The sequence below is a fragment of the Dokdonia pacifica genome, assembly GCF_900188275.1.
In the GTDB taxonomy this organism is placed as follows: Bacteria; Bacteroidota; Bacteroidia; order Flavobacteriales; family Flavobacteriaceae; genus Dokdonia; species Dokdonia pacifica.
The window spans coordinates 1,499,460-1,557,130 of the sequence record NZ_FZNY01000001.1 but is presented as its reverse complement, the minus strand read 5'-3'; the positions used below and the strand labels follow the sequence as shown (position 1 = coordinate 1,557,130).

Sequence of the window (57,671 nt, the reverse complement as noted above, 5' to 3'; positions counted from 1 at the left end):
TTTCCTTTGAGTGAGCAAAGAAAATGAATAATCAATCTCTGTATATCATACTATGTCATGCTGAACTTGTTTCAGCATCACATAATACATAACGTATATTTTATGATGCGAACCTGAAATAAATTCAGGTTGACGTGCAATGTATGGTATTCCTAAAAAGAAGAGATTCCCTCCTTCGTGGGAATACATCACGACAGCACTGTAGGTTGTATTCCAGATACCACAATTCCATGACGTGTGAGGGTTTCTGTTTTCTTTTGATTTCCTGTAATCATGGTAATTGATTTTACTTCCAACTGTTTTAAAATTTTTGCCGCTGCTGAGAAATCACGATTATCTTTTTGAAAACCAACTGCTTCATAAGCTTCGGCTTGTGGCATTCCTTCTTTTTTAAGCGGTAAGGTATTGAGCAATGCATAATGTCCGTTGCCTTTTCCTTCTTGCTCTAGCCAAATCACAATTCCTTTTCCTTCTCGTTCTATCAATTGCTGTGAGATTTCCATCTGCTCTCTACAATCACATTCTACACTATTAAAATGATGCGCGAAAATGCAAGAAGAATGCACTCTACATAACACATCTTCTCCGTCTTTTACATCTCCCATTACCAATGCATGAGATTCCTTAATACCATCGTAAAACAGGATTTCTCTATACGTTCCGTACTTGGTTTTTATCGTTCCTTCGGCTAATTGTACAATCATTACTTCAAAAATATTTTTTATTGGGTATAAAATTACAGCTATTCGACCAGATCAGATCCATCGTCGACTAAAAAGCGGTTGTCGAAGATGAATTTATTTATCTACACATAAAAGGTTTCTATTTCTCCTAACGGCTCATTGGTCTATTTTTTAAAATACGCCTACTGCTTTATAACATCTTTGTTTTATCAATTTAAATAACGAACAGCAATGAAAAAATTTAAACTCAATAAGATAGGGCGTCGTTTTTGGAGAACAGTATGCGTTTTATTTGGATTCATCGTACTTTGGAATGTCTATTATTTTTCTACGTTTACACGCTTTCGCGAAAGCGCACCCATCACTACGACCATTAGTCATCCTAACTATACATCTCAAATCGAAGAAGCTACAAAGTATCTCGATACGATAGGAAAACGTCAGGAATTACCTTCTTTTTCTGTAGCCGTAGGACATAAAGGACAGGTCATTTGGTCGGCTGCAGTCGGTTATCAAGATATGGAGGCTGGTATTGCAGCCACTCCAAAAACACAATACCGTATTGGTAGTACTTCAAAAGCAGTGACCACCACAGGGGTTGCACGTGCAGTAGATGCTCATAAAATACAACTAGATGCTATTATTGGAGATACCATTACCAATTGGACAAAAAAGAAATGGGATTTTAGTATGCAACAGTTATTAAGTCATACTGCTGGGGTTGGAAACTATACCGATTTTGGTATAGCCTCTGGAAAATATACCCTGTGTAATTGTTATGAATTTAAAACCGCTTCAGAGGGATTACTTGTATTTGACCAATATGACTTAATTTTTGAACCAGGCACCTCTTTTGCGTATTCTACTTTTGACATTAATCTTTCGAGTGTAGTTCTAGAACAAGCGGTAGGCACTCCATTTTTAGCGTATATGGAAACGAATGTATTTCAGCCTTTAGGAATGAGCGATACTTATGGTGACCACGACCGTCCAAAAACCGAACATTTTGCCACTTTTTATGAAACTGAAGGCAAGTATTATCGTGAGTTTAGGAGTTTTGAGCAGGTATATGATATTAATTTAAGTTATAAGTGGGCCGGTGGTGGTTTTATCTCAACGCCTACCGATCTTGTCAAAATGGGGAATGCATACCTCACTGACGATGTCTTTTTAAGTCATGAAACAAAGCGCAAATTTTGGACACCAATGAAGTTAGATACAGGGGAGATCAATGAGCAATTATATGCATTAGGATGGCGCTCTTATTTAGCATATGAAAACCCTGATCTTTTAGATGGTGAAGCTCCTATCTGGATGGTACATCATGGTGGTGTGAGTAAAGGATCTCAAAATTTTTTGGTGTTATTTCCGAATTATGATCTAGTTATTGATGCATCTATCAATACCAATGTAGACAACTTCTGGACCTTCTCAAATGAAGTGTATAAAATTGCTAATGCTTTTTTGAAAACCATTCATAAAGAAGAAACGCTGCTTTATAAAGAAATTAAAGAAAATATCTAAAACTTCTTCTTACTATGAAAATCCGCTCTTGTTTATACGTATTATATGCTACTTGTATTCTGTTGACTATTGAAAAGCTTCACGGTCAGTCCTCTCAAACACAACAATTACAAACAACTATAGATGCTATAGTATCTAAAAAAATGGCGCAATATGATATTCCTGGGCTTGCTATTGGGATTATTTCTCAAGACACTATAATGTATACAAAGGGATATGGGGTAAGAAGTATCTATACGAGCGATCCTGTTACAGAAAACTCAGTATTTCATACCGCTTCAATTAGTAAATTATTTACTGCGATTGCTATTATAGATCTTGAACATAAAGGCTGCTTACGTCTTGATGATACTCTTGTAGAAATTGCTCCCGAATTAAGATCTCAGGATAAAAATGTGAGTCTTATTACAATACGGCAGTTATTAAATCATACATCTGGTTTAGGTGATATTTCTAATTACAATTGGAATACTCATAACCAATCTAAAAACAGCCTCAAAAATTCCTTATTAAAATTAAGCTTGAAATGCAAACAAAAGCCATCTACCACGTATTCATATAGCAACCTAGGATATAACATTCTTGGATATATCATTGAAAAAATAACAAATCAATCTTTTGAAGATTATGTCCAAAAAGAAATTCTGAATACAATTGGAATGCCTCATAGTGATTTTAGATATTATAATATTCCTGATCACCTCCGTACTTCTCCTCATTCTAGAAGTTGGTTTAACAAAACATATATCAGAAAAAACTACCCGTATACGCGAGAACATGCACCTAGTAGTACATTAAATGCTTCGGCAAGAGATTTAAGTCTATGGATGATTTCATTTTTAAGTGACTTAAAAGATCCTTCAAATAGAAGGTATCAAAATATGATCTTACCATCATTTGAATCGTATCCATACATAGGTCTTGGTTTTCAATTATATAATGTCCATTCAAATAAAGCAATAGGTCACTATGGAGGCGATACGGGGTTTAGGAGTTTTTTAATGATGATTCCAGAACAAAATATTGGAATTCTTCTTCTTGCAAATTGTGATTATAATGAAGATTTTAGACAAGAGATCGTATATGAAATTGCATCATTAATGATGTATTAAGTATCAATATATAATTGACAAAGAGAACTATAGTGTTTAAAACCCCGTAGAAGTACGTTACTTTTTTCACTAACAGAAGTATATTTTTAACTAACTTAAAAAATCTACTTTTATGAAAATCACAATTACAAACAAATCAGCAATTACAAATGCTGGCGATATCTTTCTTATGTTAACAGGAAATAGTTTTAAAGGTTCTGGAATTTCTGTAAACACACCTACAGCACTATCATCTTTAACAAACAATTCTTTTGATCTTACACATATTATTAGTGGACGTTTATATATTTCATATCATTCCAAACTACCTGTAAATCCAGTGCCTACCTCAAACAATTATTATGGATATATAGAACTTACTTTAGGAACAGATAATGTCCTTTGGACAGATCTCTCATCTGTAGATGTATTTGGTGTTCCTATCGCGATGACATTAGGTTCTCATAAGTTAGGATATTCAAAATCCCATAATGCTATTGTTAAAGATATTGCAACTGCACTAGGAGGAACCAACGGTACTGCTGTACAACGTAAAAATGGCAAAGGGAATACAAAAGTAGTAGGCGCTAATGTATTGTATATGAATCAGCCATCGTATGATACATATTTAAAGGCATTATCAGGAAAATCTTTAACTATAAAAAGCCTCCCAACAAGTCCTTTAAAATATAATTTTACAGGGAAATTTAATACTAATGGAAGTATCTCATTAGCTTCAACATCTCCTAAGCTTACTTTTGAAATCCCCGCTGCCGATTTAACGAATAAAACTATTTATTTAAGTAATGGATTTTGTGTTTATAATGGTGTAAGAAGAAACGCTATGAGTCCTAATGATACCTGTGCGGCTGTATATAGAGATGTTATGGTAGGTATTAATGAAGGATACTTTTCGGCAAGTGGGACTAATGATAGTTCGCAATTTCCAACGATGACTCCTTTTGCAAGTGGTCATGGAAACGCCTATGCAAAAGCTATTCATGAAGGATCTGATTCGTATGGATATCCATTTTCGGATTTGAATCTCAAAACGCTACTTCAAGTTCCTGTAACAAGTTCGTCTAACCTAGAACTTATCATTCTGGAGGATGATAAAACAAGTTAAAATATTACTCACAGCCTTCAGCGTCCAGAGGGATAAACTTTGTATTATTCAATACAGGATATTCTTTTGGATCTAAAGTGAGTTTATATTCTATTTCTTTTCCGTTATCAAAATTTAAGGTGAGGTAAGAATCATTATGTAAAGAGTAAATGGTATAACGACCACGACTGTCTTCATTACTATTAGCATAGCCAAACCCTTCGGCAACATCAAAAGAGGCATGTGCATTAAAGTAAAATGTAAACGTACCATTAGTACAAAGATTAATAATGCGTGTTACGCTTCCCCCATCTGGTCCATCTCCTGTATTTCGATACGTAAGTTTTTGCCCCACTAATCGTTGCTCCCATTCTTTAGTGATTTTAGATGCTTTCGGTTTAAAGAAGTTTACAGAAGTAGCCAATTGATTGGCAGCACTCACATGATCTTGAGAAAAAACATTGGTTTCTGTAAGAATCAAGATACTCATCCCTTTTCCTTGACCATCTATAAGACCAATCGCATAGGCTTTCACTTTTGTACTGTAATCATAAGTGCCTTTATAATACCCTTCGGCTCTTTTAGCATTTACTTTTTTAAAAGTACCATCAGCCGTAAGGTTAAATCCGTCTTCTTGAATTCCTTGTTGTGCAGTGGAGACAACAGTTTCAATAGTTCGCGTAGGATTATCTGACAAGATCATCATCCCCGGAATGGTAGTATGACCTAATACCACATAATCTCCTTGAAAATCTCCTGTCCAACCAGCGGGAAGAGTAAATGAAACACCAAAATCCTCTAATGAGACTTGCTCTTGTGCATTTGTATGTAATTGAAAAATTAAAATAACGATGAACAATGAACTACGTAAAAACATACCTCTTATATTTTGATGGTTAGCTATATAAATGTACTTAAAAAAGAACAAAACTTTCTAACATGCTTTATATCATAAAATTACCTAGGAATAAGGGAACTATTTTATATACTTATAAACTCCAAAAATTCACTTATTTAAAAGTGACAAAATTATATTTAAAAATTATTCCTCATATTTGCACCAGAAATTATAAAATATAAAGTAACCTATGAGTTTATTTCACGTACATATCACGGACGCCATTTTTGGGGTTAGGAAACCAATTTTTAGGTAGAAAACTTTAAGAGATATCACAAAAAAGCGTCCAGTTAACTGGACGCTTTTTTTGTTTTAGGCTATTTTTTAGAGAGGATCTCAAAAAAATAATAGCAAATCTCAAAAAAGTTGCTACTTCCGCTGTTTTTTATGCAAAAAGCTAAAACAAAGGAAATCAAAAAGTTGTAGTCCTGTATGTATTTTCGCGAAAGCGAACAGGAGATTCTTTGCTAAAAATTTAACACAAATACCTGATAATCAATAAAATAAATTAAAATTTTATTTGCACAATTCAAAAAAGCATTTCATCTTTGCATCGCAATTGTAACGAAAAAGAATTGTTTAATTATTTAATAATCGAAGTATATATGTTTAAAAACAAAAACACATATGATATCCTAAAAAACGTAGACGCTACAGGATATCCCCTTCGAGACTTCTACACCGTATAGCTTTATCACAAGCAATACTCTGAGGTCCGAAGTACAAAAAACGTTTCGGGCTTTTTTTATGCCTTTTTACTAGCAATGAAAAGCGCATTACAGAGTAATCATTTCCTGAAACCATTCATTAATTTTTTAAAACTATTTCTTATGAAACCTAAAAACCTAGTTCCATAAGATTCTGGAATCGCCAGGCATATTCCGGAATCGAAAATCAAAAAGTATCAACGAAATACACTGATTTATGAAACCGGCACATATCAAATGCCAGCGATTAAAAGAAGTACGTCGTATACAACACAGGCAATGGGAAATTTGGCAAGCACAACTCGCATTAGGATACACAAAATTAGACATTCCTATACGTGACGGCTGGTACAAAGAACTTGTTATTACGAAACGAATAGCACGCTATAAAAATCAAGACGCTATGCTAGAAATCATAGCAAAACTTGACAAGCATGTTTGGGGCAAAACAAAAGAAGAGGCAAATAAAGCATGGTCAAAAAGAGTAGAAGATCATCGTATTGTCAAAGAGATTCCCTCCATTAGTAAAAAACAATTCAGAAAACTAAGCGATCAAGCAAAGTGCCTTTGTGTTCCTTTTAGATATTATATCCGAAAGCATACACTAAGAACTCGCTTTTATGTGCGACTCCCAAAAGGAACATACCGTATCAAATATACGCGGGCGTACATCACACATAGACGTAACATAGACCCACTACTAGAGCAAGAAGATGCCTTCTTGGATGGACTCCTCATGCGCAATGGATACTATGAAGCTGTCGAAAAATTGAATCCTTGGAAATCAAGATGGCCTACCTACAATAGAAGAGGCAGGAACTATATCAACTCAAAACTAAAAGGGTTGACACAACGCGAAATCCAAGACATTATTAATGAAGAATTATCATGGGAAAAAAACTAAGCGGAAAAGATCTAATCAAATTAGGCTTTCCAAAAAATAATAGCATAAATATCACTTTAGGTCAGATTAACAGATATCACAAACGGCTTAAAAAAGAACAAGTATTGCAACAAGCAGCTTTGGTACTAGCAAATCCAGAGGAGTATATAGGTGATGGCGTATGGGGTAAAATAGCAGAGAGTCTTACAGATCCTGTAGTAGTAAAAAAACAAACACTACGATCTACACGAGTTCCTCATATGGTTTATGGAGAAAACGAGATAGATGATCAAGCAAAATACCAATTATATGATGCGCTTAAATTACCTGTAGCTGTCGCTGGCGCTTTAATGCCAGACGCCCATAGCGGATATGGTTTACCTATAGGTGGCGTACTTGCTACAGACAATGCGGTGATTCCTTACGGAGTTGGTGTAGATATAGGATGTCGTATGAGTTTAACACTCTATCCTATTAAAATATCATACCTCAAAGGAAAGAAACATCAACTGGTCAATATCCTTTCAGAACATACCAAATTTGGGATGTATGAAACACATAAAAACAAGCATGACCATGAGATATTTAGTCATCATGCATTTAAAAATATTCCTTTAGTAAAAAGGCTTAAAGACAAAGCTTACAAGCAATTAGGAACCTCTGGAGGCGGGAATCACTTTGTAGAATTTGGAAGTGTACAAATTACAGATCCAAATAATGAATGGGATTTAGCACCAGGCGAGTACTTGAGTTTATTATCACATAGTGGGTCACGAGGATTAGGAGCCAATATTGCAAAGCATTATACCTACCTCGCCACAAAGCAATGTCCGTTACCAAAACATGTACAACATCTAGCTTGGCTGGATTTAAATACACATGACGGACAAGAATATTGGATTGCAATGAATCTTGCTGGTGATTATGCACAAGCATGTCACGATAATATTCACGCTCGAATAAGCAAACTAATTGGTGCACGTCCTTTAGCCAATATTGCCAACCATCACAATTTTGCTTGGAAACAAGAAATAGATGGAAAGGAATGTATTGTGCATCGTAAAGGAGCCACGCCTGCTGCCAAAGGAGAACTGGGCATCATCCCAGGATCAATGACAGCACCCGGATATATTGTAAGAGGTCTCGGAAATCCAGACAGTTTACAATCGGCTTCACACGGAGCAGGTCGTTTGCACTCACGTCGTAAATGCAAGGAAAAATTTACCCAAAGTGCTATTAAGAAAGAACTAGCCGCACATGATGTAACCCTTATAGGCGGAGGTGTAGATGAAGCACCTATGGCGTATAAAGACATCAAAAAAGTGATGGCAAATCAACAAGAACTCGTAGAAGTGGTAGGCACTTTTACACCAAAAATTGTTCGTATGGACAAGTAGATTTTTAGGAAGATATATTAGGGAAAAAGTAGTACTCATTTTCGCTTCCCCGTCCCTAAAGGGTGCGAAAATTAGATCCATAAGATACTATGAAAAAGACCTCCCTTTAGGGAGGGGGAAACGTCTTTTTCGTAGTTGGTTTTAGTACTATGAATTTTAAACATATATCATTTAGGGCGTTACGGCGTCTTGCTTTCAAAGCAAAACGCCGTCGGGCTTTCTGTTTCAATTCCTCGTCACGCAAAGCGTGCCTGTGGGATTTACACGGCAATCCCTAACGCACTCCTAAGAATCGTTAGAAAAAATTAGAAACAATGGACACACTTATACAAATTACAGCAGGAAGAGGCCCCGCCGAATGTAATTGGGTCGTTGCAAAAGTATTAAAAGCCTTTATCGCAGCACTCAAAGAACATAATGGCAATCATGTTGTATTACAAAAACAACAAGCAGGCATCACCGCTGTACAATCAGTAATACTACGTATCTCAGGAAAGAATTTAGACACCTTTCTTTCCGAATGGATAGGCACCATACAATGGATTGGAAAATCACCGTATAGAACCTATCACAAACGTAAAAATTGGTTTATAAAATTACAGGAAGTACCACAACTAGCAACTACATCATTTCATGAGAAAGATGTCAAGTATCAAGCCATGCGTAGTACAGGACCTGGAGGACAAAACGTAAATAAAGTAAACTCGGCAGTACGCGCTACACATATTCCTACAGGAATACAATGTGTCGCAATGGATAGTAGATCACAACATCAAAACAAAAAACTAGCATTGCAACGTCTTAAAGATCAGTTCCAAGCTCACCATTTGGAACAACTAAAAGAGCAAGCCACCGCTACTTGGGAACAACACCTTAACATAGAACGAGGAAACCCCATACGTGTTTTTGAAGGAAGTGATTTTAAACACCAAAAAAAGAATAAAAGTTACGCCTCAAAAAGGCAGTCACTTAAAAACGATTTAAAAAAGAAATCATGGGATTAACAATAGCAGATCAATACTATTTAAAGGCATCAGGATCTATGGGTTTTTTTGGTAGTGACTGGGAGCAGTTATGTGAATCTTTGAACTATGCTTTGTCATATGAAGAAACACACGCCCCCTCCTTATGCTTATTAGGCCAAATACAAGCAGAACACTTAGGCAATTATGAAGAAGGGTTTTCATGCTTTGATAAAATCATTGCTTCAAATCCTGAGTATACAGAGGTTTATACCACCTATGCACGCTTATTAATTTGGGCAAATGAGTTAGAACGTGCTAAGAAAGTAATTGACTTTGGGCTCACTCAAAAAACAAAAGATGAGGCACAATTATTTTGGCTTACCTCATATATGTATGAATGCAAAGAGGACTTTAAAAAGAGTATTCAATTACTTAAAAAAGCAAAAAAAGAAACCTATAACGAGCATTATTTTGACTTTCTAGATAATGAAATAAAACGCATTAAAAAGAAAAGAAAACTAGATGCTCCAAAGAAAAAGAAGAAGAAAAAAACTTCCAAGAAGAAGAATTCCAAAAAGAAAAAGAAGAATTCTTCAAAAAAGAAGAAAAAGAAATAATCGCATAACATCCTAGACGAAGGCTTTATGCCAAAAAAAGAAAAGACATGAATCAAACATTAGACAAATACCTGTGTAAAGCGTTAGACACCTATGATTACAATCTGAGCGAAGCTGTAGAAGCTATTGATTATGCATTGGCGTATGATAAAGAAAATCCTATTGCCTTATGTCTTATGGGTCAGATGTATGCACATCACATAAAAAATTATGAACTAGCCAAAGAGTATTTCCAACGCGCTTTGGCACGAGATATGCAAGCGATCTATATCTATCCAAAATACATTGATGTATTGCTGTGGAATGAAGATCTTAATGAGGCACAAAAACTCATTGATTTTGCACTCACTGTAAAAGGAACAGATAAAGCCGAATTACATCTAAAAAACGCACTAGTGTTTGAACATAAAAAAGAATATGCGCAAGCATTAAAACACATTGAACTGGCAAAAGAATATACGTATAACAATGAGTATATGACAGACATTCAATGTGAAGAAAACCGAATAAAAAACAAAAAAGAACGAACGGATTCTAAAGAATAAGAATCCATAAAAACATACGATATGGGAGCACCACATAACAAAAAACGATATGGCGAATTATGGCCTGACTATAGAATAAGCTATGCACTAACAGAGCTTCACTTTTTAAGAGAGCTTGTGGTTTTGTCTGGAGGATGGGCGTGGCATTTTTTATCGCCAGAAGGACATCAAGAGTTTAAACATGCTCATGATCATAAGGATATAGATTTATTTATAGCACCACAAAATATTGCCGAAGTCATGTATATTTTACAAGAACGTGGCTTTAAAAAAGTATGGACGCGCTATGATCATTTACCCAGTGATGAACAGTTTAGACGCTATGAAAAAACAGAAGAACATGCAGGAAAACTCTTTCGAATTACGATTGACTTTTTTGTCAATAAAAATGTACCTCAACGTACCGTAAAAGGGTGGAACATTGTAGAGCCTTCTTTTTTATTAAGTCTATACAGTAACATACACTCAAGTGATAAATGCTGGGCTGTACAAGCTGCATTACAATTACTCAAATACGATATCGACCCGTTGGATCGTGAAGAGTTAATTACAATGCCTAGATAATAGTAAATAATGTATTGTCATTCCGAACGAAGTATGAGGAGGAATCGCACAAGTAGCTAAAACAAGAAGATATATGCTCACTGTTATGCGATTTCTCGTACCTCGTACCTCGCTCTCTCTAAATGACGAATACTTAAATGAACAAACAAAAAATGGAACAATATATCGTCGATTTGGATCTTCCTCCGGAAGAAAGGTGGAGTTCCTTAATAAAAATAAAGAAAGAAGTAAATGAGTTGATTCAATCCTATTTACAAGATTTTAAAGAAGCAGATATTATTTTTTCTGGAATAGAAATATACAAAGAGACTATTATTTCAGACATCTATTTAAAAGAAATAGAAGGAATTGCTGCTATCTGCGATTTTTCAGCTAGCGAAATTCTTACAGCAAATCTGTATTATGATCTTTTAAAGTTTTACTTTGGATGTACTGCTTTTACAGTATATAACGAAGGTGTAATGCGACATGCTAGAAATTTAGATTGGCATACCGATAATAATATCTTAAGTAGTTACACTAAGATTTTTAATTTTCAAAGAAGAGGAAAAACAGTTTTTAAAACTATAGGGTGGCCTGGATTTATAGGGGCATTATCTGGAGTACGACCGAGAGCATTTAGTTTAACATTAAATGCTGTTGCTAGTCAAGATGAACCTCAGATTGCAACTCCAATTTCTTTTTTATTGAGAGATGTTTTAGAAAATGCTACATCTTTTCAAAAAGCACAATCTATGTTGGAACAAAAACCTATTATTTCTGACTGTTTGATCCTATTATCAGGTACTCAAAAAGAAGAAAAAATAGTGTTAGAAAGAACACCTATACGATGTGCGACGAGAACTTCTAATGAAGATCATATCATTGTGACTAATGATTATAAAATTCTTGATAATGAAGTAACTATAGAGAGTAATATGCTTCGAGACACATCTTTCGGGAGGTATACAACTACTCAAGAATTACTACGTGAGCAAGTTCCTTATGATACAAACTCATGTATAGACATATTAAAAAATGAAAATGTGATGATGGGCATTACTGTACAACAAATGGTTTTTGAAACCAACACAGGCGCCATTACACTTATAAAAACATAACTAAAAATGAATACCATATATTTTACATCAGACCATCACTTTGGTCATACAAACATTATAAAATTCTCAGACCGACCCTTTGAAAGTGTCGAAGAAATGGATGAAGAACTCATCAAACGCTGGAATAGTAAAATAAGTAAGAACGATCACGTATACCATTTAGGTGATTTTGGCTTATGTAAGTCGCATAGAATGAAAGATATTCTTGATCGACTCAATGGTAAGATTTATCTAATTCGAGGAAATCACGAAGGTGCTGCACAAGCAAATCCACAACGATTTGAATGGATTAAAGATTACTTTGAACTCAGCGTTCCTGATGCAGATGCACCCAATGGACGTCAAAAAATTATCCTCTTACATTATGCAATGCGCGTCTGGCGATCGTCATTTAGAGGTACTTGGCATTTATACGGTCACTCGCATGGGAATTTACCTGACGATCCTACTTCTAGATCTTTTGATGTAGGTGTAGATTGTCATGATTTTTATCCGCTTTCTTACGAGGAAGTAAAACACATAATGCTCCAGAAAAACTGGACACCTCCCTTTAAAGATAGGGAGTAATACAAAACAAAATCTATAGGTGATTGAGTTAAAAATTGTCACACTGAGCTTGTCGAAGTGTTAACAACGAAATCACCTATAGATTAATTAAAAACATAAAACAATGAATACAACAGATAATATATTAGTAATAGACCTAGAGGCTACCTGCTGGAATGGTCCCATACCTAAAGGGCAAGTAAATGAGATCATAGAGATCGGTATTTGCGTCTTAAACGCACAAACGGGTGAAATCTCAGACCCTAGAGGCATTCTCATTAAGCCAGAACGCTCCACGGTGAGTCCGTTTTGTACCGAGCTTACCACCATCACACAAGACATGTTAGATCAGGATGGGATCTCTTTTGAAGATGCCTGTGATATCGTACGTGATGCCTACGAAGGACATTATAATACGTGGGTGAGTTATGGTGATTATGATCGCAACATGATGCAACGACAATGCAAAATTCGAAATATCGATTACCCATTGTCTCATGATCATATCAATGTAAAGCAACTTTTTTATGAGATTAAAGATCTCCGAAAGAAAGTAGGTATGAAAGGCGCTTTAAACATCCTAAATATTCCTTTGGAAGGCACCCATCACAGAGGTGTGGATGATGCCAAGAATATCGCCAAAATCATGGATTGGTGTTTGGGGTAAATCCTTTTCTATTTTCTTAAAGTCACTTAGCACGTCATTCTGAATTTATTTCAAAATCTCATCACACAGATATCAAAAAGTGTGAGAAACAGAAACTAGCTCAGTTTGATCAAACTAAGTTACTTTACATAAATTTATCTACTCTTCTTCTAAAGTTTGATCATACTTTTTAAGTAAGTCTTGAAAACGTTTTTCATTTTTATATTTCTCTTTAATATCATTATCTAACCAGTTTGCTTTAGCATTTAACTGAAAAGCTTTTTCTAAAAATTCATAGAATTTTTCATCATCTCCATGCGAAGCATATATCGCGGCTTTTGTTCCACATGCCATACTATCTTCAGGGTTTAATTCTTGAGCTATAGCTATGGTTTCTAAAGCTTCATTGATTTGATTTAATTTTCTAAGAGAATTAGCTTTATTTGTGTAAGCAGCAATATCATTTGGATCTAGAGTTATTATCTTGTCATAATCTTTTAAAGAGTTCTCATAATCTCCTAAAGAATCCTTAGTAAGGCCTCTATTATTTAAAGAATCTATATCTCTACTATTCTTATTTATTGCGTAGTTATAATCTTTTAAAGCTCCTTCATAATCTTTCAAATCAAATTTTATATTCCCTCTTTCTCTAAAGTATTTGCCATTTTTATTATCTAACTGTATGGCTGTATCACAATCATTTATGGCCGTACTTTTATGGCCTTTTAATTTAACTTTTACACCAGCCCTGTTAATATAGGTATCCGCTGACTTATCGTCTAATTCTATAGATTTATTATAATCCCTCAGGGCACCTTCATAATCTTTCAAATCAAATTTTGTATTACCTCTATTATTAAAATACATTGCATTTTCTCTATCAAATTCTATAGATTTATTATGATCTTTCAAAGAATCTTCTAGTTTTCCTAATGACCTATTTGAGCTAGCTCTAATACCATAGTAATCTGATTTTTTATCTTCTAAAATTATAGCTTTATCAAAATATTTTATAGCAGTTTTATATTTCTTTTTCTCATTGTATAATACTCCAACTTTAAATAAATTTTCATGATCTTTTGGATCTATATTTTCTATCTTTAAACGTAACTCCAAACGATCATCAGTACTGTTTTTTTTATTCTCAAAACAAGTAATTAAACTTTTAAGTGCCAAAATATCATTTTCTTTAATTACTAATAATTGTTGATAATGTGTAATTGCCTTGCCCCATTGCTCTTCTATCATAAATTGTCTACCTAGAGCACGATGATGTTCTATAGTATTTAATAAATAATTTTTTAAATTTTTAACCTCTACTATTGTTCCTTTTTCATTGATTGATTTATTAATGTCAGGATGATTCTCATAAAAATTTAAAAATTCACTCGCATAATTTAAATAAGGTTCAAAAGTGATATGCATGGTAAATATAGATAAAGAGTCTTGCAGTTTCCCTTCATCTATTTGATGATGCGATTTTTTTTCTACTATAATATTTTCCTCATTACAAACTAAATATTTAAAAGAGTCAGGCAAAGGTATATCGTATAAAAATTCAATAAAACCCTCGATATCTTCTATGTTTTCATTATCGTATAGTTTATCTACAGAGGGGTTTCCTTTAAAAAAAGGAAGAAAGTAATTAAATGGATTGTTTTTAAAATGCTTATTTTCAAATACATATTGCCCTAATGCATTTTCCCTTTGTAAACCTATCTGCATAAAATAAATGATAGTTCTTAATGACTCTTGTATTTCTAGGTTTAATTTTAAACGTTCTATTTTAGATTCTAATTTTTTCTTATATCGAATCCATCTATTACCTAAAAAATTTAATACTATAAATAGATATGTAATAGCTTTCTGCCATACTTTTGGTTCGCTTTCATTTACAAAGTCAATTAGTAAATCAATTTTTGCTATATCTATTTTATGATGATTTACAAGACTACATGCTAATGCACTTACAATAACACTACGATGATACCATTGATATATCTTTTCATTGACATTCTTTATTTTATTGATTTTCCCTTTAGTTAAATCACTTAGTATTTCTGAATTATAAATTGTTTCAAATATATGTTCAAGTTCATTTAGGTCATGATCAGGTATCTTAAAATCAAAGTTAAATTGCTTAGTACGCAACTCTATCATTCGATCTTTGATTACACGTAACTCTTTATCAAATTTCTTTTTTAAATGATCTTCTGCCTCATCAAATTCTTCTTTTTTTTCATCAAACATTTTCTCTAAAAGAATAGTGTCTTTTATTTTAGAAATGTCTATATCTTCTTTTTTACTTGGAGTTATTACAATATCATTTTTTGAGTTCTCTTTTTTAGCTTCTACTAATTCATCTAAGAAATCATCAAAAGCATCATTCCAATTATCAATTGGAATAGTTTGTAAATTATGTTTTCTTAAATCTTTAGAGTTAGATTTTGTTTGTAATATATAATGATTTCTATTGTATCCTGAATATATAGCATATAGATATTCAATCTGTTTAGTAATAAAAGGGTCATTCATACTAAAACCTAAAAAGAGAATTGTTTTAGTCTTTAAAAAAGTTTTTAAAGTTTCTTTATCAGAAGTATCTTCATCATATAGCTTTTTGTAATCAGATTCAAAAAATATACACTTATCAGGATTATTAATATCCCCATGTATCTTATATAAGAAAGGATTGTCGTTTAGACTTCTTGATTGCTGAAATTCATTAAAATTTGAAAACCATGGTATATCTTCTGGTTTTTTCTTTTCTAAAACTTTATCATAATTTGTTGTAATAATTTTATCACTAATCTGCCATAGCTTTTCTTGCTTATTAAAATCACAATCTTTTATATCTACAGATGTAATTTCTTCATACAACAATGTATTGACTTCACTTTTACAATTTTCATTTTCTAAAGATGATAATACTTTAAATACATCTACATTATTACCTTGATTTATAAAATAATCAAAAGGAACAGGTATTGTCGTTCCATATTTTTGATGCAGTTTTTCTAAAATATTTTGAATTAAATCTGCCCAATTTGGAAAACCAAAAGGTATAGACATTCCTGCTCCAACAAAAAGAATTAAGCTATCGTCTTTAATAGCGTCTTTTATTTTTTCTATCATAAAAAAAAATCATTATATATTGGTTTTAGGGAGTTCTTAAAAATAAAGATAAAAATGGACATAACTAACTATCAAGGGGATAACTGTTATAAATTATCGATTTGGAATTAACATATATTGTTCATTTTCTTTGCTTGTCCAAAGAAAACAGAACCAAAAGAAAAGACACTTTTTCTTAGGTATTTTTTCGCCTTTAGCGAAAAATCACAAAGAGTTCTCTAAATTTTTTCCAAGGTTTCAAAAATTTTTCACGAGAAATCTTTGTTATACTTGAGAAAAAGAAGAGATAATCTACTAGCTTCTGTTAGAACAAACCAACCTTTGACAAAACCTATACCTTACTTCAATTGTTTCATTGTACGCTTTACCGATGCGCTCTCCCTACGGTCGTGAATCTCACAAGTTCGATTTCGCGAAAGCGAACTAATCCTTATCCTCATATTGAGATAAAGCGATTCTAAGTTTATGAAAAATACGCTTCCGAAGATGGTTTGGTTTGAGGACTTCAATACTATCTCCAAATCCTAGAATAAGGCGTTCCAATTCAAAATTGTGTTGTACCTGAATTTCAAAAATAGTCCCGTCTTCAGTTTTTTTAATTTCTCTTTGAGAGGCATGAAAAGGTTTTGTAGAAACATACGGTGCATTTTTACGATCTACTCTAAAGGTTACTTTTTGCGCTTGTACATTTTCAGATACCGTCACCCCTACTACATCTTTATAATAGATATCTCCTTGTACTTCATTGTCTTCATAAGGAATGTCATCTTTGATGGTGATACCTAGCATACGGTCTAAGGCCAGTGTGGTATACTTGCTTTTTGAAAGCGCTAAGACAAACCAGCGATTATTGAATTCTTTCAATAATTGAGGATGCACAATCATCTTACTTTCACTGCGTGCTTTAAAGGATTTATACGAGACTTCAATCACTTTTTTATGCTGAATCGCCTCATAAATCACATCGATATACGCTAGGCCTTTGAGCTGTTCGTTTTTATCTAAATGAATAATAGATCTCCTATTTTCCTGAGAGGAGTAGACAGAATCTTCCAGTCGCTGTAACACGCCGTCCATTTCTTTAAAAAGGGAAAAGTCTTTAAACTCGCGTAAAATCTGAATGGCTTCATTCATTACTTTGACATCCTTATCGGTGACAGGAATGTTCATAATGCTATAATCTTCTTCGGTATAGCGATAGTATTTACGTTGGTAGACTTCGATAGGTGCATTATAACCCAACTTATCACTTCGCATGGTTTGGATATCCAATTGCACGGTACGTTTACTCACATATACGTCTTTACCTTCGTATTCGTACAAAGCATCAGAGCAGGCATCAATCAAATCGTCAAGGGTCCATTGTCGGTATTTATTACGTAAACATTGGTCTATGGTTTTATATCGAATAAGGGCATTTTTATTGGCAGCCATATGAGATTAATTAAAGTTTAAAAAATTAGCTTCAAATTCTTTGCATTTTTTACAATACAACTCTTTTATAGCATTGTCTCGTAAATTTTCAAAATCATAATATATCCAACTACACCATCGTCTTTCATTTTTTTGTGATGCTTCTTGATGCAGTTCTTGCAAGGGTAATTCTCCTCCATAGGGATATCCTATTTTTGTTTGGAGTAGTAAGAACAAAGTGTTTTCATCTAACGTCCCTTCTTTATAGGGCTTGCTTAGTAATTCTAAAGAGAGATCATACCTACTCCAACTATTAAAAAACAATGCAAGTCTCCAATCATCTTCTATAGACAGTGATTTTTCTCTAAAGTAATTGGTAATAAAATCAAAAGAGATGTCAATTTTAGATCTATCATTTATTTGACCATAATAACGTATGATGGCCATATGAAAATTTAAAAATAGTGGATTGACCACATCTTCAGATTTATAATTTTCAATTAAATTTTCTAATTTACCAGGATGCATTACTCTAGAAAGTTGTTCAGAACTTAAGTCCCATGAGCTCAACATTCTTCTACTTGTGATCGCATAGAGATTTAATAAATTTTTCTGAGCACCTTCTGAGAGATTTTCTGCTTTTTGAAGCCAGGTCCTCACATAGAACACTAGATCTTCTAGTTGATATTCATCTATATCTTTCAGTAATAATGCTGATACATTTTGCACTAATTCCTGTTTTGAAAAAAGGCGTTTTTTGAGGAAAGATAGTGGTAGAGGGTTTGCTGTTTTAGATTTATAAATTAGTGCTAATGCTTTATTTGTCCGAGGCTTGTCATCTTTTAATAATGCATCTATCAAATTATACGTTGCATGTAAAGAATCTGTTGAACTCCATGCTCCTTTCCAATACAACACTGTTTTTGAGATACGCTGTTGTGAAAGAAATCGCTCCCATACGGGATCATTACTTTTTGAATTTACATACGCTCGTGTAGCGCTTTTACCTTTAGACCATATGGACTCTTTGCCTAATAATTCCATTTGGTATTCACACAACTCCCAATTTTCTTCTGCTTTAATATCCCATTCAATGGCTATGTCTTTTAATTGTTCATAAACATGAGATTTCATAAATGCAGCTCTCGCATTATGTAATCCTATGTTTCTTTTTTCAGTTCCTTCTACAGAAGAATAACTCTGAATTTCTGCAGCATATAATTGATCAGATACTATTTTCAGCTCTGGCACTTTTTCAGGCACAGTTTCATCTGTATAAAAAGGATATATAAGTTCTTCTACCTCTTTTACTCCCTGTGTTTTTAATGAGATTTCAGGTTCATAGAGCACAGGAGGAATTTTCGCTAAAGGATACCGTCCACTTGGAATCGTTCTTGGAGACACATATCTACATTTGTATCCATTTTTTATAAATACTAAACTCGGTCGTATGGTTTTACCTTGTAAGTGTTCTGGAATAATCCCTAATACCACCACAAATCGATACTCACTTTTAGCAATATTATTTGCAAATAATGCATCTCTATACATTGGTTTCAATAATACGCCATCATAAATTGGAGAAGCATCTAATTGAGTGGGATCATCACAAGCAAATTGTTCTTTATTGATTAAATCTACAGCAATACCGTCTTTAGCATCTGTAAGAATTTGTTTTACTTTAGAGACACTGTGATAACTAAGAATGACTTTATTACCTTCTATTTGAACGGCATTCCCCATATTAGTAACAATATTTTGAAAGCCATTAAATAAAGAACTACAATCCCCATCGAAAGTTTGTATTCCAAAAGCATTTTCAGATAATTGTCCAGGAATTTTATATCCTTTACGTCCAAAAACATGGGTTGCATATACCCGTTTTGACTTTGGATCATAAGTAAAAGCAAGATCTCCATAATCATATTCGGAAGAAATCATGTTTTTATAATGCCCAGGAGAGTTTTTCCAAGCTCTAAAAATATCTACCGCTATTTTCTTTAGGGTTAATGTATTAATAGCCGTTCGGATAGGTTTTGTATATAATATATTCTCCCCTACTGCTATGTAAATATCACTATACTGCGTTACACGATCACGAGGAGTTGCATACGTGTCTTTTCCATATTCATTATGAGATAGACGTTGCGTCCTCACCATATAATCAGAATGTAATTGTGCTGCCTTCTTAAGATCTATATTTCTTCCTATAGGTTGCTTCCCTTTACTTTTTCTGAGTTTATTAACCTTTTCAGTAATAAGCTTTGCTAACTCTTCTTTTTGAGACGGATTTAATTGAGCTTTTGCTACAAGAGAAAAACAACTCACCAAAACAATTAAAAATAGTTTTCTTATCATACTAGATAACATGTCAAATAATGAGCCATTTATAAGTTTTCTTCCCTTTTTTTTGAAAAAATATGAAATAATTTTCACTACGCAAAAAGATTGCGTATTACATTGAAATATTTGCCCTGTAATTAACAACAAAATACAAGAAGCAATGAAATTTAATGTATTTACAAAGACAAAAAAACAAGTAAGAAATTACGAAGGAGCAAAAGCATATAGACTAACTCCTAAAATGGAACTGTACACAGCTGTTGTTAATTCTACCTTAGAAAAAACAACTTATGAAAAAGGACAGGATAGATTAGAACGAATCATTGATTTGGTTCAGAAAAACGACCCTTACTTTGTAGCACAACTAGCGGTTTATGCTCGTCAAAAAATGTACTTACGATCTATTCCTATTGTATTGGCAGTAGAGTTATCAAAAATACATAGCGGTGATAATCTAGTAAGTAGAACAGTAAATGGTGTTATCCAACGTGCTGATGAAATCACAGAATTACTTTCATACTACCAAGTAGCAAATCAAAGAACGGGCACTAAAAAGCTGAATAAGCTTTCTAAGCAAGTTCAAAAAGGTATCGTGATGGCTTTAAATAAGTTTGATGCTTACCAATTTGCAAAGTATAATAGACAAACAGAAGTGACTTTTAAAGATGCGATCTTCTTAACACACCCAAAAGCAAAAGACGATGCGCAACAAGCAATTTTTAATCAAGTGATTCAAGATACGCTAGAGACTCCTTATACATGGGAAGTAGAGCTATCGAGAGTAGGACAACAGTCCTTTAAAAATACGCAGGAAAAGCAAAAAGCGTTTACAGCAGTATGGGAAGCCTTGATTGATAGCAAAAAGCTAGGGTATATGGCTTTAATGCGTAACCTGAGAAATATTTTAGAAGCAGATGTAAGTGCTGTGCATATAAGCAAAATAGCAGATACGCTTACAGATCCATACAACGTAAAAAGATCAAAACAATTTCCTTTTCGTTTTATGGCAGCATATCAAGAATTAATGAGCATTAAGTCTTCATATACACCATATATGTTAGAAGCACTAGAAACAGCAATTAAAGTAAGTGTTGATAATATAAAAGGATTTGAACTAGACACTAAAGTTGTTATTGCTTGTGATGTATCTGGATCGATGATGCAATCTATTTCTAAAAATAGCAAGATTCAAGCCTATGATATTGGTCTTGTATTGGGAATGCTATTACAACACAAAAGTGAAAATATCATTACAGGTCTTTTTGGAGATCGATGGAAGCGATATATTTTACCAAAAGGGGATGTATTATCCAATGTGATGAAGCTCAAAAAGATTGAAGGTGAAGTTGGTTATGCTACAAATGGTTATAAAGTAATTCAAGATTTGAATACAAAAAAACGAATTGTAGATAAAGTGATGATTTTTACCGATTGCCAATTATGGAATAGCGGTCATTACAATTCAGATACGCATATCGCAACTGAATGGAAGCAATACAAACGTATCGCGCCTAATGCCAAACTATACATTTTTGATCTAATGGGATACAAAAATGCACCACTTAACATCACACATGATGATGTACATTTAATAGGAGGTTGGAGTGATAAAATTTTTGAAGTGCTAGACGCAATTGAAAATGGAGCTTCAGCAATCCAACATATACAGGAGCAATCCTTATAATAATGATAAGCTCACATCTAAAATGGGTGTGAGCTTTTACAAAAGTTCTTTGAAAATGAAGTAAGTTAAACTTTCACATTGAAGCGAAAATTGATGATTTTGCTTCCAGATGAAGTATTTTTTGAACAGCATAGCAGCGCTACGATGTAAGAAAAAAACGAAATATGGGAGTAAAAAGGCATTTTTTAGCCAATAGGGAAAGCTTAAATTACTTCAATACAAATATTGAAAAAACAAGTGCCGTAAAAAAAGGTTACTTCGTAACTATAACGGTCCTAAGGTAGCGTAACACAGGCGACTGTGCTAGCGAAGTCGGGTTAAAAACCGACATGGTGAAAAGTATGTTTCATGCATACGTAAGTCTCTCTGAGATGTCAAATCACCGGTTCACTGTCCTACGGGATAAGAACGGCGCTCTTTCAAGAGCATCTCCTTTTTTGCTTTTTGCCTTGTTTTCTTTACAATAAAAATAAATAAGTGCCGTAGATATGAGTTACTTCGAACTTGAAAAACGTGTGGGTTCGAGTCCCACCATAGTTTTCCGAATAATAGTACCGAAAACTATGTAGCTTAATTAATTGGTAGAGCATGCAATCTCTCATATTGCTTTTTCGCCTTGTTTATTTTAAAATCTATAAAGTAAGTGTCGTAGATAAGTATTACTTCGTTTCATCTAATATCAGGGTCGTAGGTTCGAATCCTACCTTCCTTACTAAAAAACATACTATTTTGGGGAAGTAGCTCAGCTGGATAGAGCATGATACCTAACACACTTCTCGCTAGTAACCTTACTTTATTAATACACATATTTAGTAATGACAAGTGCCGTAAATTAAAGATACTTCGCACTTCTAATGCCGTGGTTGTGGGTTCGAGTCCCATCACTCTCACTATAAAGAATAACACACAAATGAGAGTGTAGCTCAAGATGGATAGAGCACGTAAAACTACTTTGATTGCCTTTTGCCTTGTTTCTTACTATTAAAAATAAGAGTGCCGTAAAAAAATGTTACTTCGAACTACACACGAGAAAGTTGGTGCAACTCCAGCACTCAGCAATGAGGCCTATTTAGTGAGGGCTCGTAAGAAAACATTTTTTGAATGTTGCCTCTTTTAATTCTAAAATAATAAAAAAGTAAGCGCCGTAGATTAAAGTTACTTCGCACTCAGGATGCCGTGGTTGTGGGTTCGAGTCCCACCACTCCTTCTAAAACAAAATAACAAGAAAAGGAGTGTAGCTCAAAGAGGTAGAGCACGATTATAATTTCTTTTATCGTTTATTGCCTTACTTTCATTTAATATAGACTCAAAAAAAGAGTGTCGTCATAAAGTGTTACTTCGTCTTTTAACGGTTACAAAAATGCATTTTATATATATTACCTCTTTTCAAAAAGAATGTGTCGTTAGTATAATCATACTTCGTTCATAGGCTGATTTTGTTCGGGTTCGAATCCCGCATAAGGATTATATGATCGTTACCATTCTTAATATTATAAAAAAACAGTAATGCCGTCGTAATGACATACTTCGCACCCAAAAAAAAGGGGAGGTTTAGTTTACAAACTAACTGGGTTCGATTCCCAGCTGACGAAGCCCCGAATGTTTATTTAGTTATTACAATTTTGCTTACTGTTTTTTAATGTATACGCTTTCGCGAAATCGAGCTTGCGAGATTCACGACCGTAGGGAGAGCAAAGCGTTAAAGCGTATAAAACAAATATAAAGTGCCGTAAAATAGTCATACTTCGGCTAGAGCGCTCATTTTATTATGAGAGGCGTGGGTTCAACTCCTACCCCTATATATAGGGTAGCTCAGGATATATATTGACTATTTGTCTTTTTGCCTTTATTTTTTATACTTTTACGATGTGCATTACCGCACTCGTTCTTTGAAAAAAACCATACTCCATAGTTTTTGAATTATATCAGCTATAATCTGGTATTCAAGTTTAATTTAAATACTATAAAAATGAATTGGAAAATTCAAAAGCTATTGAATGGAGAGACCATTGTCTCTAAAGAACCCGGTAATTCTATGTTACCTATCTTAAAATCAAAACAACCCGTTGTTCTTCAACCCGTCACTTGGGAAGATTGCGAACCAGGAGATATTGTGTTTTGTAAAGTAAGAGGCAACTGTTTTACACACCTTGTCAAAGGGAAAAATGTAAAACGAGGATTACAGATCGGTAACAACCGAGGTCACATTAACGGATGGACCAAAAATGTATATGGCAAAGTAATAGAGATATTACCTGTGTCATAAGTGTAGCGCTCAATGGCGCTTTTTTTATGTCTTTATTTTTCCTACGCAAAACCATTGCGTAATCTAGTTTCACCTTTGAAAAATAACTGAGAAATTAAAGGTATGAAATCAGAACTCTCTCTTTCCATTGAACATCTTTATAACGTATTTGGAACGTATCATTTTGATGCTTCAGAATTTAAAAGTCATAGCTGTCCTTGCTGTTATGATAGAAAAGTAGGCGTTCTTGCTACAACACCTTTACACGCATTAACCAGTGATGACCTTGAATGTTATCAAATTTCTTCTATTTATACGATAGGAACCATTGCACATTACAAACATTTTTTACCGCGTATCCTAGAATTAATAGCACAACCTAATAATGATCTTATCTCTAATTTTTTAATTTCAGACAAACTAACCTATGCCGAATGGGAAACATGGCCTGAAGAAGAAATTAAAGCAATCGATCTTTTTTTTGAAGCCTTATCTGAAAGTTTTATACATCTTGAGACAGTATCAGATTATTATTTTAGTGATCTGTTACAACTTTTAAATCGATATAGCGTTTTTACCAAATTTATAAATAGTTGGTTTGCATCTATCTCTTCTAAAAACTATTCATATATCGTATCTGGTGTGTTATACGGATTTCCTTTTAAGGTAAATGATAACCAATATCAACTAATTACAAATCATTTATTTTCAAAAAATACATTAGATACATTACAAGATATATACTTCAAAACCACAGATATTGTCGAAGCAAATTTGATCTCTATCACCTACACCATTTTAGAAAATAAACACCCTATTACATTTCATTAAATACAAGTATTCAATTAAAACGGCCTTCGAAAAATTGTCGTAAAATTTAATAAACTCGTTATTATATTTCATTAATTACTAACATGACTACATGGATGATCTCTTTTTCTCAAGTATAATAAGAATCTCTCGTTAAAAATTTTTGAAGCCTTGGAGAAAATTTAGAGAAATTCTTATGATTTTTCGCGCTAAGCGAAAAAATACCTAAGAAAAAGTGTCTTTTCTTTTGGTTCCGTTTTCTTTGGACAAGCAAAGAAAATGAACAAAGCCCCTAATTCTCTTTTTTAACAAGAATATTTTAACTACGCAAAAACCCTGCGTACTACCATTTCATATTTGTACTATAAATACATACAAATCATGAAAACAAGACTTACACATATAGAAAAAGAACGCGATGTCAATATATTATTTGCATGCGAATCAGGTAGTAGAGCATGGGGATTTGCCTCTCCAGACAGCGACTATGACGTACGGTTTTTATACACAAAACCGCTTCCCTGGTATCTCTCTATCTCAGACAAACGAGATACAATAGACATCATGGATGGCGACTTTGATGCCGTAGGATGGGAACTTCGTAAAAGTTTACTACTGCTTAAAAAGTCCAACGTCCCAGCAGTAGAACATCTCTTTTCTCCTATGATCTATAAAGGAAATGAAGGGGTGTTGACAGAACTACGTGGTATCGCAACAGACTGCTTCTCTCCTATTGCTTCCATGTTTCATTACCTCAGCATGAGTAAGAAATATGAAGAAAAAATAGTAGCAGACACAGTGAAGTTAAAGAGCCTTTTTTATGCCTTGCGCACCGCCATGGCAGGAAAATGGATTTTGGAATATGGGACTATGCCTCCTGTACGCTTTCGCGAAATGCTACCCTTAATCACAAACGATATCGCAGATGAGATAACACATCTCATGGACATAAAATCTAAAAATGCCGAAAGTTATATGCATAAAAGACCAGAATCTGTGTGCAACTTCATATCAGAAGTCATCGCAATCAATGATCGATATGCAAAAACACTTGCTAGCGGAAAACCAGGTACAGAACGTATCAATAGTTTTCTATACAAGTGCATCACTGAAAGCTAAAAAATCAGGCTGAACTTACTAGAGAGTTAGAGTTATTTAATGAGTAACCTCATACGTCATTCTGAATTTATTTCAGAATCTCAATAAAGTTGCTCAATGTTGATGAGAAACTGAAACAAGTTCAGTTTGACGAAACTCATCCCTCCTTCGGTAAAATCAGTCTGATAAAATACGGAATACAAGAAAAATGAAAACACAAACAGGGTATAAATACCATATAGAACAAGCCCTTATAAAAAACGATTGGAAAATTATTGAAGCAACCATTTGTAATGCCAATATCTGGGAGTCAGAATACTGGATTGTAACAGCAATCCATAATCCAGAAATCAATTTATATGTTAGTTTTAATAAAACATGGCAATACCAATTTTCAGAAGTAACGATCTCAGATATGAATGCTTCTGAATACACACGTATTACCTCAATATATTTATCTAAAGGAAGATTCAATAAAGGTTTACAAAAATGTATAACCGATCTTACTACCTTTAGAAATACCATAACCTATCAAAAAGTAATCTCATGAAAACAATAGCAGACCTTAAAGCATCTGGTTGCATCATTTTTGAATGCATTAGTGGCAGTAAGGCCTATGGACTGGACACAGCTACCTCGGATACCGATATCCGAGGGGTTTTCATTTTGCCTAAGGAACTATTTTATAGTATGGATTATGTGGAGCAAATTAATGATGCGACCAATGATGTGGTATATTATGAATTGCGGAAGTTCATCACTTTACTCTCAAAAAACAATCCTAATATTTTGGAGTTACTCAACATACCTGAAGATTGTATTTTGATTAAAGATCCCTTGTTTGATCGTATTAAAATGGACTATTTCTTGTCAAAATTGTGTAAAAACTCTTTTGCAAACTATGCCTATACACAAATCAAAAAAGCACGTGGACTCCATAAAAAAATAGTCAATCCCATGACTAAAGAGCGTAAAACGGTATTGGACTTTTGCTATGTAAGAAATGCTAAAGCATCTATTCCTTTAAACGAATATTTGGAGGAAAATAAATTACTAGAGACGCATTGTGGATTGGTGAACATTCCTCATATGAAAGATTGTTACAACCTCTTTTATGGAGCAAACAAAGGCTATCAAGGTGTTGCGAGAGCAAATGCTAATGAAGTATGTCTGAGTTCTGTAGAAAAAGAAGAAACCCCTATCGCCTTACTTTATTGTAATATAGATGGGTATGCCGCCTATTGTAAGAAATATAAAGAATACTGGGATTGGGTCGCCAAAAGAAATGAAGCCCGTTATGAAAATAATGTTGCGCATGGAAAGAATTATGATACCAAAAACATGATGCATACCTTTCGGTTATTACATATGGCCAAAGAGATTGCACAAGATGGAATGATCAATGTGCGAAGATCCGATCGTGAATTTTTATTAGGGATTAAAAAAGGGGTCTTTGAATATGATGATTTGGTTGCTAAAGCAGAAGTTTTAAAAGAGGAATTAGATGTATTATATGAGACTTCTGAGCTGATAGAAAAACCTCATAAAGCTCAAGTAAATGAATTGTTAATAATGATTAGAGATGAATTTTATGAAAGATGAACAACTTAGAATTATGTTCTTACATAATGAATTTAGAGATTCTGTTAAATTAATAAGATTAGGTTTTGCTGAAATTCAAAACATTAGTCTTGATAATAATTTCTATCATTTACCTCTACAACTTTTATCAAGCGGTATCGAACGTTTTCTAAAATGTTATATATGTTTAGGTTTTCATGGGGAAAACAACACATTTCCTGAATTGAAAATGCTAAAAAATCATGGACATGATATTCAAAAATTAAAAAAAACAATTACTGAAAAATACTTCTCAATAAGGCACTCTAATGATGAATATTTAAAAAAAGATAGAGACTTCATTAGTAATGACAAGAATTTAAATCAATTACTCTATTTATTATCAGAGTTCGGAAAATTTGCTCGTTATCATAATTTTGATATTGTAACTGGTCACTCTAAACCAAGTATCAATGTAGAAAAAGAATGGGAAGAATTTGAAACAAAATTATTAAAGGACGATAATACTTTATTCAAACATCTTAAAAAACTTTATAAAAAACCTAATGATGATGAAATGTATATTTCTATTAATATTAAAATAATAACTATACTAGAAAAATTTATTCGAGGATTAAGTAAACAATTTACGTTTGTAGATTTAGGAGAATTAGCAAAGCAATTTTCTCCAGAATTATTTGATTTTATGAGTATCGATGATAAAGACTTAGGGAAAACTAATTATAATTTATTACAAAAATAAAACTACGCAAAACCACTGCGTAACACTGTATAATATTTGCTCCAGTAAACACAAAGAATAGAAAAAATGATTACAGGAAAAACATTAATCGACTTAGGATTTAGATCTGGAAAATGGTTTCCAGAAGCGATTACACATATCAATGAAAATGGATTAGAAGGAGAAGCCATACTTGCCTATCTAGAGCAATATAAACTCCCTCCTATACAAGAATTACATGAAGTTGCCATCGATTATAAGATCAATATCAAAGCAGAAAATGAACTGGAAGAAGATAATGTAACATCTGTAATCAATACGATGAATACGCTTATGAAAACGCCAACGGTAGTAGATGGTGCAGTGATGCCAGATGCATGTCCGTCGGGACCTACAGGAACCATTCCAGTAGGTGGTGTGGTGGTGACCAAAAATGCCATCCATCCAGGAATGCATAGTGCAGATATCTGTTGTTCAGTAATGCTAACCGATTTTGGAAAAGCAGCTCCGAAAGAAGTATTAGATGCTGCACATGCGAGTACGCATTTTGGACCTGGAGGAAGAGATCGTAATGATCAATATAGATTTCCTAAGGAGTTATTAGACGCCTTTGAAGGCAACTTTATATTGAATGATAAACATATCATCAAAGCGGCTCGTGCCCATTTAGGAACACAAGGCGATGGGAATCACTTCTTATTTGTAGGAATCTCTGAACAAACAGGAAACACCATGATGATTACCCATCACGGATCAAGAGCACCGGGTGCCAAATTGTATAAAAAAGGGATGCAAATCGCCGAGCGTTTTAGAAAGATCTTATCACCAGATACCTTACGTCAAAATGCATGGATTCCTTTTGATACTGAAGAAGGTCAACAGTATTGGGAAGCCTTACAAGTGATGCGTGCATGGACGAAGCAAAACCATGAATGTATTCATGATGCGACCCTAGAAAAGCTAGGACTGGAAGCAGAAAACCGATTTTGGAACGAACATAACTTTGTTTTTAAAGATGGAGATTTGTTTTACCATGCCAAAGGAGCTACACCGCTTGACGCGAAATTTATGCCTGATATTACAGGACCGCGTTTAATTCCGTTAAACATGGCAGAACCTGTATTGATTGTGTCTGGCGAGACTACCACAAATAATCTTGGTTTTGCACCACATGGAGCCGGAAGAAATGTGAGCAGAACGTATCATAAAAAAACAAAAGCAACTATGACTAATGAAGCTGTTTTTGAAGAAGAAACAGCAGGTCTAGATGTACGTTTCTTTTCTAAAGAGATTGATGTTTCAGAACTACCAAGCGCCTATAAAAGCGCCAAAGCTGTGAGAGCACAAATGGATGAATTTGGTCTAGGTACTGTCATTGACGAAGTGATGCCATACGGATGTATCATGGCTGGTGATCATGATAAAAATGCACCTTGGAAAGTAAAAAGAAGAATGAAACAAGAAGCAATGAATAATTCTAATATTGTTAAATAGCAATATATCAATGAATATAATTAAAACCATACAAACAAGCATTCCGTTCCTTTCTGAAACATGGAAGGAACAGTATGCTCCTTTTTTGGAGGAGGAAGCTTTATACACTTTCGCGAAAGCGTTACACATTTATACACAGCAGGGAATCCCAAAAGAGTATGGGTTGCCGTATTTTAAAGAAGAAGTGACGCCAGATCCTGAGTTTGTATTGAAACATTTTAAACCCTTGTTTCAAGCAACAGACACGACCCCAGAACAATGGGCAAAGGCTATCGAAGCCACACCATTTGAGCATTTATTGGTCATCATGGGACAACGATGGACCTCGGCAAGTATAAAAGATATACATGCCCTTCCCCCTTCTGAAAAAACCTTATTAGAAAGTTGTTTTGCACCGTATAATGATCAAATTACGATGGTGACACGAGCATGGGAAAAACATATGGGACGCTCTTCAGATGCATTTTGGGGAATTGCAAAAGGAAATCCAACTCAGAAAGAAGAAACCATAAAAAAACAAATTACAGAGATGATCCAAACCCAAACTTGGTGGAATATCTTTTATCATTACAAGCATGAGCTTGTGTATGAAATTAGAGTTCCCAGTGGTCACGGTATTCGATGGAATAAAGAAGGCACACAACTCATTGGGTTTTTAGAGCCTTTTTTGTGAGTTAAAATATGAAACGATTATGAACGATTTTACAAAATACTCATTTACAGAAACTGAATGGAATAATTGCCTCAAAGTACTTCTCTTACTTAAGGACGATCCTTTTGACAATCCTGATAATCGACAGTTTGGTGCCTTAATTGCAAAAATTCAGAAACAAGCCAAAAAAATTAGACGTAAAGAAAGTTATTCTCAAAAGAAACAACGTGACTTAGATATTATAAATGACTCTGTTATTTCACAAAATGCTTTGCAAAACACTACTACCTATAGTGTTCATAATGCCCCTATGATATGTATTGAAGGAGAAAAGGCTTCGAATACATTTACAACACTAGAAATTCCCAAAAATTGCTATTGTTGTAATTGGAATTATATCCAAGCGCATTTCTTTTACAATAGATTATGTCCCATATGTGCTGAGAATAATTATGAAAACAGGTTTAAAACTATTGATTTATCTGGACGACATGTGATTCTCACGGGAGGTCGTGTAAAAATAGGATATGCTACAGCCTTAAAATTGTTACGAAGCAACGCCATAGTGACGGTAACAACACGTTTTCCAGGATTGGCTTTGGCTCAATTTAAGAAGGAGAAAGATTATCACACATGGAAAGAAAATCTCACGTTATATGGTTTGGATTTACGAAATCTAAAGGCGGTAGAAACGTTTGTTGAGGATTATAAACAAAAACACGATTCGTTAGATATTCTCATTAATAATGCGGCGCAAACCATCAAATATACAGACTCATATTATAGCCCGTTAATCGCTGAGGAGAAGAAGCAATTAGCCCTTTTAGAAGACACAAAATGGGGAACGCCAAACTGCACTCCCATTACAGGCCATACGCTATTAGAAAATGATGCGCATCAAGAGTTTGTTTCTTTAAATCGATTTGGACAACCTATAGATAACCGCACAAAGACAAGTTGGAATGCTACACTGGAAGAAGTGGGAATGGTGGAGCTTTTGGAGGTAAATCTGATCAATCAGATTTCTCCGTATTTTTTGATTAAAGAACTAACGCCTCTTTTAAAAGCGTCTACATTTGACAAGAAGTTTATTATCAATGTGACCTCATCAGAGGGGATATTTAGTTATAGCAATAAAACGATCTATCATCCACATACCAATATGACCAAGGCTTCTTTAAATATGCTTACACGCACTTCGGGTAAGGAATATGAAACCTACGGTATTTATATGAATGCGGTAGATGTAGGATGGGTCTCTACGGGTGCTAAAGAAGCATTGCGTAAAAAACAATTTGAAAAAGGATATATTCCTCCATTAGATCCTGTAGATGGTGCTGCACGAATTATGGTACCCATCATAGAAGGAATACAAAATATACATAATCCTGTAGGAGCATTATTAAAGAATTATAAAATAGTAAATTGGTAATGTGATATAAAAAAGCAAAGAACGGTAGTTCAATGGAAGAATATCTGCCTGTCACGCAGGGGGTTGTGAGTTCGAATCTCACCCGTTCTTTGTGATTTTATATAATGAAAATTCTTTATATGCTTTCGCGAAAGCATATACATTATATATAAATGCAAAGGATATTAGCTCAACTGGAAGAGCGCTCGGTTGCGATCAGAGAGGTATGAGTTCGAGTCTCATATATCCTTTGTTGTTTTTAGCAATACATTATGATATAAGCAACATATTATAAAAAAGCTCCATTATATCAATGGAACTTTTTTGATTTCTAAAAGCTTCCATTTCTTCTTCAGGATCATAAATAATTTCTCGAGATGTTCTTTTTAAATGATAATAAAAACATTTTAAAACTGTACTTGAAAGCTGATCGCCACTACTTCCCGTATTGATCACTAAAGGAGAATTTTCATTCCACATTGAAAAACTATTTCTTAAATCCAATCCTAAAGTAAAATGGAGATTAAATTCTTCAAAACTTTTAGAATTTAGAATTTCATTTTTTAAAGATTGCGGAATTATTTTTTCTAATATTTCTATAGCCTCCTTTAAATTTTTTGGCTGGCACTTTTCCATTTGATAGAACTATATAAATCAAATGTAAGCATCAATAGCTTTTAAAAAATAGCTTCAAAAATATTTTTTTTGCAAATCTCAATGTAAAGCGTACTTTTGAACCATCTTTTAAAACAAAAGAAATGAAAACGATTTTTAACAACAGAAACATCATTGCATGTAACGGCGCTATCAGGACTGTGTACCTAGGTAGTGTAAGAATCGTATCCTAAACTGAAAATTCTATATTTATATATGAGGCTTTCTTTTAGGAAGCCTTTTTTTATACTACCTATTTTACCAGACAATTAAAAACAATAGGGGCTACATCACGTAGCCTAGTATAAAAACATATATCTCATGTGCATCTTAAAATTTATAGTAAAAAGTACATTCCGAAAACTTCGGGAGAGATAGCCTATTGTATAAAAACAACTGCTAAGCCTCTCCTATCGAGAGGCTTTTTTTATGCACAACAAATTAATTATTAAAAAGATGAAAAAATATAGAAAACTTAGAAATATAGGAATCATAGCTCATGTAGATGCTGGAAAAACAACCACGACAGAACGCATGTTATATTATACAGGAACGATACACAAACCTGGAAATATAGATGATGGTAATACCGTAACCGATAGTGATCCTCAAGAAGCGACAAGAGGTATTACAATATCGTCTTCGGCGATTTCTGCAAATTGGGCATATCAAGAACATGAATATCAAATAAATATTATTGATACACCTGGACATATTGATTTTGCTATTGAAGTAGAACGTTCATTACGTATTCTGGATGGAGCAGTTGCTTTATTTTGCGCTGCATCTGGTGTCGAGCCACAATCAGAAACAGTTTGGAGTCAGTCGGATCGTTATCAGATTCCTAAAATCTGTTTTATCAATAAAATGGATCGCATAGGTGCCGACTTTTATAAGGTAGTACAAGATATCGAGCGTGAGTTTAATGTCACCACCTTAGTCACTCAACTTCCTATTGGAGATGGAGATGATTTTGAAGGAGTCATAGACCTCATTAAAGAAAAAGCTTTGTATTGGAATGCAAACGACCTTGGGCATACTTGGGAAGAAAAAAATATTCCTGAGGGATATCTTTCTAGTGTGAAAGAATGGAGAACAACCTTGCTTGAAACCATAGCGAGTCATGATGAATCTATTCTAGAACAGTATTTGGATGGTGCAGCGATTTGCTCCTCTGAATTGTTAGAAAGCATACGTCGTATAACGATAGCACGTAAGGCTGTTCCTGTACTTTGTGGGTCGTCCTATAAATATATTGGAGTACAACCTTTATTAAATGCAGTTGCTCAATTTTTACCTGCGCCACAAGATTTGGAATATGTAGAAGGAATAAATCTCATCACAAATGAGAAGGAACAAAGAGCACGATTGGAAAGTGAACAATTTACTGCTTTTATATTCAAAGTTGTTACAGATAAGTATGTAGGAAACCTCGCAATGGCAAGAATCTATTCTGGAAGTATTCCAGCTGGACAAACTATTATCAACTCAAAAACGGGCATAAAAAACCGTGTGAGTCGGATTTTAAAAGTCCATGCTGATACGTATACAGAATTGCAAGAAGCCAATGCTGGAGATATTGTTGCCTTTATAGGATTAAAAAATGTCAAAACGGGAGATACATTAACAATGATAAATGACCGCTTTGTACTAGAAACTATTGAAGTTTCTGATCCTGTAATTAGTATCGCTATTGAACCTAAATCCAAAAATGATGAAAAGCATTTTGGAACGGCTATCGCCAAAATACTTGATGAAGATCCTTCTTTAAAGATGTCGTATGATCCACAAACAGGGCAAACAATTCTTTTAGGAATGGGAGAGCTTCATTTAGATGTTCGTTTGGAGAAATTGCGATCCGATTTTGGAATTGCTATTAACAAAGGAAATCCTAAAGTCTCTTTCAGAGAGCTTTTAACAACAACCGTACAACATACGGAAACGCTTAAAAAGCAAAATGGAGGTAATGGTCAATTTGCGCAAATTATGTTTACCATAGGACCGCGATTAGACTCAGAAAAAGGATTGGATTTTGTAAGCGAAATCAAAGGAGGCACCATTACCAAGGAGTATATCCAATGTGTAAAAAAAGGGTTTACAGAAGCCATGAAAACTGGAGTCATTGCTGGGTATCCTATAGAGTCTATGCGTGTTGTTCTTCAAGATGGAAAAATGCACGAAGAAGATTCAAATGGATTGGATTTTGAAACGGTTGCTAGAATTGGTTTTAAACAAGCTGCCGTTTTAGCTAAACCGCAATTATTAGAACCTATCATGCAAGCAGAAATTGAGTGTCCTGAAGAATATTTAGGTAATATCACTTCAGACATTAATAAAAAGCGAGGTATGATTACCGAAATCCAGGATAACGGTATGAAACGAAAAGTTCGTGCTGAAGTTCCACTTTTGGAAACATTTGGATATATCTCAAATGTAAGAACCTTAACGAGTGGTCGAGGATCTGTTGCTTTAACACTTTTAAAGTATCAAAAAGTAACAGCAACCGTTCTTGATCAAGTCGTATCATAACTATAAAACGCCATGTATGTCATGGCGTTTTTTTACTTTTAAAAAATGACTACTAGAAACCGAGGAAAAGAAGGACGTGATGATCTCTTATTTGGAGACCCAAAAATGCAATACAACATAAAAGAAGCGGTAACCGATATCTCGTATTTACTATCCCGAGGGTTTTCTGAAAAATCATCGGTGCAATTGGTAGGCCATCGATATAGACTCAATGCACGTCAACAAAAAGCGGTTCAAGGGATGAGTGCCGCAACTAAGCAAGTAATCCATCGTAAAACAACTAGAGTTTTCATAAACCAATTGAAAGATCAAACACTTGTTATAGATGCATTTAATATCTTAATTATTTTAGAGAGTTTCTTTTCAGGCGCCTATGTATTTAAAGGCCTCGATGATTGTTATCGCGATGTCTCTAGTGTACACGGGACCTATAAACGTGTGCAGCAAACACAAGAAGTCCTTATTGCCGTGGGAGATTTTTTAAAGGAGGCGCAAGTCAAGGAAGTGATCTGGGTGTTTGATCAGCCTGTGAGTAATAGTGGCCGGATGAAAATGTTACTGGGTGAGCTTTCGCGAAAGCGTAATTATGCATGGCAATGTATTCTTGAGTATAACCCAGATAAGATACTTGCAGAAAGCACACATATAGTTGCCAGCTCTGATGCTTGGATTCTTGATAGAGCACAACGCTGGTTCAATCTTTCTGGAGCAATTATAGAAACATCTCAAACAGAGAAAACAGGCACTATTCTCCTTTCCAATTAGCATTTCTAAAAATCTACTGAAACTACTGATTGTCAGTGCTTTTATTTTACTTTTTACTTGCAAAATAACCTAGATTTGATCTACAAACAGTATAAAACCTAAGTTATGAAAACACGTAAAATATCTTTGATACTAGGAGTTGTTGCACTTATTTTAAGTAGTTGTGCCAGCCTCTATGATCATTACACTTACACAGAAACAATTGCTACAAAAATACAAGCGGTAAGTTTAGTAGAACAAAGTAACGAGTCTTACTCACTTCATGCATCGGAAGTGACTGCACTTAAAAATCAGTTGCAAAAAATGCTTGCCTATGAAGAAGGTAAAGCCAAAAATGATATCACTGTACGCATGTGGAGGGTTCTTAATAATGATGAGAAACTTATAAAAAGCTACCTCACTTTATGGGAAGAAAAAGGAACATTAAGTCCTGTATTTATAGGTGAAGCGAAACCTCAAATAGAAGAGGCCTTTGATATTCTAATCGCTTATGAAGAAAAAAAGGACAAAAAAACAGAAGCCACCATCATTGATTTTATTGACACCATAAAAAAGTAAGACCATGGATTTTGATATCATATTTAAAGAATTAAAAGAAGAAATTGCACAACTTGCCAAAGACAAGTTTAATGAGCAAAGTACTGCTATTGCTCAAGATATGCAGGAATACTTAGCACATTCTAAAGAGAAATTACAAAAATGGGCAAAGCTATTTAAAGCACAAAGTATAGATAAGGATGAATTAATCTGGTTACTTAAAAGTCAGAAAGACTTACTTGTATTAAAGTCTTTACAAAATATAGGCGTGAGTAGTATTAGTATTGGTCATTTTAAAAATAAGATTGTAGATACGGTACTTTCAAAAATTGTAGCACAAGTACAATCGTAAGATATAGCTGTGTCATATAAAAGAAAAGCGAACTCCTTTGAGTTCGCTTTTCTTTTATCTCTTATTAGCAACCAGTATCTTGATATTCTGTTGCGCCGTTTTGTGGACAAGGATCATCACACGATTGCGTAATGAATACCATAAAAGGACTCCCTGCAGGGAAAAAAGTACACGCACAACAATCTCCACCCGGAAAACCTGGAAAACCAAATCCTCCTTTTACAGATTTTTGATCGTTTTTACTTAACTCTTGAGCCCCAGTAATTCTTGAAATCTTTTTTAACATAATTAAATTATTTTGGATTAAATTAGAGTATATAGGTATAAAGTATATTCCTTAACTACAACATATACATCCCTATTTTAAAGAATCTAGTGAGACGATTTTTAACGTTTATTTTAAACTTTAGACAAGTATTATTGTTACCTTAATTTAAAAATTAAAGCAAATGAAAAAACTAAAAGAAAAGAAGCCTCTAAATACATTTGTAAAAAACACAATAGTAAACTCTCGTGTAATAGAAGGAGGAGCATTTAATCCCAGTCTAAGTATAGATAATATATTACAAGGTAAAGCAAGTGGTTAATATGTTAATGAAAAAATGTAAGTTATTACATTCAAACTTTAAATCAATTACAGAAACGTTATGATAGAATCATAGCGTTTTTTGTTTCTATTGGTTACGCTTTCGCGAAATCGAGTTTACGAGATTCATGACCAAAGGGAAAGTGAAACGTTAAAAAACATACAGATTTCTTGTAAAATATTGATTCCACACACGACAAAAACATAACTTCCTGATTATAAAGCAATCCAATGTGTTTTTAGAAGTAAGTTCGTTGGTCTTATAAATTTCTCTAATCATCGGCGTAAAAACACATCTCCCTCCTATTTTCCTACAAAAATAGTTGAATCCCCCTTTTTTTAAAGGGCATTTACCCCTTATAAATCAAGCAATTACGCCTACATTTTTATAATGAGTATGAGGTAATTTTAAACTCCCAAAAGTGATAATCACTCTTGATCCAAAATTACACACTAGACCTCATGATTTTTGAAACACTCCAAGTTATCAAGGAAGAAGTAAACTCCTATTTTGGAGGGAGTATTGTTTCTTTAGAAAATATCGCTGCCATCGAAGCTGAGCCAGGAGGCGGTGGAGGAGGCGGTGGAGGAGGCGGTGACAGCAGTGATGTTGTACTATCACTCATCAACTTACAAGAAGAGTTTACCCTGAAGAATATACCTAATCATTATATCAATAATACAGAGGTAAACTATCGCAATCCAAAAGTCAATTTAAACCTATACATCCTCTTTAGTAGTACAAATACACTTTATGAAGAAGCCTTAAAAAACCTTACCAAGGTGGTAGAGTTTTTTCAAGGAAAAAAAGTATTCACTCAGGACAACACCAATTTTGAACGTGTAGATGATATGGTGAATGTAGGAGATTTCAGATTTATAACAGATCTCTACACACCCACATTTGAAGAACTCAATTTTATATGGGGTACGCTTGGAGGTAAACAGTATCCTTCTGTGATCTATAAAGTCACCTTACTAGAAATAGAAAGAGATGTTGTGTCTAATAGAGGTACTGTAGTTTCAGGACTAAACAGCGGCTTAAAAAATAAATAATCATGTTTTATAAAGCACTTTTTAATATCAATATTCATCACGGTTATTTTCTAGATAGCGGAGATCAAAAGTTTCTTCCTATTGATGAAGATGATGAGGAATTAAGTGATATCGAAAAAGAAAAAGCATTGATACCCTATTCCATAAACGAGTATCTAAAGATAATTCCAAGTAAAACAACGCAAGACCTATGTAAGAATCATCGTATGCTATTACGACCTCATAAGCAAGGATTTAGACTTTTAATTGAAACAGAAGAAGGTGAAGAAGAAGGAAGATATAGTCCTATCATTCCTTTAGATGATACCGCAGTCTTAACTTTTGAAATATGTGCCACCGACGCTTACTTTAATAACTATACGGATATCGTAGATATTTCTAAAAATAGAATGTATTTATTTTCCAATACAGTACCTGAAGATCAAATCAGTGCTTTTGAAAATATCTTTGATGAGAATGGAGGTGTTGTAGATAAGCGTTTCTTATTAAAAGCACAAGCTACAAGAGACTTATTAAGAGACATTGCTGCAGAAGATGATTTTACACAACCCACAGTAGCCGATCAATTTTCTATACCACATATAATAGATCTTATAGAAGCAGATGAGGAATTAACTGATGAACAAAAAACAAATCAAGTTAAAAAAGTACTTAATGCACTCATTCAAGAGAAAAAGAAACAAGGGATTATAGGATATCTACGCCTATCAGCAAAAGGAGATGATGACAATCACCTTCTAGAATATGATGAAACCGATCCTGATGACATACAACAGTACACCTTAGAAATACTTCCTGAGTTTACCCTAAGTTTTATAAATAAAAAAACCTTCTGGAGGTACATCAGCACCTCAGACAATGCAATTCTTACTACCAATAGCACAAAATGGTCAGCAAGAAACGGTTTTATAGAAATTAAAACAGATGATTTTGATGCCGATGGTCTTGAACCAGAAGACACAGATCCTGAGAACTATTCCTTTCCAAACCCTACAGTAGCTACTGTAAAGAAAGAAGACGACGATTACTATTCTGAAATATTTATTTAAAACAAAAATTAAACAATTAAAATTATGACAACGTACAAAACACCGGGAGTCTACATAGAGGAGATTGTAAAGTTTCCACCATCGGTAGCTCAAGTTGAAACGGCAATTCCTGCTTTTATAGGTTATACGGAAAAGGCAACCAATAAAGTAACAGGAGACTTAAAAGGTCTGCCTACTCGCATTACTTCTATGCTAGAGTATGAAACCTTTTTTGGAGGTGCCAGACCAGAAAAAACAATTAAGGTAAACGTAACAGATGTACTTGTAGATGATACAAGACAACGTTCTATTGTAGTAGATCAACCTACAGATCGTGAACCATTCTTAATGTATTACTCTATGCAACTATATTTTGCAAATGGAGGAGGCCCATGTTATATCGTTTCTGTAGGACGTTATGGTAGTGATTTGGATAGTGCAGATAGCCCAGTTACTTCTATCAATAACTCCGATGATTTTAATACAGGATTAGCAGCTATTAGAAAAGTAGATGAACCTACATTAATTCTTTTTCCAGATGCAACAGCTTTAAGTACAGATACAGAATTTTACACGCTGTATAATGAAGCCTTAAAACAATGTAAAGAGTTACAGGATAGATTTACAATTATTGATACAAGAGGCTATGATGCAGATAGTCCTACGGATGCTAATATTCAAAACTTAAGAGATGAAATTAGTGCGGAAAAAGATTTCTTAAAATATGGAGCTGCTTATTATCCATACTTAAAAACTACCTTAAACTTCATCTTTAATAATGAAGATATTGTCATTAATCATACTGATAAAGGTGATCCTCAAGCAAAAGTAGTTATCACAGCCAATATTAATAGTATTGACACAGATATCCCTTCAGCAATTGAGAGTGTTACCGATAAAGCTGTTGCAGATTTAGATGGTTCTTTAGCTGCTGTTGCAAATTATCTATATAGTATCAATTCTGGAAACGAAGGACTTAATTTAGATGAAAGAGGTGGCGAAGGTAAAGATTACTCAGGAGCTAGACCATTAACATTACATAGTAGACTTACTACTTTATTGACAGATTTAGGGGCTTTAATTGATGTTAAGAAAAACATCAATATTGAAGCAAATGCTGCTATTTCTTCACTTTCTGATGAACTAGGCGCTGCTGCCGATGTAGCCGATATTCAGGCACAACTAGACGCTTTTAATTTACTTTTTGAAGATACAGACACTATAGAACCTGTGTATACTGAACTCACTAAGCTAACTACCAATCTAAAGAAGTTTATAGACGAGGGTAATCTAACCAAGGTAACCAATGTTACAGAAAATAATACATCAAACATTGTAGCTGAAATCACCAAGTTAATCACCGTAGATATGGCAGCTGCTGCACCAGCAGAAATCACGCCTATTCAAAGTACAGATGCAACCATTTTTGATGGAATTTCAGCAGCATGGGCATTAGTAAGAGATGCTATTCTTGACGAAGCAGCAGTAGGCGATCAGAATATCAACTTAGATACCAATAATGGTGAATTACACGGTAGAAGTCTAGCTTCACTAGAAGTATCTGATAACGAAGCATACAATCAAATTTTAACTGAGATTGGAAACTTACCATTAGAATTACCTCCAAGTAGTGCAATGGCTGGAATTTATGCTAGAGTAGATGCAGATAGAGGCGTTTGGAAAGCACCAGCAAATGTAAGCTTAAGCTATGTTATAGAACCTACGGTTCAGGTATCACATGACGATCAAAGAGATCTTAATGTAGATGTAAATGCTGGTAAATCTATAAACGCCATAAGAGCATTTGTAGGAAAAGGGAACCTTGTATGGGGTGCTAGAACTCTTGCAGGTAATGATAATGAATGGCGCTATATCTCAGTAAGACGTTTCTTTAATATGGCTGAAGAGTCTATTAAAAAAGCAACCGAACAATTTGTTTTTGAACCTAATGATAAAAATACTTGGGTACGTGTAAAAGCAATGATAGATAACTTCTTAACACAACAGTGGAGAGCAGGAGCACTTGCTGGACCTACACCTGATAAGGCATTTTATGTAAGTGTTGGATTAGGAGAGACAATGACCGCGCAAGATATTCTAGAAGGGAATATGATTATTGAAATTGGAATGGCCGTAGTACGACCAGCAGAATTCATTATCCTGAAATTCTCTCACAAAATGCAAGAAGCTTAATTAATCACAAATAATTTAAAAACAAAATATCATGGCAACATATCCATTACCAAAGTTTCATTTTAAAGTAACTTTTGGAGACTCAGAGTTTAATTGTACAGAAGTATCTGGATTAGATTTTGAGCGCGAAATGATCGAGTATAGAGCAGGTGCAGACAATGTGTACTATAAAACAAGACAACCTGGCCTAGAGAAATATAGCAATATCACTATAAAAAGAGGAACATTTGCAGATAAGAGTAAAGAGTTCTATAGCCAGTGGGTGAAAACGGTATACTTCCAAGAAGGAGAAGAAGAATACCGTGGTGATCTTACCATTAGTATGCTAGACGAAAAACACGAACCTGTAATTACGTGGAAAGCAGAAAACGCTTATATCACAAAAATTCAGTCTACAGACTTAAAAGCCGATGGAAATGAAATCGCAATTGAGACTGCAGAGTTTGTTCATGAAAAATTAGCGCTGGTATAATATGGCAACCTATTATCCACCTATAGGATTTCATTTTAAAGTCGAGTTCTCTGGAATTTCGAACAAAGAAAATGATCACCAATTTCAATCGGTTTCTGGGCTTTCTGTAGATCTAGAAACCGAAGAGATTGCTGAAGGAGGAGAAAATAGATTCAAACATAAAATTCCAGTACGTACAAAGTATCCAAATTTAGTTCTTAAACGAGGATTACTTATAGACTCAGGTGTGATTGAATGGTGTAGAGATGCATTAGAAAAATATGTAATCAAACCTGTAGATATTACTGTGAGTTTACTGGATGAAAAGCACGAGCCTTTACAGTCATGGAAAATTGCACACGCATATCCTGTAAAATGGAATGTTGGCGATTTTAATGCTGAAGAGAATAAAATTGTCATCGAGACCTTAGAATTATCCTATAACTATTTCAACATCTTATAATATCATGCCCATAGAAATCAAAGAGCTCTATATCAAAATCAATGTAGATGATTCTAAAAACGCAAGTAGTGGATCAACTACAGAGGATTCGGCAGCAATTATTGCAGCATGTATAGAAGAAGTTATGGAAAAACTAAAGGATCAAAAAGAACGCTAAGAAATCATGAACGAAGGAAAGTTACAGAAGCTTGTTATACGTTGCTATAAAGACGAAAAATTTAATGAAGAGATCTCTAAGTATACTGCTTTATTAAATCCTGAAAAATATTCAGAATCCTTTAAAGCAGAATATAAAACAGATCAAGCGCAAGGTACTAGTAATAATGCACCTCAGTATACGAGGTCATTACCTTCAGAACTAGATTTAGAATTTCTTTTTGATAGAACAGGTGTTATTATTCATTATGGAGATGATCCAGAAGCTAGTTCGGATGATACGGTATACAAAGATCAAGGAAATGGCATTATTGAAGATATCGCAAATTTTAAAAAAACAGTATATGATTATAATGGTGAAAAACACAAACCGAATTACCTCACGGTAAGTTGGGGAGCTTTATTATACAAAGGAGTTCTTACAGAGTTATCTATAGAATACAAACTATTTAAACCAGATGGCACTCCTATTAGAGCGATAGCTAAAGCAAAGTTTATCTCTTTTGAAGATCACGAAAAAAGAACTTCAAAAGAAAATAATCAATCACCAGATTTAACACATTACCGTACTGTAAAAGCAGGCGATACCTTGTCTTTAATGACCCATCGAATTTATGGAGATCCAAAGTATTATCTAGAAATAGCCAAAGTAAACAACTTACATAATTTCAGAAAACTAACACCAGGTCAAGAATTGTTTTTTCCACCATTGACAAAAACATCATAAATGAACAATAGCGGCGTCATACAAACAGCACAAAGCCCAGATCTTGTCACATTCAAGATCTTAACAGAAGGACAGGAGCTTTCAAATATATACCAGGTAAAAAGCATCATGGTACAAAAGGAAGTAAATAGAATTCCTATGGCTAAAATTGTGCTGATAGACGGTGAGGCATCAGAAAGAGATTTTGCTTTAAGTAATGAAGATCTCTTGATTCCTGGAAAAAGCATTGAAATTACAGCTGGATATCACTCAGATGAAGAAACTATTTTCAAAGGAATTGTTATTAAGCATAATCTAAAAATTAGAGCCCAAAGAACACACCTTATTATTGAGTGTAAAGATGAGGCTGTAAAAATGACCATAGGCAAAAAAAGTACGTATTTCTATGAGAGTAAAGACAGTGAAATATTTGAAGAATTATTAGGGAATTACTCGCTTGATAAAGACGTAGAAGCGACAAATTATATGCATCCAGAGTTGGTGCAATACAACGCTTCCGATTGGGATTTTATGATTGCAAGAGCGCAAGCAAATGGAAAGCTTTGTTTCATAGATGATGGTAAAGTAACGATTGCTAAACCTGATATCGGACAATCTGAAATCGAAACCATTACTTATGGAGGATCTATGTTAGATTTTGATGCAGAGATAGATGCGAGACATCAAATCAAAAAAGTATCTTCTTATGGATGGAATCATGCAGATCAAGAACTCTTAGAAATAGATGGTACAGATCCTTCTGTCTCATTAAATGGCAATATTGCTGCCAGTGACTTGAATGCAATTATAGGATTAGAAACCATGGAGTTACGCCATGGAGGTGCTGTAACTGATACAGAACTACAAGATTGGGCAGATGGTAAATGGTTATTCCAACAGCTTGCTAAAATTCGTGGGCGCGTAAAATTTCAAGGAATTGCATCTGTAAAACCTAATACCATTCTAAAATTAGAAGGTGTCGGTGAACGATTTAATGGAAATGCATACATCACCGGTGTAAGTCATACGATATCGGATGGAAATTGGACTGTAAATGCACAATTTGGGTTACATCCAGAATGGTTTTCAGAAACGTTTGATATCAATGCACAACCTGCTTCAGGGTTATTACCTGCCATTGCTGGTTTACAAGTAGGTGTGGTTTCTCAACTAGAAGAAGATCCCGATGGAGAAGAGCGCATTTTAGTACAAATCCCAATCATTAATCATGAAGAGCAAGGGATATGGTGTCGCGTCGCGTCGCTAGATGCTGGAGAAAACAGAGGTGCTTTTTTTAGACCAGAACTCGGAGATGAGGTGATTATAGGATTTATAAATGAAGACCCCAACGATGCTGTTGTTTTAGGGATGCTACATAGTAGTGCAAAACCCGCTCCATTTACAGCAAGTGATGATAATCATGAGAAAGGATTTGTCACTAGAAGTGAAATGAAAGTTGTTTTTGACGATGATAAAAAGTCAATTAATATTTCAACACCTGCGGGAAAACTAATCGCACTAGATGAAGATGCGGGCACTATTGTTATAGAAGATGACAACTCTAATGTAATTACTATAGATAGTAATGGAATTTCTATGGAGAGTGCAGGAGATATTGCAATAAAAGCCTCTGGAGATGTTACGATAGAAGGTACAAATGTAGGCATCACTGCCAATGCAGAGTTTAAAGCAGAGGGATCTGCTGGAGCCGAAGTCTCTACCAGTGCTATTGCTGTATTAAAAGGATCATTAGTACAAATAAATTAAGAAAATAATACGCCATTGTACGCTTTCGCGAAAGCGTATAAAGCATAAAAACAAAACGGCTAGAAGCTACGCTGATAGCAAAACACTTAATCACTATGGGAGCACCCGCTGCAAGAATAACAGATATGCATGTTTGTCCAATGGTTACTGGAACGGTACCACATGTAGGAGGGCCTATTCTTCCTGCTGGTGAACCTACCGTACTTATTGGAAACTTACCTGCCGCAAGAGTAGGTGACATGGCAACTTGTGTTGGACCTCCTGATAGTATTGTAGCGGGATCTTCATCGGTGCTTATAGGGGGAATGCCCGCAGCCAGATTAGGAGATTCTACAGCACACGGAGGAAGTATTGTATTAGGTGACGTAACCGTATTAATAGGATAAACAATGGATATTAAAAATTCGTTTTTAGGAACTGGATGGGCATTTCCGCCAGAGTTTGTAAAAGAACAAAAGCAAACAAAGATGATTTCTAATGAGGAAGACATCAAAAGTAGCTTACATATTTTACTAACAACACGACTAGGAGAACGTGTGATGTTTCCAGAATACGGTTGTAATCTGGAAGAACTATTGTTTGAGTCGCTTAATAGAACATTAATCACCTATACTGTAGACCTCATCAAAACAGCTATTCTATATCATGAACCTAGAATAGATGTACTTAAAATAGACATCTCAGAAACAGATCCATTAGAAGGAAAGCTCGTCATCGCTATAGATTATATAGTGAGAGCTACCAATTCAAGAACCAATGTAGTATTCCCATTCTATAAAGAAGAGGGAACTGATATATCATAAAGACAATGGGCAAGTGTAACGACATAGATAACGTATTAAAAAGAAATGGCACAGGTCAAGGTGAGCGATTTGTATCACAACTTGAGCCTTCTCATTTTGAACTGAACGATTTTGATATCGAAGATTGGTTACTGTTTACGTATAATTTTGCCAAACATGTCAATTATTTTGACACAGAAAATAGTGCTGCTATAAAAGGAGATTGGCAAGATTTTTTTAATTGTTTCGATTTTGAAGAAACCACCATTCCTTTTCGCGCAAGCAGAGCATACACACGACAAAAAGAACAGATTACAACTGCATTATCAAACTTCAAAGCGGCTGGTACATTAACGCCTCACCTTACCCTTTTTGTTTGTTTCTTACAGCTCTTAGAGCAATCCAAAAATAGATTTAATGGGCTCACCAAAAGGCATTTAGATTTCTATTACAAAAATATTTTACAGGTAGATAAACGTGCGGCAACACCAGATAATGTACACGTTATTTTTGAACTTGCTAAAAAAAGCACCGAAGAACAAATTGTTGTCACTACAGAATTAAATGGCAAACCAGATGCTAATGGTAATCCACGTATTTATACTACCGATGAGGAGCTTATAGCAAATCAAGCAAAAGTTGCTTCTTTAAAAACAGTGTATACAGATGTATCACTTCAAGAAATCAAAGCAAGTCCTAATGCAAAAACCTTAGATGGTTTTGAAGAGCCACTTCCTGAAGATGAGCCTTACTGGTTGCCTTTTGGATATACCTCTGAAGAAAAAAAGTATACGGAACTACCAGATGCCACTATTGGTTTTGCAGTGGCTTCTCCTCTACTCTTGTTACAGGAAGGAACAAGAACGGTACAAATCACTTTAAGTTTTGCACCAGAAACTATTGAAACTGGACATCGCCTTACTGATTTTAATACGGATATTCTAAAAAATGTGATCTCTATAAATGGTAGTGGTTCTGAAAAATGGGTGGATGGTATTGATCTTACAGAAGGAGAAGTTGAACAAGAAGTCATACAAGGAGAGACTATAGATCATCTTATACTTTCTTTTCAGTTAAATAAGGATATGCCAGCTATTATGCCTTATGATGATGTTTTTCTATTAGAAAAATACGACACTACATTTCCTGTCATTCGTTTTTTAATAGATACCTCAAAACAAGATGGCGTTTCTTTTCATCGTGCAACCTTAAACAGATCTCTAATAGCGATCAAGATATTTGTAGATGTTCAGGAAGCCTCAACGATTCATATAGAAAATGATAATGGGGTATTAAAAGCAAATAAGCCGTTCTTCCCATTTACGCCACAACCTATAAAAAATGCTAATTTTTATATTAATTATGAGGAAGCTTTCGCGAAAGCGTGGAATGAAATAACCGTTAATTTTTCTTGGAAGAATACACCCGAAAATGGATTTAATGATTGGTATGATGCTTACAAAAAAAATGCAATCCCTGGAGAAAGTGCAGAGGGTGTTATTGTAGAAAACGATGCGCATTTTACCGCTTTAAAAGAAATATTACATAAAGAAAATTGGATTCCTGATACTTCTGATACGCAAGTATTATTCACAAAAGAAGAAGATACTTCTGTTTACAATTGTGCTGTGCAAATAGGAAACACACAAGGTTTTGAGGTAGATAAAACGGGTCCTATACGCTTGCGCTTAAACACTTCTTTTTTACATGATTTGTTTCCTAAGTTGTATGCCTCATCATTAATAGGAAATACAACGAGTACTGTTGTATCTACAGAAGATAATACAACCATCACAACATCAACGACAGAAGGTAATATTCCTAATGCGCCTTATACACCTATTGCCGAAAACATTACTGTAAATTATAGTGCGGAAGAAACTAGAAGTATTCAATCACAAATAGTACCTATCAATGAGGTAACAACCGTACATCCTCTAAATACAAATGATGCACATACACAAGAACGTATTCAGCTGTTTCACATACATCCTTTTGGTCAATGTGAGGAGCATACATATTTAAAATTAAAAAGGTATCAAAAAGGAATAAGAGATGTTTATGACAAGTCTACTATTCATTCTTATTTAGTACCAAAATATTGTGATGGCGGAGAGTTATTTATTGGTCTTAAAGATGCACAAGCTCAACAAAATATAGCATTACTTGTTCAGGTATTGGAAGGGAGTGAAAATCCTCAGGTGACTTCTTTTGCTGAAAGAGAGGAAATACAATGGGCAGTATTATGCGATAATCAATGGAAGAGTCTTACTAATGATATTCTTTCCAATAGTACGGGTAATTTTTTAAGTTCTGGTATTGTAAAATTTGGACTTCCAAGACAAGCCACTCAAGATAACACACGTTTACCTGAGGGTTATATTTGGATACGTGCAAAAATGCATAGAGCCTATAATGCTATTTGTAAAGCAATTGATATTCATACACAGGCAGTACTTGCCACTTTTGAAGATCGCAATAATGAATTAGCACATCTTGATAAAGGATTAGCGGCTGAAACAATTAAAAAGTTAATTACTCGTATTCCTCAGGTAAAAGGGGTAAGTCAGCCATATACTTCTTTTAATGGGATTCCAGAAGAATCTGACACTCGATTCTATCGAAGAATTAGTGAGCGTCTAAGACACAAAAACAGAGCCATTACCTTATGGGATTATGAGCATTTAATTCTCCAAGAATTCCCAGAGGTATTTAAAGTAAAGTGTTTAAATCATACCTATATACAGGATGAAAATGATACTACTAAAGATAACTATATCGCTGCTGGACATGTAACCTTAGTAGTGATTCCTGATAGTGTCAATAAGAATGTGTTTGATATCTATCAGCCTCGCGTAAGTAAGGGGTTGATTAATAAAATTAAAGCTTTTATAAACCAACATAATACATCTCAAGTAACTGCCGATGTTATTAATCCTAGATATGAGGAGGTGGCTGTTACTTTAGAAGTTGAGTTCTTAAAGGGTTATGATGAGCGTTTTTATAGTAAGCAACTTGAAGAAGATATTATAAAATTTCTTTCGCCATGGGCTTTTGATACACATCAAGAAGTTGTCTTTGGAATTGATTTACACAGAAGTGTTTTAATTGATTATATCGAAAAACTCCCTTATGTAGATTATTTACAAAATGTAACTATACAAAAGGACACTGTTGTCATGGGGAACGTGGTAACACCCTCTAATCCTAGATCTATCTTGGTTTCTGCCAAATCACACAACATAAGCACTGTCTTGACTCCTTGTGGAGACAATAATGTACAAGAAAAACTAATATGTCAGTAACAAATACACATACCGCCATCCCAAAAAGCGTTGCCACAAATGACGACTTAGATTTTCATTATTTAAGAAAATTAGGGATCCAATATATTGAAGAGCTTGGAGGAAGCCTATGGACTGATTTTAATTCTCATGATCCTGGTATTACCATGCTTGAGATGTTATGCTATGCTATCACAGATTTAGGGATGCGTATTGATCTTCCTATTGAAAACTTATTAGCTTCAGATAAAGCTAATGAGCAATTATCTAATCAATTCTATAGAGCATCCGATATTTTCCCAACAAAAGCAATCACCGCAGTAGATTATAGAAAATTATTTATAGATATAGAAGGTGTTAGAAATTGTTGGTTACGCATTGCTAAAAGAACTGTATACGCCGATTGCAAAAATGATTGCTTATCATATACCGACACCATTTTTGAAGGGTTACCTATTGAGTTTCAAAGAGAATATGATTTAAAAGGGTTGTATACGCTTTTGGTTGATTTTGAAGATCTAGACGATACCCTTAGTGATGAAGAGAAAGAGGATAAAATTCAAGAAATAAAAGATACGATACTAGAAAAATATCATACTAATAGAAGTCTGTGTGAAGATCTTATAGAAATAAAAGAAGTTCCTGAAAAACCAATTTCTGTATGTGCAAGTGTTGAAGTAGAAACAGAAGCTGATGAAGAATTAATTCACGCTAAAATTTTAACAGCGATTACCAATTACTTTTCGACGACACTTCGTTTTTATTCTATAAAACAAATGCTGGATAAAGGATATACTCCTGATCAAATCTTTGATGGTCCTTTTTTATTAGATCATGGATTTATAGATCCTGAAGAATTAAAAGAGGCCGATCTCCGAAGTGAGGTTCGCTTATCTGATATCATGAAATTAATCATGAATATAGAAGGTGTTAAGCATATTAATGATATCTCTATAGGAAATTGTGGGTCTGGTGAAGAACAATTAAATGAATGGTTGATTTGCATCCCTGCAGATACAAAACCTATTTTGTGTAGTGATAGTGTTTTTAGTTACAACAAAGGAGTACTGCCATTAAACATTAATGAAACACAAGTTGACATTTATTTAGAGCAATTAAAAGAAGATGCTCAAATAGAAAATGAAGTTCCAGAAGATGAAAGAGATCTTACATTTCCTGAAAGCACATATCTCGCACCAGAAAGTTATACCACTATACAAAATGACTTCCCTGAAACCTATGGAATAGGGCAAGCAGGACTTTCTGCAATAGCAACAAACGAGAGAAAAGCGCAAGTAAAACAATTAAAAGGGTACCTCCTTTTCTTTGATAAAGTACTTGCCAGTTATTTTAAACATCTAGGTAATGTAAGAGAATTATTATCTATTAATGGGGGGCTTGACAAGACGTATTTCACGCAAGTGGTAGAAGATATTAAAGATTTTGAAGATCTCGTAAATGAGTATCCAATCATAAGTTCTGATGCAACTAATGAAGAGCTTACAAAAGTACTTTTTGGGCAACAAGATGATACCGTAGATCGTAGAAACAAAATTGTAGATCATTTGTTAGCACGCTTTGCCGAAAAATTTGGTGATTACACCTTTTTAATGAAAGCCTTGTTTGGCACAGCCACCAATGAGATTGTACTCACTAATAAAAAAGAATTTTTAAATGATTATATCGCTATAAGCTCAGAAAGAGGTAGTGCTTTTAATTATTACAAGCAACCAAAAAAGAAACTATGGAACACTGATAACATTTCAGGTTTTCAGAAAAGAGTTTCTCGTTTAGTTGGGATAAAAAACTATAATAGAAGAGTCCTAAGCTCTTCATTTGTGGATATCTATTCATTAGAAAATGCAGATCTGAAAACAGTTTTCAGATGGCGTATTAAAGACGAAAACAAAAATATAATTCTATCTGCGACTGAGGAATACAAAACTACTGCCGCTGCAAATAAAGAATTATATTTTGCTGTTCTACAAATTATACAGACTTCTGAAAAAGAAGTTCAAGAGGCTTGTGAAAATGGGATTGAAGATGAAACAACTATAGGGAATATACACATACATATATCTGATAGTGGCAAATACTCTTTTGATGTTGTTAATCTTGACCAACCTGAGAGCAGTAAAGATCATATTGTAGCAAAACAGTTTAAATATTATGATACTGCAGCAGCAATTAAAAAAGCCATTCTGGATATTATATCCTTTATGAAATTCAAGTTTACGGAAGAAGGTATTTTTCTTGTTGAACATATCTTATTACGACCTGAATTTCCAAAAGAAGAAGATGTTATAGAAGAAGGTGAAGTCTCAGAAGAAAGTGAAGTTGAGATTCCAGAAGAAGTTGAAGAAGTGAGTGAAGATCCAAAACCTCCCTTCCTTCCTATTTGTACAGATAATTGTGAAGATGATTGCGGCATTGATCCTTATTCATATCGTGTGAGTATTGTTATTCCTGGATATACCTATCGTTTTTCTAATCCTGATTTTAGAAACTATATGGAAAATATTATCAAGGAAGAGTTACCAGCGCATGTACTACCTAAAATTTGCTGGATAGGGCATCGTGACAGTGATTTAGATAATATCAAAGAACAGTATCTACAACAACTAAAAAACGAAGAGGTTTCTACTATAAAACAACTTGATGATCAAATAGTAGCGTTGCAAAACAAAATGCCTCCACCAGAAGATTTAGAAGCACAGATAGCGGCTTTAGAAGCACAAAAAATACAAGTGCCTATTCTCATTGAAGAAAGAAGATTAGAATACCTAGACAGTATTAAAGATCAGACCAATGATCTTGTAGAATTTGAAAAAAAATATAAAGCATACCTATTTGCAAAAACATCATTACGAGATAAACAACCTCTAGATGAGTTAAAAGGATTACTAAAAGCATTAGGAGATTTAAATACCATTTATCCTGTAGGACGTCTGCTAGACTGCGATGATGAAAGCGATGAATTAGAGGGTAAAATCATATTAGGACAAACGAATATAGGAACACTATAAAAAATATTAGGATGAACACAAAGCTAACTACCATAACGACACAGTATAGTAAATTTAGTGATAATCAAGTCCTGACAAAAGGGCAACTAAATCAATTTTTAGAATATTTTGAAGACCAAGATCACTTATCTAGGATAAGTTTAAGTGGCGTTGGAATTGTATGTGGTTTTGACATTACATATAATGGCTCTAAAAAAGAAATCTATATTACCAAAGGGTACGGCGTTACTACTGATGGTGATCTATTAGCACTTGTAGAACCTAAAAAACCTATTGAAGGGCAAGTGATATCTCCTGGTTTCCAACTTGTGCAAAATGCTTTCAAAACATATACACATTTCAGATCTTTTGATGATAGTAATGCGTTATATGCCCCTTTCATTAAAGAAGAAACTCAAATAGAACTTTTAGAGATTTTTCCAGAGGAGGATATAGATACTACGAATACTACATATACAAACTTAAATACTTTATCTAATGCCGAATTAAACGATAAAGTTGTCCTGCTATATTTAGAAAATTATCCTAAAAAAGGTGACTTATGTACTGCCTTAGATTGTGACAATCAAGGGATAGAACAAATAGCTAGATTACGCGTATTATTAGTATCTACTGATGACGCAAAATCAATTGCAGGACAAGATCCTATTTATAATGAACACGACTGGTATGAATACTATCTCGCTTTACCAGAAATAGCAGTGCGACGAGATATTCTTACGGATGAAAACACAAAAGAGTTTATCCGTTTAAAACAAAACTATTATAAACTCATCAAGGACAATGATACATTAGCTGATCTAAGTATTGGATTAGATGCTATTCTACAAAAATTTGGAAATAATACCATCTCATCCGATATCTCAGCTCTTTTTGATATAAGCCCTTCTGCTGTTCCTATTGACTTTCAATACAGATATGATGTATTAAAAGACTTAGTAGACACATACACAGAAATTAAAAACTTACTATTACATCTTAATGTGCACTGTTGTCCTTCTATTGGATCATTCCCAAAACACTTGTTATTAGGAAGACTAGTAGAAACCCAAACACATTATAAATCATTAAGACACCGCTTTTATAAATCTCCTATTATAGGTCACGAAGATACTAACCTTAAAAAGGTAAAAAGTTTATTAAACAGAGTACAACTTATTATAAAGAATTATTTAGAAACAGAAAAAGGGGAAGAAATAAAAATAACTCCTTCACGACTTCGAGGGCTTTTAAGTCATAAAACTATTCCATTTTACTATAATGTAACCAATGCATTTTTAAATAATTGGAGTTATGAAAAATATCAAAATTTCACTCAAACTTCAAACTTAAGTTATCATACTGCAAATCTTTCTACATCTCCTGTTGTCCGGAAACCACTTCTCCATGCAATAGACAATTATAACTTTTTGAGAATTGAAGGAATACAGGGGAAATCGTACAGAGACGCTTTAGATCAAGTTCTAATCTTAAAAAAAGAATATGGTTTAAATTTTGACGTAAAAGTCTTATCTGTAAATCCAACCATAGAAGATATTGATTTAGGAGAATATCGTTGTGAGTTTGAAGATCTCAATGTACTGCTTAAAGCATGGACAACAGAACAAGAATGTATACTAGCATCTATGGCTAACTTCTTTTCTGGGTTTACTACTGATAAAGTAGGAGATAACATACGGAAAATTGATTATACTCAAATCAAACAAGTCCCAAATGCTAATATTGAAATTAACCCTGACATCACCGCAGATGTACTTCCTAAAGGTAAGGTTAGCGTAGATTTTAATATTGATAAGCAGCCTATTTTATCGCGAAAAGACCAACTCCTTTTTGGAAAACAAACACGCAAACCTTATCAAAAAAATGTCATTGACGAAAGTATTATTGCAGAAGAAAAAACCATAGGACGTTATATGAAAGAGGCCTTTGAAGAAAACAAAAAAGGCTCTGCAAATGACATTAAAAATGCAGCAAAGTCAAAAATAGATGCATTGCTATCTACAGATGAATGGAATGCAAAACCAAACGTCCGTGACTTTATATACAATGATGTTATTGACCTGTTATCTGTAACGTATATTCTTTCTGAAAGAATACCGCAATCTATTTCTGAGATTGACACAGGTAATATTGATACCTATGAATTAACATTGGATGAGGTATGTCAACTTGTAAAACGTTTTAAGGTTACTTATCAAACCTTAGATTTAGAAGATACACTAAAAGATATTTTAGGACTTCTAATAAATCAACTTTCATTCGTGTGTTGTTCAGGAGAAAAATTAGCGATCCTTCTTGATGAAATAGAACAAAGAAAAGAAGAAATTTTAACGCAACTACAACTCTCTGAGTTTGTAAAAAAACATCCAGGGCTTAGACATTATGGAGGTGTACCAGAAGGGGGAACTTTTGTAATGGCATATTTAACAGGAAATGCAGAAGATAATGTAGCCTATGAACCTGTACGGTTGGAATTAGAATTCTTAGAACAACCAAAAGTGGACGAGGTCATTATCAACAGTCCTTTTCCTGACATTATAATTGATAAAAATAGTGATGATCGTATTATAAATAAGCGCCTTAAAACTCCATTTGATACGAATGGAGGTATTATCAAACTTTGGGACGATAGAATAAGCACACGATTTATATTTCTTGAAGAAATAACAAAAGTAACTCCAGTGCCTAGAAATGAGATTGTCATGATTGGGGATAGCATTGAAGAAACGGTCTATAATCTTGCAGAATTCTTCAACAACATATGGCGAGTAGCTGGCTTATCTAAAAAATGTAAAGCGATTCCTAAAGAAAATAGACTCTATATAGAGCTACTAGATCAAAATATTAGAAAAGAAGAGAATTTTATTCAATTCTTAAATCCCGCAATTATCAATACGAATGAAAGAATCTTTTTTGATGAAAACGAGATCATCACAAGAAACTTAACAACAAGAAATACAGTTATTGCTGATTTTGCATTACCGTATATGTGCTGTTCTGATTGTGCACCAGTGAATTTCATTATACCTAAAGAACCCGTTTCTTTAAGTCTCCCAACATCTTTTATCTGTTTAGACGATAGCACAACTCCTATTCCATTTACAGTTTCACCTCCAGATGGTGAAGTAAAAGCTGTTGTAGAAGGTGACATATCTGGAGGCGTTATCCAAAACGATGATGGCACCTATGCATTTGACGCTAATCAAATTCACTCTAGTTTAATTGGAACAGCCATTAGATTTACTGTAAATGACGAAGAAACTACAGCTGTTATTACTGTATATGAAAACCCACAACCTGTGGTTATCGTTTTAGAAGATGACTTCGTGTATAATGACGATAGAACTCGAGTAGAGGCATTTTTTGAAGTATCCGGAACGGGAATCAATACAACAAGTGTATTTGCTTGGAATTTTGGAGATAACACTCCTATTTCTTCAGTGAGACCAGGTTCTGATGGTATCGTAAGTCATATATATACATTACCGATTGCACCAGACAATACAGTATCTCCAACCTTAACTGTTACCAATGAGCTTTGTGCAAATGATGCAGATATAAATGATATTACATTCTTAGATCCTATTACAAGTTTAATTTTAGACGATTCAAATCCTTGTGTAGATCCAGAAAGTGATCAAGAAGAAGAAATATCATTTAATGTACAACCTCAAAATGCAGTAGTAACTGTAAATGGAGAAATAGAAGGAATACGTATTGATGGAAATAGTATATTAATAAATCCTCAAGAATTTACTGCATATGATACTGCAATTACATTTTCAGTAAATGACGAAGCTCAAACCACTCCTGAACTAGTGGTTACAAACAAAAATAACTTTGCAGATTTCACTTGTACTCCAGAAAACCCAACGGTGGCAGAAGGAACACCAAGTGTTTCTATTTCGTTTGTAGTTACAGGTCTAACAGATGAGCAGAAAGAAGATTTAGGGTTCAATTGGGATTTTGGAGATGGAGGAGTTTCTAGTGAAATTGATTTTACACATGAATATAACACTGCAAATTTAGAACCTGGCACGCATCCTTTTACAGTAGTGCTTTCCATAGAAGGAGGACCATGTAGTTTTGTGCAAATAACAAAAGAAATACAGATTACGATTACAGATGTAGACCATACACTTCAACTAGATCGAAATGAAGTATGTCTCGATCCAGAAGTAGGATTTATAGATGTAGGCTTTCAAGTAATTCCTCTTGCGCCTATGACTGTTGAAGGTGACATCCCAGGAATTGAGGTATTAACAGATACTATAAACATACAACATAACCTATTTGATGCCTATGGGCAAGATATACGATTTGTTATAGATGGTGAAGTCATAGAATCTGAGGTGCTTGTTGTAAGAGAACGACCTACCAATGCTGCTATAAATTGGTCACCAAACACTATTTCTGTAGAAAGAGGTACTACAACTGTTGAAGTTAATTTTTCTATAGACGGATTAACACCACAACAAGAAACTGAAGTAACCGCTGCTTGGGATTTTGGAGATGAAAACACCTCAATAGACCTAAATCCTTTACATAATTTTACAATACCAGCTAATCCAACTGGCCCGGTTTCTTTTGATATATCATTAATGCTGAATACTTCTTCTTGTGATCCTGTAGAGGTTACTACCCGAACGGTAACTATAGAAATTACAGAGCCAGATATTGAGTTTAATTTAAATGATAATGCCGTTTGTTTTGAAGAAGGAGGAAATGAGGTTGTAACTCAATATAATCTTTCTCCTGACACAACTATAGATGTACAAGGTAATAGTACTGGAATTTCAATTAATAGATCAACACGTACAATACGACTTACTTCAGCTTTCAATAGGTTTAATGAAACGATACGTTTTATTATAAATGGAGAGGTAAATACTTCAGAAACATTAATTGTTAGGAGAGAACTTGTGAATTTTGGTATAGACTGGTCTCCTAAAAATATTCAGTTAGTAGACGGACAAACTGAAATTACAATCACATTTACCGCAGTAAACTATGATGCTACTTTATATCCTGGTACAAATGTAGGATGGGAATTTGAAGGAGGAGAAAAAGGTAATGGACAAGGTGCTGAAGTAACATTTCAATTACCAACAGATAATCCTCAAGAACTTATTGATTTTTCTACAAATGGGATATTAATAATCTCTGGAGGTCTCTGTGATAATTTTATATCAGATAATACAGAAATCACGGTAACTTTCAATAATGAAGAACCAAAAAATTGTAATGAAAGAGTAGCTAATTCAATTTCAGATGATTATGACACCATAAAAAATGATCCTTCTTCAGAGAATCCTAATCATATCGTTAATGTAACAAAGGCATTATATGAAAGGGTCATGAATGATATTAATCTATATATAAATGGAGATAGAAATGACAAATTGAATGAGGCATTTTCACAGCACATTACGTTTACTTCTAATGGGCTATTACAAGAAGAAGCTGGCTCAGAGATAT

At 34.2% G+C, this 57,671-nt stretch carries 47 protein-coding genes and 2 tRNA genes (1 of these 49 only partly in view); 42 read left to right on the top strand and 7 right to left on the bottom strand.

What is annotated here, in order from left to right; genetic code table 11:
• Positions 1-188: 188 nt before the first annotated feature.
• A complete protein-coding gene (locus CHB80_RS06985) occupies positions 189-704 on the bottom strand; it encodes a GTP cyclohydrolase II (protein WP_089370675.1) in 516 nt (171 codons plus the stop codon).
• Between the two features lie 210 nt (positions 705-914).
• On the opposite strand from CHB80_RS06985, the gene CHB80_RS06980 reads away from it, so the two are divergent.
• The 3 genes from CHB80_RS06980 to CHB80_RS06970 all read left to right on the top strand — a co-directional run bounded on the left by CHB80_RS06980 (position 915) and on the right by CHB80_RS06970 (position 4,424).
• A complete protein-coding gene (locus CHB80_RS06980; RefSeq protein WP_089370674.1) occupies positions 915-2,207 on the top strand; it encodes a serine hydrolase domain-containing protein in 1,293 nt (430 codons plus the stop codon).
• Positions 2,208-2,221: 14 nt separating this feature from the next.
• Entirely contained in the window at positions 2,222-3,319 is a 1,098-nt protein-coding gene (locus CHB80_RS06975) for a serine hydrolase domain-containing protein (protein WP_089370673.1), read from the top strand.
• Between the two features lie 112 nt (positions 3,320-3,431).
• On the top strand, positions 3,432-4,424 hold the full coding sequence (locus CHB80_RS06970) for a beta-1,3-glucanase family protein (protein WP_089370672.1): 993 nt from the start codon (positions 3,432-3,434) through the stop codon (positions 4,422-4,424).
• A 4-nt stretch (positions 4,425-4,428) separates the two neighbouring features.
• On the opposite strand, the gene CHB80_RS06965 is transcribed toward CHB80_RS06970, so the two are convergent.
• Positions 4,429-5,280 carry a hypothetical protein gene (locus tag CHB80_RS06965; RefSeq protein WP_089370671.1) on the bottom strand — a complete coding sequence of 284 codons (852 nt, stop codon included), beginning with the start codon at positions 5,278-5,280 and terminating at the stop codon, positions 4,429-4,431.
• A gap of 945 nt (positions 5,281-6,225) precedes the next feature.
• On the opposite strand from CHB80_RS06965, the gene CHB80_RS06960 reads away from it, so the two are divergent.
• From CHB80_RS06960 to CHB80_RS06925, 9 genes are all read left to right on the top strand, one after another.
• Positions 6,226-6,912, top strand: a complete 687-nt coding sequence (locus tag CHB80_RS06960) for a hypothetical protein (RefSeq protein WP_089370670.1) — start codon at positions 6,226-6,228, stop codon at positions 6,910-6,912.
• The gene (locus CHB80_RS06955; protein ID WP_089370669.1) at positions 6,897-8,288 is read left to right on the top strand and encodes an RtcB family protein; all 1,392 of its coding nucleotides are present in this window, start codon (positions 6,897-6,899) and stop codon (positions 8,286-8,288) included. Before CHB80_RS06960 ends, CHB80_RS06955 begins: the two co-directional genes overlap by 16 nt.
• A gap of 314 nt (positions 8,289-8,602) precedes the next feature.
• Positions 8,603-9,292: a peptide chain release factor H gene (gene prfH, locus CHB80_RS06950; protein WP_089370668.1), complete on the top strand. Its 690-nt coding sequence runs from the start codon at positions 8,603-8,605 to the stop codon at positions 9,290-9,292.
• Positions 9,283-9,870 (top strand): tetratricopeptide repeat protein, encoded by a 588-nt coding sequence (locus CHB80_RS24580; protein WP_179218101.1) that lies wholly within the window; start codon positions 9,283-9,285, stop codon positions 9,868-9,870. The genes prfH and CHB80_RS24580 overlap by 10 nt, the downstream gene beginning before the upstream one ends.
• Before the next feature lie 47 nt (positions 9,871-9,917).
• Entirely contained in the window at positions 9,918-10,415 is a 498-nt protein-coding gene (locus tag CHB80_RS06945; protein WP_089370667.1) for a tetratricopeptide repeat protein, read from the top strand.
• A 21-nt stretch (positions 10,416-10,436) separates the two neighbouring features.
• Positions 10,437-10,979 (top strand): hypothetical protein, encoded by a 543-nt coding sequence (locus tag CHB80_RS06940; RefSeq protein WP_089370666.1) that lies wholly within the window; start codon positions 10,437-10,439, stop codon positions 10,977-10,979.
• Between the two features lie 152 nt (positions 10,980-11,131).
• Positions 11,132-12,079 carry a C45 family autoproteolytic acyltransferase/hydolase gene (locus CHB80_RS06935; RefSeq protein ID WP_179218100.1) on the top strand — a complete coding sequence of 316 codons (948 nt, stop codon included), beginning with the start codon at positions 11,132-11,134 and terminating at the stop codon, positions 12,077-12,079.
• A 6-nt stretch (positions 12,080-12,085) separates the two neighbouring features.
• The gene (locus CHB80_RS06930) at positions 12,086-12,646 is read left to right on the top strand and encodes a metallophosphoesterase family protein (protein ID WP_089370664.1); all 561 of its coding nucleotides are present in this window, start codon (positions 12,086-12,088) and stop codon (positions 12,644-12,646) included.
• 103 nt (positions 12,647-12,749) lie between these two features.
• On the top strand, positions 12,750-13,292 hold the full coding sequence (locus tag CHB80_RS06925; protein ID WP_089370663.1) for a 3'-5' exonuclease: 543 nt from the start codon (positions 12,750-12,752) through the stop codon (positions 13,290-13,292).
• A 138-nt stretch (positions 13,293-13,430) separates the two neighbouring features.
• Here CHB80_RS06925 and CHB80_RS06920 read toward each other — a convergent pair whose 3' ends face one another.
• The 3 genes from CHB80_RS06920 to CHB80_RS06910 form a co-directional block, all read right to left on the bottom strand.
• Positions 13,431-16,406, bottom strand: a complete 2,976-nt coding sequence (locus tag CHB80_RS06920) for an SIR2 family protein (RefSeq protein ID WP_089370662.1) — start codon at positions 16,404-16,406, stop codon at positions 13,431-13,433.
• A 423-nt stretch (positions 16,407-16,829) separates the two neighbouring features.
• Complete coding sequence (locus tag CHB80_RS06915) at positions 16,830-17,840, bottom strand: helix-turn-helix transcriptional regulator (RefSeq protein WP_089370661.1); 1,011 nt, start codon at positions 17,838-17,840, stop codon at positions 16,830-16,832.
• A gap of 6 nt (positions 17,841-17,846) precedes the next feature.
• Entirely contained in the window at positions 17,847-20,177 is a 2,331-nt protein-coding gene (locus CHB80_RS06910; protein WP_179218099.1) for a CAP domain-containing protein, read from the bottom strand.
• 145 nt (positions 20,178-20,322) lie between these two features.
• Here CHB80_RS06910 and CHB80_RS06905 point away from each other — a divergent pair, with 145 nt between their 5' ends.
• The 12 genes from CHB80_RS06905 to CHB80_RS06850 all read left to right on the top strand — a co-directional run bounded on the left by CHB80_RS06905 (position 20,323) and on the right by CHB80_RS06850 (position 32,109).
• Positions 20,323-21,846 carry a TROVE domain-containing protein gene (locus CHB80_RS06905; protein ID WP_089370659.1) on the top strand — a complete coding sequence of 508 codons (1,524 nt, stop codon included), beginning with the start codon at positions 20,323-20,325 and terminating at the stop codon, positions 21,844-21,846.
• 1,969 nt (positions 21,847-23,815) lie between these two features.
• Positions 23,816-24,112, top strand: coding sequence for a S24/S26 family peptidase (locus CHB80_RS06900; protein ID WP_089370658.1), 297 nt, complete (start codon positions 23,816-23,818; stop codon positions 24,110-24,112).
• A 102-nt stretch (positions 24,113-24,214) separates the two neighbouring features.
• On the top strand, positions 24,215-24,922 hold the full coding sequence (locus CHB80_RS06895) for a hypothetical protein (RefSeq protein WP_089370657.1): 708 nt from the start codon (positions 24,215-24,217) through the stop codon (positions 24,920-24,922).
• A 360-nt stretch (positions 24,923-25,282) separates the two neighbouring features.
• Positions 25,283-26,020, top strand: coding sequence for a nucleotidyltransferase domain-containing protein (locus CHB80_RS06890; protein WP_089370656.1), 738 nt, complete (start codon positions 25,283-25,285; stop codon positions 26,018-26,020).
• A 187-nt stretch (positions 26,021-26,207) separates the two neighbouring features.
• Complete coding sequence (locus CHB80_RS06885; RefSeq protein ID WP_089370655.1) at positions 26,208-26,549, top strand: hypothetical protein; 342 nt, start codon at positions 26,208-26,210, stop codon at positions 26,547-26,549.
• On the top strand, positions 26,546-27,601 hold the full coding sequence (locus CHB80_RS06880; protein WP_089370654.1) for a nucleotidyltransferase domain-containing protein: 1,056 nt from the start codon (positions 26,546-26,548) through the stop codon (positions 27,599-27,601). Before CHB80_RS06885 ends, CHB80_RS06880 begins: the two co-directional genes overlap by 4 nt.
• Entirely contained in the window at positions 27,591-28,322 is a 732-nt protein-coding gene (locus tag CHB80_RS06875; protein ID WP_143337062.1) for a hypothetical protein, read from the top strand. The genes CHB80_RS06880 and CHB80_RS06875 overlap by 11 nt, the downstream gene beginning before the upstream one ends.
• A gap of 66 nt (positions 28,323-28,388) precedes the next feature.
• The gene (locus CHB80_RS06870; protein ID WP_089370652.1) at positions 28,389-29,795 is read left to right on the top strand and encodes an RtcB family protein; all 1,407 of its coding nucleotides are present in this window, start codon (positions 28,389-28,391) and stop codon (positions 29,793-29,795) included.
• 10 nt (positions 29,796-29,805) lie between these two features.
• Positions 29,806-30,468, top strand: coding sequence for a hypothetical protein (locus tag CHB80_RS06865; protein WP_089370651.1), 663 nt, complete (start codon positions 29,806-29,808; stop codon positions 30,466-30,468).
• A gap of 19 nt (positions 30,469-30,487) precedes the next feature.
• The gene (locus CHB80_RS06860) at positions 30,488-31,879 is read left to right on the top strand and encodes an SDR family NAD(P)-dependent oxidoreductase (protein ID WP_089370650.1); all 1,392 of its coding nucleotides are present in this window, start codon (positions 30,488-30,490) and stop codon (positions 31,877-31,879) included.
• A gap of 18 nt (positions 31,880-31,897) precedes the next feature.
• A tRNA-Asp gene (locus tag CHB80_RS06855) sits at positions 31,898-31,969 on the top strand.
• A 68-nt stretch (positions 31,970-32,037) separates the two neighbouring features.
• Positions 32,038-32,109 (top strand) — tRNA-Arg (locus CHB80_RS06850).
• Between the two features lie 19 nt (positions 32,110-32,128).
• On the opposite strand, the gene CHB80_RS06845 is transcribed toward CHB80_RS06850, so the two are convergent.
• Complete coding sequence (locus tag CHB80_RS06845) at positions 32,129-32,494, bottom strand: DUF6794 domain-containing protein (protein WP_089370649.1); 366 nt, start codon at positions 32,492-32,494, stop codon at positions 32,129-32,131.
• 474 nt (positions 32,495-32,968) lie between these two features.
• Between CHB80_RS06845 and fusA the strand changes: the two genes are divergently transcribed.
• The 4 genes from fusA to CHB80_RS06825 all read left to right on the top strand — a co-directional run bounded on the left by fusA (position 32,969) and on the right by CHB80_RS06825 (position 36,695).
• Positions 32,969-35,041, top strand: coding sequence for an elongation factor G (gene fusA, locus CHB80_RS06840; RefSeq protein ID WP_089370648.1), 2,073 nt, complete (start codon positions 32,969-32,971; stop codon positions 35,039-35,041).
• A 45-nt stretch (positions 35,042-35,086) separates the two neighbouring features.
• Positions 35,087-35,806: a DUF434 domain-containing protein gene (locus tag CHB80_RS06835; protein WP_089370647.1), complete on the top strand. Its 720-nt coding sequence runs from the start codon at positions 35,087-35,089 to the stop codon at positions 35,804-35,806.
• A gap of 105 nt (positions 35,807-35,911) precedes the next feature.
• On the top strand, positions 35,912-36,364 hold the full coding sequence (locus tag CHB80_RS06830; protein ID WP_089370646.1) for a hypothetical protein: 453 nt from the start codon (positions 35,912-35,914) through the stop codon (positions 36,362-36,364).
• 4 nt (positions 36,365-36,368) lie between these two features.
• Entirely contained in the window at positions 36,369-36,695 is a 327-nt protein-coding gene (locus CHB80_RS06825) for a hypothetical protein (RefSeq protein WP_089370645.1), read from the top strand.
• A gap of 64 nt (positions 36,696-36,759) precedes the next feature.
• Here CHB80_RS06825 and CHB80_RS06820 read toward each other — a convergent pair whose 3' ends face one another.
• Complete coding sequence (locus CHB80_RS06820) at positions 36,760-36,981, bottom strand: hypothetical protein (RefSeq protein ID WP_089370644.1); 222 nt, start codon at positions 36,979-36,981, stop codon at positions 36,760-36,762.
• A gap of 163 nt (positions 36,982-37,144) precedes the next feature.
• Here CHB80_RS06820 and CHB80_RS24575 point away from each other — a divergent pair, with 163 nt between their 5' ends.
• From CHB80_RS24575 to CHB80_RS06760, 14 genes are all read left to right on the top strand, one after another.
• Complete coding sequence (locus CHB80_RS24575) at positions 37,145-37,282, top strand: hypothetical protein (protein ID WP_179218098.1); 138 nt, start codon at positions 37,145-37,147, stop codon at positions 37,280-37,282.
• 461 nt (positions 37,283-37,743) lie between these two features.
• Positions 37,744-38,337 (top strand): DUF4255 domain-containing protein, encoded by a 594-nt coding sequence (locus tag CHB80_RS06815; protein WP_089370643.1) that lies wholly within the window; start codon positions 37,744-37,746, stop codon positions 38,335-38,337.
• Positions 38,338-38,339: 2 nt separating this feature from the next.
• Positions 38,340-39,386 (top strand): hypothetical protein, encoded by a 1,047-nt coding sequence (locus CHB80_RS06810; protein WP_089370642.1) that lies wholly within the window; start codon positions 38,340-38,342, stop codon positions 39,384-39,386.
• A 24-nt stretch (positions 39,387-39,410) separates the two neighbouring features.
• Positions 39,411-41,558 carry a phage tail sheath C-terminal domain-containing protein gene (locus tag CHB80_RS06805; protein ID WP_179218097.1) on the top strand — a complete coding sequence of 716 codons (2,148 nt, stop codon included), beginning with the start codon at positions 39,411-39,413 and terminating at the stop codon, positions 41,556-41,558.
• 31 nt (positions 41,559-41,589) lie between these two features.
• Positions 41,590-42,030, top strand: a complete 441-nt coding sequence (locus CHB80_RS06800) for a phage tail protein (protein WP_089370640.1) — start codon at positions 41,590-41,592, stop codon at positions 42,028-42,030.
• 1 nt (position 42,031) lies between these two features.
• On the top strand, positions 42,032-42,472 hold the full coding sequence (locus tag CHB80_RS06795) for a phage tail protein (RefSeq protein ID WP_089370639.1): 441 nt from the start codon (positions 42,032-42,034) through the stop codon (positions 42,470-42,472).
• A gap of 4 nt (positions 42,473-42,476) precedes the next feature.
• Positions 42,477-42,629 carry a DUF5908 family protein gene (locus tag CHB80_RS24570; RefSeq protein WP_179218096.1) on the top strand — a complete coding sequence of 51 codons (153 nt, stop codon included), beginning with the start codon at positions 42,477-42,479 and terminating at the stop codon, positions 42,627-42,629.
• A 6-nt stretch (positions 42,630-42,635) separates the two neighbouring features.
• Positions 42,636-43,355, top strand: coding sequence for a CIS tube protein (locus CHB80_RS06790; RefSeq protein ID WP_089370638.1), 720 nt, complete (start codon positions 42,636-42,638; stop codon positions 43,353-43,355).
• Positions 43,356-45,101, top strand: a complete 1,746-nt coding sequence (gene vgrG, locus CHB80_RS06785) for a type VI secretion system tip protein VgrG (RefSeq protein ID WP_089370637.1) — start codon at positions 43,356-43,358, stop codon at positions 45,099-45,101.
• Positions 45,102-45,196: 95 nt separating this feature from the next.
• A complete protein-coding gene (locus tag CHB80_RS06780; RefSeq protein ID WP_089370636.1) occupies positions 45,197-45,487 on the top strand; it encodes a PAAR domain-containing protein in 291 nt (96 codons plus the stop codon).
• A gap of 3 nt (positions 45,488-45,490) precedes the next feature.
• Positions 45,491-45,904, top strand: a complete 414-nt coding sequence (locus CHB80_RS06775; protein ID WP_089370635.1) for a GPW/gp25 family protein — start codon at positions 45,491-45,493, stop codon at positions 45,902-45,904.
• 5 nt (positions 45,905-45,909) lie between these two features.
• Positions 45,910-49,188, top strand: coding sequence for a baseplate J/gp47 family protein (locus CHB80_RS06770; protein WP_089370634.1), 3,279 nt, complete (start codon positions 45,910-45,912; stop codon positions 49,186-49,188).
• Positions 49,179-52,193: a DUF1508 domain-containing protein gene (locus CHB80_RS06765; protein ID WP_089370633.1), complete on the top strand. Its 3,015-nt coding sequence runs from the start codon at positions 49,179-49,181 to the stop codon at positions 52,191-52,193. Before CHB80_RS06770 ends, CHB80_RS06765 begins: the two co-directional genes overlap by 10 nt.
• An 11-nt stretch (positions 52,194-52,204) precedes the next feature.
• A protein-coding gene (locus CHB80_RS06760; protein WP_089370632.1) for a PKD domain-containing protein crosses the window boundary here: on the top strand, positions 52,205-57,671 show its 5' portion. The gene runs 296 nt beyond the window's last position; the window shows 5,467 of its 5,763 coding nt (coding positions 1-5,467); the start codon lies at positions 52,205-52,207; the stop codon falls past the right edge of the window.

What these genes read in the sequence shown, in the direction of transcription:
- CHB80_RS06985 (WP_089370675.1), bottom strand. Translation starts at nt 704, where the DNA reads ATGATTGTACAATTAGCCGAAGGAACGATAAAAACCAAGTACGGAACG.
- CHB80_RS06980 (WP_089370674.1), top strand. Translation starts at nt 915, where the DNA reads ATGAAAAAATTTAAACTCAATAAGATAGGGCGTCGTTTTTGGAGAACA.
- CHB80_RS06975 (WP_089370673.1), top strand. Translation starts at nt 2,222, where the DNA reads ATGAAAATCCGCTCTTGTTTATACGTATTATATGCTACTTGTATTCTG.
- CHB80_RS06970 (WP_089370672.1), top strand. Translation starts at nt 3,432, where the DNA reads ATGAAAATCACAATTACAAACAAATCAGCAATTACAAATGCTGGCGAT.
- CHB80_RS06965 (WP_089370671.1), bottom strand. Translation starts at nt 5,280, where the DNA reads ATGTTTTTACGTAGTTCATTGTTCATCGTTATTTTAATTTTTCAATTA.
- CHB80_RS06960 (WP_089370670.1), top strand. Translation starts at nt 6,226, where the DNA reads ATGAAACCGGCACATATCAAATGCCAGCGATTAAAAGAAGTACGTCGT.
- CHB80_RS06955 (WP_089370669.1), top strand. Translation starts at nt 6,897, where the DNA reads ATGGGAAAAAAACTAAGCGGAAAAGATCTAATCAAATTAGGCTTTCCA.
- prfH (WP_089370668.1), top strand. Translation starts at nt 8,603, where the DNA reads ATGGACACACTTATACAAATTACAGCAGGAAGAGGCCCCGCCGAATGT.
- CHB80_RS24580 (WP_179218101.1), top strand. Translation starts at nt 9,283, where the DNA reads ATGGGATTAACAATAGCAGATCAATACTATTTAAAGGCATCAGGATCT.
- CHB80_RS06945 (WP_089370667.1), top strand. Translation starts at nt 9,918, where the DNA reads ATGAATCAAACATTAGACAAATACCTGTGTAAAGCGTTAGACACCTAT.
- CHB80_RS06940 (WP_089370666.1), top strand. Translation starts at nt 10,437, where the DNA reads ATGGGAGCACCACATAACAAAAAACGATATGGCGAATTATGGCCTGAC.
- CHB80_RS06935 (WP_179218100.1), top strand. Translation starts at nt 11,132, where the DNA reads ATGGAACAATATATCGTCGATTTGGATCTTCCTCCGGAAGAAAGGTGG.
- CHB80_RS06930 (WP_089370664.1), top strand. Translation starts at nt 12,086, where the DNA reads ATGAATACCATATATTTTACATCAGACCATCACTTTGGTCATACAAAC.
- CHB80_RS06925 (WP_089370663.1), top strand. Translation starts at nt 12,750, where the DNA reads ATGAATACAACAGATAATATATTAGTAATAGACCTAGAGGCTACCTGC.
- CHB80_RS06920 (WP_089370662.1), bottom strand. Translation starts at nt 16,406, where the DNA reads ATGATAGAAAAAATAAAAGACGCTATTAAAGACGATAGCTTAATTCTT.
- CHB80_RS06915 (WP_089370661.1), bottom strand. Translation starts at nt 17,840, where the DNA reads ATGGCTGCCAATAAAAATGCCCTTATTCGATATAAAACCATAGACCAA.
- CHB80_RS06910 (WP_179218099.1), bottom strand. Translation starts at nt 20,177, where the DNA reads ATGATAAGAAAACTATTTTTAATTGTTTTGGTGAGTTGTTTTTCTCTT.
- CHB80_RS06905 (WP_089370659.1), top strand. Translation starts at nt 20,323, where the DNA reads ATGAAATTTAATGTATTTACAAAGACAAAAAAACAAGTAAGAAATTAC.
- CHB80_RS06900 (WP_089370658.1), top strand. Translation starts at nt 23,816, where the DNA reads ATGAATTGGAAAATTCAAAAGCTATTGAATGGAGAGACCATTGTCTCT.
- CHB80_RS06895 (WP_089370657.1), top strand. Translation starts at nt 24,215, where the DNA reads ATGAAATCAGAACTCTCTCTTTCCATTGAACATCTTTATAACGTATTT.
- CHB80_RS06890 (WP_089370656.1), top strand. Translation starts at nt 25,283, where the DNA reads ATGAAAACAAGACTTACACATATAGAAAAAGAACGCGATGTCAATATA.
- CHB80_RS06885 (WP_089370655.1), top strand. Translation starts at nt 26,208, where the DNA reads ATGAAAACACAAACAGGGTATAAATACCATATAGAACAAGCCCTTATA.
- CHB80_RS06880 (WP_089370654.1), top strand. Translation starts at nt 26,546, where the DNA reads ATGAAAACAATAGCAGACCTTAAAGCATCTGGTTGCATCATTTTTGAA.
- CHB80_RS06875 (WP_143337062.1), top strand. Translation starts at nt 27,591, where the DNA reads ATGAAAGATGAACAACTTAGAATTATGTTCTTACATAATGAATTTAGA.
- CHB80_RS06870 (WP_089370652.1), top strand. Translation starts at nt 28,389, where the DNA reads ATGATTACAGGAAAAACATTAATCGACTTAGGATTTAGATCTGGAAAA.
- CHB80_RS06865 (WP_089370651.1), top strand. Translation starts at nt 29,806, where the DNA reads ATGAATATAATTAAAACCATACAAACAAGCATTCCGTTCCTTTCTGAA.
- CHB80_RS06860 (WP_089370650.1), top strand. Translation starts at nt 30,488, where the DNA reads ATGAACGATTTTACAAAATACTCATTTACAGAAACTGAATGGAATAAT.
- CHB80_RS06845 (WP_089370649.1), bottom strand. Translation starts at nt 32,494, where the DNA reads ATGGAAAAGTGCCAGCCAAAAAATTTAAAGGAGGCTATAGAAATATTA.
- fusA (WP_089370648.1), top strand. Translation starts at nt 32,969, where the DNA reads ATGAAAAAATATAGAAAACTTAGAAATATAGGAATCATAGCTCATGTA.
- CHB80_RS06835 (WP_089370647.1), top strand. Translation starts at nt 35,087, where the DNA reads ATGACTACTAGAAACCGAGGAAAAGAAGGACGTGATGATCTCTTATTT.
- CHB80_RS06830 (WP_089370646.1), top strand. Translation starts at nt 35,912, where the DNA reads ATGAAAACACGTAAAATATCTTTGATACTAGGAGTTGTTGCACTTATT.
- CHB80_RS06825 (WP_089370645.1), top strand. Translation starts at nt 36,369, where the DNA reads ATGGATTTTGATATCATATTTAAAGAATTAAAAGAAGAAATTGCACAA.
- CHB80_RS06820 (WP_089370644.1), bottom strand. Translation starts at nt 36,981, where the DNA reads ATGTTAAAAAAGATTTCAAGAATTACTGGGGCTCAAGAGTTAAGTAAA.
- CHB80_RS24575 (WP_179218098.1), top strand. Translation starts at nt 37,145, where the DNA reads ATGAAAAAACTAAAAGAAAAGAAGCCTCTAAATACATTTGTAAAAAAC.
- CHB80_RS06815 (WP_089370643.1), top strand. Translation starts at nt 37,744, where the DNA reads ATGATTTTTGAAACACTCCAAGTTATCAAGGAAGAAGTAAACTCCTAT.
- CHB80_RS06810 (WP_089370642.1), top strand. Translation starts at nt 38,340, where the DNA reads ATGTTTTATAAAGCACTTTTTAATATCAATATTCATCACGGTTATTTT.
- CHB80_RS06805 (WP_179218097.1), top strand. Translation starts at nt 39,411, where the DNA reads ATGACAACGTACAAAACACCGGGAGTCTACATAGAGGAGATTGTAAAG.
- CHB80_RS06800 (WP_089370640.1), top strand. Translation starts at nt 41,590, where the DNA reads ATGGCAACATATCCATTACCAAAGTTTCATTTTAAAGTAACTTTTGGA.
- CHB80_RS06795 (WP_089370639.1), top strand. Translation starts at nt 42,032, where the DNA reads ATGGCAACCTATTATCCACCTATAGGATTTCATTTTAAAGTCGAGTTC.
- CHB80_RS24570 (WP_179218096.1), top strand. Translation starts at nt 42,477, where the DNA reads ATGCCCATAGAAATCAAAGAGCTCTATATCAAAATCAATGTAGATGAT.
- CHB80_RS06790 (WP_089370638.1), top strand. Translation starts at nt 42,636, where the DNA reads ATGAACGAAGGAAAGTTACAGAAGCTTGTTATACGTTGCTATAAAGAC.
- vgrG (WP_089370637.1), top strand. Translation starts at nt 43,356, where the DNA reads ATGAACAATAGCGGCGTCATACAAACAGCACAAAGCCCAGATCTTGTC.
- CHB80_RS06780 (WP_089370636.1), top strand. Translation starts at nt 45,197, where the DNA reads ATGGGAGCACCCGCTGCAAGAATAACAGATATGCATGTTTGTCCAATG.
- CHB80_RS06775 (WP_089370635.1), top strand. Translation starts at nt 45,491, where the DNA reads ATGGATATTAAAAATTCGTTTTTAGGAACTGGATGGGCATTTCCGCCA.
- CHB80_RS06770 (WP_089370634.1), top strand. Translation starts at nt 45,910, where the DNA reads ATGGGCAAGTGTAACGACATAGATAACGTATTAAAAAGAAATGGCACA.
- CHB80_RS06765 (WP_089370633.1), top strand. Translation starts at nt 49,179, where the DNA reads ATGTCAGTAACAAATACACATACCGCCATCCCAAAAAGCGTTGCCACA.